This is a genomic window from Paraburkholderia sp., assembly GCF_036488505.1.
Lineage (GTDB): Bacteria > Pseudomonadota > Gammaproteobacteria > Burkholderiales > Burkholderiaceae > Paraburkholderia.
Genome location: NZ_DASXHN010000380.1, coordinates 1 through 46675, shown reverse-complemented (window position 1 = coordinate 46675; position 46675 = coordinate 1). Strand labels below are relative to the sequence as shown.

At 65.2% G+C, this 46675-nt stretch carries 38 protein-coding genes and 2 pseudogenes; 14 read left to right on the top strand and 26 right to left on the bottom strand.

Annotation, left to right across the window (positions count from 1 at the left end):
- Together VGH68_RS22390 and VGH68_RS22385 are read left to right on the top strand one after the other, a co-directional pair.
- Positions 1–494 (top strand): annotated as a pseudogene (locus tag VGH68_RS22390) (efflux transporter periplasmic adaptor subunit); the annotation flags it as partial.
- A complete protein-coding gene (locus VGH68_RS22385; RefSeq protein ID WP_331605900.1) occupies positions 491–3562 on the top strand; it encodes an efflux RND transporter permease subunit in 3072 nt (1023 codons plus the stop codon). The pseudogene VGH68_RS22390 and the gene VGH68_RS22385, both read left to right, overlap by 4 nt.
- An 80-nt stretch (positions 3563–3642) precedes the next feature.
- Here VGH68_RS22385 and hpnK read toward each other — a convergent pair whose 3' ends face one another.
- Genes hpnK through VGH68_RS22370 form a run of 3 tightly spaced genes read right to left on the bottom strand, consistent with a single transcriptional unit; the run spans position 3643 to position 6125 of the window.
- On the bottom strand, positions 3643–4473 hold the full coding sequence (hpnK, locus tag VGH68_RS22380; protein ID WP_331605899.1) for a hopanoid biosynthesis-associated protein HpnK: 831 nt from the start codon (positions 4471–4473) through the stop codon (positions 3643–3645).
- A 14-nt stretch (positions 4474–4487) separates the two neighbouring features.
- Positions 4488–5762, bottom strand: coding sequence for a bacteriohopanetetrol glucosamine biosynthesis glycosyltransferase HpnI (hpnI, locus tag VGH68_RS22375; RefSeq protein WP_331605898.1), 1275 nt, complete (start codon positions 5760–5762; stop codon positions 4488–4490).
- Between the two features lie 12 nt (positions 5763–5774).
- On the bottom strand, positions 5775–6125 hold the full coding sequence (locus VGH68_RS22370; RefSeq protein ID WP_331605897.1) for a hypothetical protein: 351 nt from the start codon (positions 6123–6125) through the stop codon (positions 5775–5777).
- A gap of 391 nt (positions 6126–6516) precedes the next feature.
- On the opposite strand from VGH68_RS22370, the gene VGH68_RS22365 reads away from it, so the two are divergent.
- Together VGH68_RS22365 and VGH68_RS22360 are read left to right on the top strand one after the other, a co-directional pair.
- Positions 6517–7176 (top strand): response regulator transcription factor, encoded by a 660-nt coding sequence (locus VGH68_RS22365; RefSeq protein WP_331605896.1) that lies wholly within the window; start codon positions 6517–6519, stop codon positions 7174–7176.
- Complete coding sequence (locus VGH68_RS22360; RefSeq protein WP_331605895.1) at positions 7173–8579, top strand: ATP-binding protein; 1407 nt, start codon at positions 7173–7175, stop codon at positions 8577–8579. Before VGH68_RS22365 ends, VGH68_RS22360 begins: the two co-directional genes overlap by 4 nt.
- A gap of 63 nt (positions 8580–8642) precedes the next feature.
- Here the strand turns inward: VGH68_RS22360 and VGH68_RS22355 are convergent, their stop codons facing one another.
- From VGH68_RS22355 to VGH68_RS22335, 5 genes are all read right to left on the bottom strand, one after another.
- Positions 8643–9689, bottom strand: a complete 1047-nt coding sequence (locus tag VGH68_RS22355; RefSeq protein ID WP_331605894.1) for a lysylphosphatidylglycerol synthase domain-containing protein — start codon at positions 9687–9689, stop codon at positions 8643–8645.
- 216 nt (positions 9690–9905) lie between these two features.
- Positions 9906–11057, bottom strand: coding sequence for a bacteriohopanetetrol glucosamine biosynthesis glycosyltransferase HpnI (gene hpnI / locus VGH68_RS22350; RefSeq protein WP_414696973.1), 1152 nt, complete (start codon positions 11055–11057; stop codon positions 9906–9908).
- A 5-nt stretch (positions 11058–11062) separates the two neighbouring features.
- On the bottom strand, positions 11063–12484 hold the full coding sequence (gene hpnJ, locus VGH68_RS22345; protein ID WP_331605892.1) for a hopanoid biosynthesis associated radical SAM protein HpnJ: 1422 nt from the start codon (positions 12482–12484) through the stop codon (positions 11063–11065).
- Between the two features lie 268 nt (positions 12485–12752).
- Positions 12753–13190 (bottom strand): hypothetical protein, encoded by a 438-nt coding sequence (locus VGH68_RS22340; protein WP_331605891.1) that lies wholly within the window; start codon positions 13188–13190, stop codon positions 12753–12755.
- A 136-nt stretch (positions 13191–13326) separates the two neighbouring features.
- The gene (locus tag VGH68_RS22335; protein ID WP_144114068.1) at positions 13327–13530 is read right to left on the bottom strand and encodes a cold-shock protein; all 204 of its coding nucleotides are present in this window, start codon (positions 13528–13530) and stop codon (positions 13327–13329) included.
- Positions 13531–13911: 381 nt separating this feature from the next.
- On the opposite strand from VGH68_RS22335, the gene VGH68_RS22330 reads away from it, so the two are divergent.
- Entirely contained in the window at positions 13912–15357 is a 1446-nt protein-coding gene (locus VGH68_RS22330) for an NAD-dependent succinate-semialdehyde dehydrogenase (protein WP_331605890.1), read from the top strand.
- A 174-nt stretch (positions 15358–15531) separates the two neighbouring features.
- Positions 15532–16119 carry a GNAT family protein gene (locus VGH68_RS22325; protein WP_331605889.1) on the top strand — a complete coding sequence of 196 codons (588 nt, stop codon included), beginning with the start codon at positions 15532–15534 and terminating at the stop codon, positions 16117–16119.
- Between the two features lie 63 nt (positions 16120–16182).
- Here VGH68_RS22325 and kdgT read toward each other — a convergent pair whose 3' ends face one another.
- Complete coding sequence (kdgT, locus tag VGH68_RS22320; protein WP_331605888.1) at positions 16183–17199, bottom strand: 2-keto-3-deoxygluconate transporter; 1017 nt, start codon at positions 17197–17199, stop codon at positions 16183–16185.
- A gap of 688 nt (positions 17200–17887) precedes the next feature.
- Between kdgT and VGH68_RS22315 the strand changes: the two genes are divergently transcribed.
- The 3 genes from VGH68_RS22315 (at position 17888) to VGH68_RS22305 (ending at position 18840) form a co-directional block, all read left to right on the top strand.
- Positions 17888–18025: a hypothetical protein gene (locus VGH68_RS22315; RefSeq protein ID WP_331605887.1), complete on the top strand. Its 138-nt coding sequence runs from the start codon at positions 17888–17890 to the stop codon at positions 18023–18025.
- Between the two features lie 107 nt (positions 18026–18132).
- Positions 18133–18510 carry a hypothetical protein gene (locus tag VGH68_RS22310; protein WP_331605885.1) on the top strand — a complete coding sequence of 126 codons (378 nt, stop codon included), beginning with the start codon at positions 18133–18135 and terminating at the stop codon, positions 18508–18510.
- 84 nt (positions 18511–18594) lie between these two features.
- The gene (locus tag VGH68_RS22305) at positions 18595–18840 is read left to right on the top strand and encodes a hypothetical protein (protein ID WP_331605884.1); all 246 of its coding nucleotides are present in this window, start codon (positions 18595–18597) and stop codon (positions 18838–18840) included.
- Positions 18841–19045: 205 nt separating this feature from the next.
- On the opposite strand, the gene VGH68_RS22300 is transcribed toward VGH68_RS22305, so the two are convergent.
- From VGH68_RS22300 to VGH68_RS22285, 4 genes are all read right to left on the bottom strand, one after another.
- Complete coding sequence (locus VGH68_RS22300) at positions 19046–20236, bottom strand: 4-hydroxybenzoate 3-monooxygenase (protein WP_331605883.1); 1191 nt, start codon at positions 20234–20236, stop codon at positions 19046–19048.
- Positions 20237–20678: 442 nt separating this feature from the next.
- Positions 20679–21947 (bottom strand): virulence factor family protein, encoded by a 1269-nt coding sequence (locus tag VGH68_RS22295; protein WP_331605882.1) that lies wholly within the window; start codon positions 21945–21947, stop codon positions 20679–20681.
- Complete coding sequence (gene mprF / locus VGH68_RS22290; protein ID WP_414696974.1) at positions 21944–24496, bottom strand: bifunctional lysylphosphatidylglycerol flippase/synthetase MprF; 2553 nt, start codon at positions 24494–24496, stop codon at positions 21944–21946. The genes VGH68_RS22295 and mprF overlap by 4 nt, the downstream gene beginning before the upstream one ends.
- A 358-nt stretch (positions 24497–24854) precedes the next feature.
- On the bottom strand, positions 24855–24998 hold the full coding sequence (locus tag VGH68_RS22285) for a hypothetical protein (RefSeq protein ID WP_331605880.1): 144 nt from the start codon (positions 24996–24998) through the stop codon (positions 24855–24857).
- A gap of 233 nt (positions 24999–25231) precedes the next feature.
- Between VGH68_RS22285 and VGH68_RS22280 the strand changes: the two genes are divergently transcribed.
- Positions 25232–26629: an MFS transporter gene (locus VGH68_RS22280; RefSeq protein WP_331605879.1), complete on the top strand. Its 1398-nt coding sequence runs from the start codon at positions 25232–25234 to the stop codon at positions 26627–26629.
- Between the two features lie 28 nt (positions 26630–26657).
- Here the strand turns inward: VGH68_RS22280 and VGH68_RS22275 are convergent, their stop codons facing one another.
- The 5 genes from VGH68_RS22275 to VGH68_RS22255 form a co-directional block, all read right to left on the bottom strand.
- A complete protein-coding gene (locus tag VGH68_RS22275) occupies positions 26658–27152 on the bottom strand; it encodes a DUF421 domain-containing protein (RefSeq protein ID WP_331605878.1) in 495 nt (164 codons plus the stop codon).
- A gap of 105 nt (positions 27153–27257) precedes the next feature.
- The gene (locus tag VGH68_RS22270; RefSeq protein WP_331605877.1) at positions 27258–27911 is read right to left on the bottom strand and encodes a glycosyltransferase; all 654 of its coding nucleotides are present in this window, start codon (positions 27909–27911) and stop codon (positions 27258–27260) included.
- Complete coding sequence (locus VGH68_RS22265; RefSeq protein ID WP_331605876.1) at positions 27908–28531, bottom strand: class I SAM-dependent methyltransferase; 624 nt, start codon at positions 28529–28531, stop codon at positions 27908–27910. The genes VGH68_RS22270 and VGH68_RS22265 overlap by 4 nt, the downstream gene beginning before the upstream one ends.
- 35 nt (positions 28532–28566) lie before the next feature.
- Positions 28567–29733, bottom strand: a complete 1167-nt coding sequence (locus tag VGH68_RS22260) for an acyl-CoA dehydrogenase (RefSeq protein ID WP_331605875.1) — start codon at positions 29731–29733, stop codon at positions 28567–28569.
- A 165-nt stretch (positions 29734–29898) separates the two neighbouring features.
- Positions 29899–31872, bottom strand: a complete 1974-nt coding sequence (locus VGH68_RS22255) for a PAS domain S-box protein (protein ID WP_331605874.1) — start codon at positions 31870–31872, stop codon at positions 29899–29901.
- Between the two features lie 393 nt (positions 31873–32265).
- Here VGH68_RS22255 and VGH68_RS22250 point away from each other — a divergent pair, with 393 nt between their 5' ends.
- Positions 32266–32466: a hypothetical protein gene (locus VGH68_RS22250; protein ID WP_331605901.1), complete on the top strand. Its 201-nt coding sequence runs from the start codon at positions 32266–32268 to the stop codon at positions 32464–32466.
- A 24-nt stretch (positions 32467–32490) separates the two neighbouring features.
- On the opposite strand, the gene VGH68_RS22245 is transcribed toward VGH68_RS22250, so the two are convergent.
- A complete protein-coding gene (locus tag VGH68_RS22245) occupies positions 32491–33570 on the bottom strand; it encodes an NAD(P)/FAD-dependent oxidoreductase (RefSeq protein WP_331605873.1) in 1080 nt (359 codons plus the stop codon).
- A 352-nt stretch (positions 33571–33922) separates the two neighbouring features.
- Here VGH68_RS22245 and VGH68_RS22240 point away from each other — a divergent pair, with 352 nt between their 5' ends.
- Positions 33923–34360, top strand: a complete 438-nt coding sequence (locus tag VGH68_RS22240) for a carboxymuconolactone decarboxylase family protein (protein ID WP_331605872.1) — start codon at positions 33923–33925, stop codon at positions 34358–34360.
- Between the two features lie 33 nt (positions 34361–34393).
- On the opposite strand, the gene VGH68_RS22235 is transcribed toward VGH68_RS22240, so the two are convergent.
- Positions 34394–35254, bottom strand: coding sequence for a LysR family transcriptional regulator (locus VGH68_RS22235; RefSeq protein ID WP_331605871.1), 861 nt, complete (start codon positions 35252–35254; stop codon positions 34394–34396).
- A 168-nt stretch (positions 35255–35422) separates the two neighbouring features.
- Between VGH68_RS22235 and VGH68_RS22230 the strand changes: the two genes are divergently transcribed.
- Entirely contained in the window at positions 35423–36823 is a 1401-nt protein-coding gene (locus VGH68_RS22230) for a DHA2 family efflux MFS transporter permease subunit (protein WP_414696972.1), read from the top strand.
- A 177-nt stretch (positions 36824–37000) separates the two neighbouring features.
- Positions 37001–37228, top strand: coding sequence for a hypothetical protein (locus VGH68_RS22225; RefSeq protein ID WP_331605869.1), 228 nt, complete (start codon positions 37001–37003; stop codon positions 37226–37228).
- A 228-nt stretch (positions 37229–37456) separates the two neighbouring features.
- Here the strand turns inward: VGH68_RS22225 and VGH68_RS22220 are convergent, their stop codons facing one another.
- The 6 genes and pseudogenes from VGH68_RS22220 to VGH68_RS22195 all read right to left on the bottom strand — a co-directional run.
- The gene (locus VGH68_RS22220; protein ID WP_331605868.1) at positions 37457–38764 is read right to left on the bottom strand and encodes an MFS family transporter; all 1308 of its coding nucleotides are present in this window, start codon (positions 38762–38764) and stop codon (positions 37457–37459) included.
- 339 nt (positions 38765–39103) lie between these two features.
- Positions 39104–40627: a SpoVR family protein gene (locus VGH68_RS22215; RefSeq protein ID WP_331605867.1), complete on the bottom strand. Its 1524-nt coding sequence runs from the start codon at positions 40625–40627 to the stop codon at positions 39104–39106.
- A 230-nt stretch (positions 40628–40857) separates the two neighbouring features.
- A complete protein-coding gene (locus VGH68_RS22210; RefSeq protein ID WP_331605866.1) occupies positions 40858–42129 on the bottom strand; it encodes a YeaH/YhbH family protein in 1272 nt (423 codons plus the stop codon).
- A gap of 237 nt (positions 42130–42366) precedes the next feature.
- Positions 42367–44289, bottom strand: a complete 1923-nt coding sequence (locus VGH68_RS22205) for a PrkA family serine protein kinase (RefSeq protein WP_331605865.1) — start codon at positions 44287–44289, stop codon at positions 42367–42369.
- 814 nt (positions 44290–45103) lie between these two features.
- The gene (locus VGH68_RS22200; RefSeq protein WP_331605864.1) at positions 45104–45865 is read right to left on the bottom strand and encodes a hydratase; all 762 of its coding nucleotides are present in this window, start codon (positions 45863–45865) and stop codon (positions 45104–45106) included.
- Positions 45866–46210: 345 nt separating this feature from the next.
- Positions 46211–46675: pseudogene (locus tag VGH68_RS22195) on the bottom strand (hypothetical protein); the annotation flags it as partial.

The following is a 46675-nucleotide window of genomic DNA, read 5'->3' as shown; positions in this document are numbered from 1 at the left end:
ACAGCCGCGCCGCGCGTGCCAACGTGATGCTCGGCGTCGAGCCCGCGGACGCCGCCGCGATCCATCCAGGCGACGTGGTCACGTTGCGCGGCCTGTCCGCGGCACTCGCGAACACGACGGCTGAGGGGCGGGTCGCGTTCGTCGGCGGCGCAATCGATCCTTCGTCCCAACTCGTCGACATCGGCGCGAACGTGCCGCTCGCGCCGACGCCGTTCATCCCCGGCACGCGCGTCGCCGCCGACGTCGCGACGCACCCCGGCATGCACTGGATCGTGCCGCGCGCGGCGGTCCTGAAGGACGGCCAGAACGCGTACCTGTACCAGATCACGCCGCAAAACAAGGCGCGCCGCGTCGCGGTCAGCATCGCGGTCGAAAACGGCGCGCGTTACGGGCTCGACGGTCCGATCGACCCGATGCTCGGCGTCGTCGTCAGCGGCAACTACGAGTTGAAAGACGGCATCGCGGTGCGCGCCGATGGAGGCGCGCCGCGATGAATGTTGGCCAATGGATGCAGACCCATCGCCGCTCGCTGCTGTTCGTGATCGCGCTGCTCGCGATCGCGGGCGCGCTTGCCGCGTTCCAGCTGCCGATCTCGCTGTTTCCGAACGTGTCGTTTCCGCGCGCGGTGGTCTCGCTCGATGCGGGCGACCGCCCCGCCGAGCAGATGGCGACGCTCGTCACGATGCCGGTCGAGGAAGCGCTGCGCCGCGTGCCGAACGTGCGCGACGTCGATTCGAGGACCAGCCGCGGCGCGGCGGAAATCTCGCTGAACTTCGACTGGGGCACCGACATGGCCCAGGCGACGTTGCAGGCGCAATCGGCGATCAGCGAGATTCTCGCGACGCTGCCGCCGGGCACGACGATGCAGGTACGGCGCATGGACCCCACCGTGTTTCCGGTGCTCGCGTACAGCCTCACATCGACCCGGCAATCGCTCTCCGCGCTGCACGATGTCGCGCAGTTCCAGATGCGCCCGCTGCTATCGTCGGTCGAAGGCGTCGCGCGCGTCGAAGTCACCGGGGGCGCGCAGGACGAATTCGAAGTCGCGGTCGATCCGGCGCGCCTTGCCGCCTACAAGCTGTCGCTCGCGGATGTGTCGAAAGCGATCGGCGCGAGCAACGTGCTGATGGCCAACGGCCGCATCGAAGATCACGACAAGCTGTACCTCGTCGTCAGCAACGCGACGGTCACGCAGCTCGACGAACTGCGCAACGTCGTCGTGTCCGCCGGCGGCACGGCAAGCGGCAATGCAAGCGGCACGCAGATCCGTCTTGGCGACGTCGCCACGGTCAGCCAGGGTGTGGTGCCGCAATGGATTCGCGTGACCGCCGATGGAGAGGACGCCGTACTGCTGAATATCTATCAGCAGCCGGGTGCGAACAGCGTCGCGATGGCGCGCGCAATCCGCGCGAAGCTCGCCGCGTTCGAGCCGCAGATGCCCGCTGGCGTGCATCTGTCGAACTGGTACGACCAGAGTGAACTCGTGATCGCGTCGGCCACCAGCGTGCGCGACGCGATCATGATCGGCGTGGTGCTTGCCGCGCTGACGCTGTTCGCGTTTCTGCGCAACTGGAAAATCACCGCGATCGCGGTCGCGCTGGTGCCGGTCGTGATGGCCGCGACGATCCTGCTGCTCGATGTGTTCGGCATGGGCTTCAACATCATGACGCTGGGCGGGATGGCCGCCGCGGTGGGCCTCGTGATCGACGACGCGATCGTGATGATCGAGCACATCGCACGGCGCATGCGCGAAGCCGGCGCGCACGCGTTTCATGGCCGCGTGATGGCCGCCGCGCTCGAATTCACGCGCCCGCTCGCCGGTTCCTCCGCGGCGACGCTGATCATCTTCGTGCCGCTCGCGTTCCTGTCGGGTGTGACGGGCGCGTTCTTCAAGGCGTTATCGGTGACGATGGCAAGCGCGCTGTTCATTTCGTTTCTCGTCACATGGCTTGCGGTGCCGATTCTGTGCGACCGCTGGCTCACGCCCGCGGATGCCGAAGAGCACAAGGACACCCGCTTCGCCGCGTGGCTGAACCGGGGCTATGCGTCGCTGATCGGGCGGGTGAGCGCCCGCCCGCTGCTGGTGCTGGTCGGCGTGGTGCCGCTCATCGTGGTCGCCGCGTTCGCGTTCACGCGGGTCGGCAGCGGCTTCATGCCGAGCATGGACGAAGGTGGCTTCGTGCTCGACTATCACACGCAGCCGGGCACGTCGATTACCGAGACCGACCGGCTGATGAAACAGATCGAGCAGATCATCCGCGCGAATCCGAATGTCGCGACGTATTCGCGCCGCACCGGCGCGGGTCTCGGCGGCGATCTGAATGAGCCGAACAAGGGCGACTTCTTCGTGCGGCTCAAGTCCGGCAAGCGTGAACCGATCGACACCGTGATGGAGGAAATCCGCTCGCAGATCGAAACCCACGTGCCCGGCGTCAGCATCGAACTTGCGCAACTGATGGAGGACCTGATCGGCGATCTGACCGCGGTGCCGCAGCCGGTGCAGATCAAGATCTTCTCGGACGACGCGCAGACGCTCGAGACGACCGCGCGCAAGGTCGCCGCGCGCATCGGCCGGATTCACGGGATCGTCGATGTGAACGACGGCATCAACCCCGCGGGCGACGCGCTGGAACTGCATATCCTGCCCGCCGCCGCGGCGGCCGAGGGGATGGACCCGCAAGCGATCGCGCAGGCCGTGACCGATATGCTCGAAGGCGATGTCGCGACGCAGTTCCAGCGCGGACCGAAGACGGTCGGCGTGCGCGTGCGGGTCAGCGGCGCACGTGCGCTCACCGATACGGAACTTGGGCAATTACAGATTCGCGCGCCGGACGGGCATCTGTTCGCGTTAAAGCGCGTCGCCGATCGCGTGACGCTCACCGGTCAAGCCGAAATCAGCCGCTCGAATCTGAAGCGGATGGTGGCGGTGACCGCGCGGATCGATGGCCGCGACCTCGGCTCGACGATCGCCGACGTACGCAATGCGCTCGGCGACGCGAACCTGCTGCCCACCGGCGTCTACTACGAACTCGGCGGCCTCTATCAGCAACAGCAGATTGCGTTCAGGGGCCTGTTGACCGTGTTCGGCGCGGCGATCGCGCTGGTGTTCGGCCTGCTGCTGTTTCTGTACGAGCGCCTGCGCGTCGCGCTCGCGGTGCTGGCCATGCCGTTACTCGCGGCGGGCGCGGTGTTTATCGGGCTGTGGATCACCGGCATCGAGCTGAACATCTCGGCAATGATGGGCATGACGATGATCATCGGCATCGTGACCGAGGTCGCGATCTTCTACGTATCCGAGTTGCAGGCGCTGGTGCGCGACGACGAAATGCCGTTCGGCGATGCATTGCAGGCCGCCGGCCGCAACCGTCTGCGTCCGATCGCGATGACGACGATCGCCGCGATCCTCGCGTTGCTGCCGCTCGCGTTCGCATTGGGGCAAGGCTCGGCGATGCAGCAGCCGCTCGCGATTGCGATCATTTCCGGGCTGATCGTGCAGTTGCCGCTGGTGCTGCTGTTGCTGCCGGTATTGCTGAAGCTGTTGATGAAGAAGCGGGCTGCGTGAGTTACGGCGAACCGTCGCCGAACGCGGCGTTCGCGCGCATCACGCGCGCGGCGCGCGTGAGGCGCGATGCGCGAGGCGGGTTAGGCGAGCACGTCGGCGAACCCGCCGACCCGCGCGCGCAGCGCGTCGATCGCGGCGGCCACCCGCGGCGACAGCAACGCCTGCAATTCGTCCGCGTGACGATAGTCGCGCATGCCATCGCTCAACGCGTCGCCGGCGAGCGCCGGATGACAGTAGATTTCGCCGACGCCAGCCGGCAAATCGGCAAGCGCGGCCAGCCACGCGGCCTCGTCCATCCGCCCGCTCGCCGCAATGCCGACCACATAGTCGTTATGCGCGACGCCGGCACGATCGAGCCGTGCCTTCATCTGCGCGATCCACGGCCGCAGCCACCACGGCGCGTTGGCTTCGAACGGCAGGCGCATCGCCTTCATCCCATAGTCGCGGCCGATCTCGAGAATCAATCCGAGCACGCTCGGATGCAGATGAAAATGCTTGTGCGTGTTCACATGATCGAGCGTGAGCCCGGTCGCCGCAAAAGCGTCGAACTGCGCTCGAATCTCGCGCGCGAGCTGTCTGCGCAGATGCGGCAGGAAGAAAAAACGCACGCCGTCGCGCACCATGTTGCTGCCGAAGCGACCGTTCGCGTCGAGCAACGCGGCAATCTGCGCGCGCGGCGCGAGCGCGGCGCCGTCGGCCAGCACCAGATGCAGACCCACGCGCAGTTGCGGCAGTGCGCGGGCCCGCGCGAGCGCATCGCGCGCGGCCGGCGCGCCGACCATCAGGCTCGCGGCGCGCAGCACGCCGTCGCGATGCGCGCGCTCCACTGCGGCATTCACGCGCGGATGCAGGCCGAAATCGTCGGCGGTCGTAATCAGTGCACGCGTCGGTGCGCGTGAGGCGGCCGGCATCCCGAACTCTCCGCTCAGGTCAAACTGTCGAGCTGACCGGCGCGCTCGCCTGCCGTGCCGACCGGCATGCGCGCGCCCCGCCACACCACATGCGAGCCAAACGCGCTGAATAGCCACTGCAGCGCAATCAGCGTATCGCGCAGCGGCACCAGCGGCAGATCGCGCCAGAAAGTGCGCTCGCGACGCGCGGCGCGCAGGTGCAACAGCAAGCGTGCGCCGAAGCAGACGGCCGTCGCGGCCTGGCTCGCGATGACCGCGGCGAACGGCGCGTGGCCGCCTGCGCGGCTGGCCAACGATACGCTCAACGCGGCACTCGTCACGAGCCAGGGCGTCGGAAACGTAATCAACAGCGATGCGAAGCCAGCCGGATTGACCGAGCGGATCGTGCGCAGCCAACGTGTCTCACGCTGCCACAGCGCGCCGAACGTCGGCTCGATCACGTCGGTGGCGACCATCACGCGCGACAGCACGGTCCGCAGCCCGAGCGCGCGCACGCGTTCGGCGAGCCAGTAATCGTCGGCGAGACAATTCTTCAGCGCGCTGAATCCGCCGATGCGCTCGAGCGTCGCGCGCCGCAGTGCGAGCGTCGCACCGAAGCCGAAGCGGCGCGAGCCTATCGCGTGCGCGACGCGCACCGACGGCGCGAACCATTCGTTGATGAACAGCGCGCCCACGCGCGGCCAGAAACCGCCGACCCCGCGCGCGACATACAGGCACGTGACGACACCCACGTCGGCGTCGGCGAGCGGCGCCGCAACGCCATCGAGATAATCGGCATCGACCGCGATGTCGCTATCGGCGATCACGATCACGTCATGACGCACGCGCGACGCCATGTTGATCAGGTTGCTGACTTTCAGATTGCGGCCATGCACACGCGTGTCGATCGCGAGTTCGATGTCGCACTCCGGATAGGCGGCCTGCAAACGGCGCACCACCGCGATCGCGGGATCGTGCGGCGATGATACGCCGAGCACCAGTTGAAATCGCCGGTGACGCTGCTCGCAGAAGGTGCGCAGATTTTCGTAGAGACGCGGCTCGGCGCCACACAATGGCTTGAGCACACTGACGCCGGGCTGCGTGAATGGCTGTTGCCGCGAGTACGGCGATGCGCTCGCGAGCGCGGTGTCGGGCGGCGGTGGGACGGACGACACGCGGCCGTGATGGAGGGATTCATGCCGCGCGCTGAAGAACGGCATCGCGAGCGCGGCGGCCAGCCCATAGATCGATGCGCCGACACAGCCTGCTAGCAGGATCCATTGGCATGCCGTCACCACGTGCGCCGCCATCGCGGTGATCCGTCAATGCGTGGCCAGCACGAACGGCTGCCCCGTCAGGCGCAGATGCAACACGACGAGCCACTGCCGCCGGCAGTCCGCTGCCGCCGCAACCTGCCACGCGCCGGCGTCGGTGGGAACCGCTTGGTGGCGTTTCACCGCGAGCGCGAATGCGGCGCGCGCGAACTCGCGCGCGACCACCACGCCGCCGACGATCAGCGCGAGAGCAAGCAGCCGGAACGACGTAGAGGAAAAAAAGACCTGGGAAACCGGCAGGACCGGCAATGCAATGGCCAACAGCGCTTCGGTGCCCGCGGCCGTGAGCGATGCGACCAGTAGATGAGCGCGCAGCATGTCGGTGGTGGCTGGCTTCATAACGTGCCTCGTGCGTGGTCTCGCGATCTGACGATGCGCGGCGTCTCACGCGATTCATCGGTGCGGTCCGATCGCATGATCGATCTGCATGAAAAGCATGCCGCTTCGATTCGTCGCCATCCTTACGACCGGGTTGCGACGATCTGACAACCGCGTGGTTTCGCGTGCACCGCACGCGTTGCGACGACCCGTGATAGTGGGCTGATACTATCGATCCGACCTGAAGGAAACCTTAAGCATTGTCGTGGTATCAAGCAGCTAACGAAGCACATCGGTGAACCGCAGCGGCTATCGCGCACACGCACCGATGCATGAACGGATGCCCGGACACGCTTGCACGAGCAAGCGACGCGCCGCGCCATAAAAACACCCCGAAAGGAATCTTTGCGTCATGCGCGTACTCCTCGTAGAAGACGACGAACTCATCGGCAGCGGTGTCGAAGCAGGCCTGCGCCAGGCCGGTTTTACGGTCGACTGGGCCCTCGATGGCCACAAGGCCGGCCTCGCGCTCGACACCACGCAATATGCGTTGCTGGTCCTCGATCTCGGGCTGCCGCGCGTAAGCGGCATGGAACTGCTCAAGCGTCTGCGCGACGCCGGCAGTGACGTGCCGGTGCTCGTGCTGACCGCCAAAGGCACGGTGGTCGAGCGGGTCGGCGGTCTTGAAGCGGGCGCCGACGACTACCTCGGCAAGCCTTTCGATCTGACCGAGCTGATCGCGCGTTGCCGCGCGCTATTGCGCCGCGCACAAGGTCGCAGTATCGATCTGATTCGTTACCGGAATCTGACAGTGAACCCCGCCGCGCGAACGGTACAGGTAGATGAAACGCGCGTGCCACTCACGTCGCGCGAATGGGCGATTCTGCTGCAACTGCTGACGAACCCCGGCATTCCGCAGTCGCGCTCGCGGCTCGAAGAAAGCCTGTATGGCTGGCAAGAGGAAATCGAAAGCAATGCGATCGAGGTCCATGTGTCCAACCTGCGTAAAAAGCTTGGCGCCGGTCTGATCAAGACCGTGCGCAATATCGGCTATGTGATGGAGAAGCCATGAGGGGCGCGTCGATACGCCGGCGTCTCGTATTGCTGGTACTGGCGAGCATCGCGATGGTCTGGGGCGTCGCGCTCGTCACCAGTTACCGCCAGGCGACGCGTGAAGTCGGCGCATGGGAAGAGGCGCGCATCGCCGAACTCGCGCAGATTCTCGCGCTGCTCGACGAAGCCGATCTGACTACGCTCGCCAACGCGCGCATCGACGTGCGCGAAGAAGAAAAAGGCGGCGAGCCCGGCGCGAGCGCTCTCGATGACGACGATACGCTGCCGCGCGACGCGCTCTTCCAGGTGCGCGCGGCCAACGGCGAGGTGCTGGCGGGCAGCCCGCAACTGCGCGCGCTGGGTGCATGGGACTTGCCGCTCGCGCCCGCGAGCGGCGCGCTCGACGTCACGCTCGGCGGCCAGATGTATCACTCGTTCACGCTGCGCGACGCCGCCCGCGGTCACAGCGTGCGCGTGTTCGAGCCGGCCAACACGCGCAGCGATCTGGTGAGCGGCGTGGCGAGCCGTATCGCGCGGCCCACGCTGATCGCGTTGCCGGTGCTGGCACTGCTGGTGTGGATCAGCATCGGCTGGAGTCTCGCGCCGTTGCAGGTGCTGTCGGCCGTGATCCGCTCGCGCGACGTCAACCGGATGGAGCCGGTCGGCATCGGCCATACGCCGGTCGAGGTGCGCCCGCTCGTCGATGCGATCAATCAGATGCTCGCGCGGCTGCGCGATTCTCTCGAACGCGAACGGGCGTTTACCGCCGACGCGGCGCATGAACTGAAAACGCCGCTTGCCGCGATCAAGGTGCAGGCACAGGTCGCGCTGGCCGAGCCGGATATCGCGTTGCAGCGGCTCGCGATGGAGCGCGTCGTGCAAGGCGTCGATCGCAGCGCGCGGCTCGCGCAACAGCTGTTGCTGCTCGCACGCCTCGACCAGCACGAGACCGTGCCGACCGAACGGCTCAAGCCGGCGGTGGTCGCCAGGCATACTCTGCTTGCAAGCGAGCGCAGCGCGCAGCACAAACACATCAGCGTGAGGCTGGTCGCCGACATGCTCGCCGAGATCGATGCGGAGCCCGTGCTGATCGGTATCCTGATCGACAACCTGCTCGATAACGCGATCAAGTATGGACGCGCGGGCGGGGTCGTCGAACTCGCGGTGCAGCGTACCGATGGGCGCGTGCGGTTGAGCGTGCGCGACGACGGCCCTGGTGTCGCGCCGGCCGATCTCGAGCGGCTCACCCACCGGTTTTTTCGCGCGACAGGCAATCAGGCGACCGGCAGCGGGTTGGGCCTGTCGATCGTCGCGCGGATCGCCGAACATTTCGGCGCGAGCCTGCAGTTCGGTGCGGGGATCGGCGAGCGAGGCCTGGCCGTGCACGTATCGTTTCCGGCTTACCGGAGTGCGCTGAGCTGAATGCCCGAGGTGCGGTGGCTCTGCTTCAGCCCGAAACGCTGACGGGACAGATCGGCGCAACAACTAGCGCCGGCTGCCGTCGCCGACGGATGAGCGGTGTTCGGCCAGATCGGCGCGCGCGCGGCGTTCCACGCGCTGCGCCGGTCTCGCTACCGACGACTCCGAAAACTGCCATGCAATGAGCCCCGGCACGAACATCAGCAGGTCGCGAATCCGCCGAGCGGCCGCGAGCGCGAGACAGGTCGCTGGATCCAGCCCCAACGCGCCGCCGATCACGATAAAGGCCCCCTCCTGCACGCCGAGTCCGCCCGGCACGAAGAATGCGGCGCTGCTGATCGCCTGGATTAGCGATTCGATCACGATCGCCTCGACGAAGCTCACGCGCGCGCCGAGAAAGTACAGCGCGAGCCAGATTTCGAGCGATGTCGCAACGCATTGCAACGGCTGCCAGAAGAACAGATAGCGCAGCACGACCGCGCGGCGTCGCCAGATCAGCTTGATCGACTGATCGATCTGCGCGGACTGGCCGACCAGCGTGGCGAGCTTGCCGCTCGTCATGTGATTGAGCGCGCGCGTGACGCGCTGGAACGGGTTCGCATGCTGCACGAGCGCAAATAGCAGCAGCAACGGCGTCAGCGCGACGATGCCCCACGCGAGTTGGCCGGCGAGCCGCAGCGCGCCGGACTGCGCATGCGCGAACAGAAAGCCGATGCCGACCATTGTGAACATCAGTTGGCTGATCACCGTCAGCTGCATGTCGACGATGAGGCTGCCCACCGCCGTGGACGGCCGCACGCCCCAGCCCCTGAGCATCCGGAACGACACGACTTCGCCGCCGATCCGCGCGACCGGCAGCATGCTGTTGATCGATTCGCGCACCCATACGAGGTGCAGCATCTTGCCGAGCCCCGGACGGTTCGCGCCGCGAATCAGCGAGCGCCAGTCGCAGGCATTGGCGATCATCGGCAGCACGTGCGCGAGCGCCGCGAGCACCAGACCGCCGCCGGCCGCACGCAGTGCGCCGAGGACGGCGCGCGGATCGTCGCGCCACACGAGCCACAGCGAAAGGACCAACCCGACGAGCGCGGCCGCGCGGCCGAGATGCTTCATCACGCGCTCACCTCGCCTGCAAAGGAGACACGTGCTACGTGCATCATGATTCGTGCCACGGTGTGTGCGGGCATTCGCGATGCGGTCGATCGCACTACCGCAGCCGCCTCCCGCCCCACTACCCGTGTGCTTGTCCCCGTTTCCGCCGCCGGGCCGCTTGCGTGGCGCCCGTTGCCAACCTGACCGATCATTGCCCGCCCAATCGCCGTTCGTTCGTCATTCGTCCTGTGCCGCCGACAGCAAGCCGTCGCCGTCGACCTTGAAGCTGAAGCCCCGCCAGGTCACCCGTGACGAGCGGAAGCTCGCGACGAAAATCGCAAATGACACGAGATCCCATAACGGCAGCAGCCACAGATCGTGGCACGGCTGGCGCAATGCGCGGTCGGACAGCAGTTTCAACGTGAGCCGCGCGCCCATCGCGGCGAGCGCGAGCGGCCACGCCCACAGCGCGCCGCCCGAGAACGCGAGCGCGAGCAGCGCGAACGCGAACGGATGAACCAGTGCCGAGCCGAAGTGCCCGGCCGGATCGATGCGACGAATCGTGCGGCTCCAGCGCAGCTCGTGCGTGACCAGCTTCTTCGCGCTCGATTCGACGCACGCGTGCGCGATCGCAAACGGCGCGATCGCGACCGCTTCGCCCGTCGCGCGCACCGCCTCGCCGATCGCGTGATCCTCGGCCAGATGGCGGACGAACGGCTTGAAGCCGCCGATGCGTTCATAAGTCGTGCGCCGCATTGCGATGGTCTGCCCGAAGCATGGGTGTGCGAGGCCGAGCGCGAGCCCCGCGACGACGCCCGGCAAAAACTGGTAGTTGGTCGCGATCGCGGAGAGCCGCGGCCAGAAGCCCGGATCGGGCTGGCCGCGATATGCGCACGTGACGAGCCCGACGCCCGGCTTCTGCAATTCGCCGATCACGTGACGCAGATAACCGGGGCCGACGCTCACGTCGCTGTCGGCGAACACCAGCACGTCGTGGCGCGCGTGCGGCAGCATATTGAGGATATTGCTGATCTTGCGGTTCGGCCCGTAGAGACGCGCATCGGCGACTACCGTCACGTCGGCCTCGGGATGCAGACGGCGCAATTCGTCGACGGCTTCGAGCGCCGGGTCCGCCGAGTCGTGCACGCCGAACAGGTATTGGACCGGCCCCTGATAGTCCTGCTCACAGAAGCTCGACAGATTCGCGAGCAACGCCCACTCGTTGCCATGCAGCGGCTTGACGATCGTGACGGGCGGATAGCTCACCGGTTCGGCCACCGGCCGCGCGAAGAAACGCCCGATCAGCGTACTCGCGAGCACGGTATAGCCGATGCCGATCGCAGCCGCCGCCGCGCACGCGTAGGCCAGCGTGACGGCGAACAGATGCATCGTGCTCACGCCTGATGCGCGCGCAGGAAGCGGAAAAACTCGACGCCTTCACGCAGGCGCCGTTTCATCATGTCCCAGCTGGTCAACATTTCGCGCAGGATTTCCCAGATCTTCGACGGCCGGAAATAGAAGCGCTTATAGAAGTTTTCGAGCTGGTGATACATCTCGTCGCGCGACAGGTGCGGATAGCCGATCGCGGCCAGCTGCACGCCTTCCTTGCTGACCAGATTGATAACCTTGTTCTCTTCCAGCCAGCCGTTGTCGACCGCCTCGTTGTAGAGCCGCGTGCCCGGATACGGCGCCGCGAGCGACACCTGAATGGTCAGCGGGTTGATCTCTTTCGCGTACTCGATGGTTTTCTGGATCGTTTCCTGGGTCTCGCCCGGCAGACCCAGAATGAACGTGCCATGAACCTTGATGCCAAGCGAGCGGCAGTCTTTCGCGAAACGGCGCGCGATGTCGGTGCGCAGACCCTTCTTCACGTTGAGCAGGATCTGGTCGTCGCCCGATTCATAGCCGACCAGCAGCAGGCGCAAGCCGTTGTCCTTCATGATCTTCAGCGTCGAATACGGCACGTTCGCCTTCGCGTTGCACGACCACGTGACGCCGAGCTTGCCCATCCCACGCGCGATTTCCTCGGCGCGCGGCTTGAAGTCGGTGAAGGTGTCGTCGTCGAACATGATCTCCTTGACTTCGGGCATGTTGTCGCGAATCCACTTCACTTCCTCCAGCACGTTCTCGACCGAGCGCACCCGGTAGCGATGGCCGCCCACCGTTTGCGGCCACAGGCAGAACGTGCACTTCGAGCGGCAGCCGCGGCCCGTGTAAAGCGACACGTACGGGTGCTTCAGATAGCCGTTGAAGTAGTTTTCGATCGTCAGGTCGCGCTTGTAGATCGGCGCGACGAACGGCAGCTCGTCCATGTTCTCGAGAATCGGACGCGCTTCGTTGTGCTCGATCGAACCGTCGGCCGCGCGATAGCTCAAGCCCTTGATCTGCGCGAACGGCACGCCCTCGGCGACTTCCTTGCAGGTGAAATCGAATTCTTCGCGGCCGACGAAATCGATTGCGTCGGTCGCCGTCAGCGAGTTGTGCGGATCGACCGCGACCTTCGCGCCGACCATGCCGATGACGATCGACGGCTTGCGTTCTTTCAGGTGCTGCGCGAACAGCGCGTCGGTGGGAAACGAAGGTGTACTGGTGTGAATGACGACGAGATCGTATTGCTGCGCGAGATCGAGCGTCTCGTCGACCGATGCGCCATTCGCGGTCGCATCGAATACGCGGCTATCGGGAATCAGAGCGGCCGGCTGCGCGAGCCAGGTCGGATACCAGAACGACTTGACCTCGCGTTTGGCCTGGTAGCGCGAGCCGGCGCCGCCATCGAAACCATCGAATGACGGGGCCTGCAAGAACAGAGTTTTCATCGAGACTCCAGCAAGCCTGATCGGCGTTTTCAGTTTTCTGTCGGGAAGCTATCGGAACCATGACTGCCCGGACGCGAGCAGACGGCCGATAGATGGTACGGAGCAAAGCTGAAGGAAACCTGAGGAATAATACTGCGTTCCCGCTCCGCACGGCGTCGTTCCGACTTTTAGTTTTGCGTCGCGTCCGGCTGTCTTGTCGCTGTGGTAGACGAGGGAACACGCATGCTGCTGCACGCTTGTGCTGCATGCGTCGCGTGTATTACGCGGCTCAGCGGACCATGTGTCTCGCCCACTCGAGCCAACCGAGATTGAGGGCCGCGTTTACCACTACGCCGAGCGCCGACGCGAGTGCCGCGATCATCGTCCAGAACGCCGAGCGGCGCGCCGCGCGCGCCGACGTGTGGGCGCCCGCCGCGGCATCGCGCGACGCGTTCGCCGCCGCCTGGGCGATATGCGACGACGCCTCCATCCGCGCTAGCGACTTCAGTGCGAAGCCGCGCTCGTCGTCGTGCGTCGCCGCGTGCGCTGCGGAACCGGGCGCCGCCGTTGCGGCCTCGGCGGCCGCTTCGTCACGCTGCGTCTGCTCGAACAGATAACGATGACAGAACGGCGTGAACGGATGCTCGGGATAACGCGCGGCGAAGCTTCTCGCGTACGCGGCGCCGCCATTGCGTTCGATCTCCGCGTAAGCGGCCTGCCTGTCCATACCAGCCTCGCATATCGGGCGATCGCGGTCCGGACCGGGGCGAGCCGCGCGGCCCGCCAGGCCCGGTTCAGGTCGCGCCAGGCCTGGTGCATGCAGCTCAGCGCCGACCCGGTGTGAAGCCGGCGTCAACCCGACATCAAGCTGGCTTGATGTCGGCCGCCTGTTTGCCCTTGGGCCCCTGCTTGATTTCGAAGCTGACCTTCTGGTTTTCCTGCAGCGATTTGAAACCCTCGCTGCGGATCTCCGAAAAATGGGCAAACAGGTCTTCGCCGCCGTCGTCCGGCGTGATGAAGCCGAAGCCTTTTGCGTCGTTGAACCATTTCACTGTTCCGGTTGGCATGGCGATGTCCTCGTGATGCGCTGAATTGAAAAGCTGAATGTAAAAACGCTAGAAAAGCGCTGACTCGTGCCCCGGTGGCCCCGCTTCTGCGGTGTATTCATCGAGACTGGTCCCACAGGCCGTCCGCCTGGCTCGCCAGACCTGATGGTCTGTCTGAACCGACGGCGCCGCCGGGTGCCGCCCCGGTCTGCACGGCCAAAGCGGTGCCAAGCGCGCCGCAAGCAGCGTGCCAGGTCCGCCGGGCGGGGGCCAGGGCCGGTGCGATCGCGCGCAATCGGCTAACATAGTCGTTTGGCAAATTTATCGATGGCCGCACCGCTCGTGTCGCCACCCGCTTCACGACCGCGCGGCCCGTTGTTTTCCCACTCACAGGAACCCAGCATGGCCATTTCGAGCTATACCGATACCCGACTTCTGATCAACGGCGAATGGTGCGACGCTGCCAGCGGCAAGACTCTCGACGTGATCAACCCCGCGACCGGCCAGCCCATCGGTAAGGTGGCGCATGCCGGCATCGCCGATCTGGACCGCGCGCTCGACGCCGCGCAGCGCGGTTTCGCCGCATGGCGCAAGGTGCCGGCCAACGAGCGCGCGACCATCATGCGCAAGGCCGCCGCGCTGGTGCGCGAGCGGGCGTCCGACATCGGCCGCCTGATGACCCAGGAACAGGGCAAGCCGTTCGCCGAAGCCCGCATCGAAGTGCTGGCCGCGGCCGACATCATCGAATGGTTCGCGGACGAAGGCCGCCGGGTGTACGGCCGTATCGTGCCGTCGCGCAACCTCGCCGCGCAGCAGCAGGTGCTGCGCGAGCCGATCGGCCCGGTCGCCGCGTTCACGCCGTGGAACTTCCCGGTCAACCAGGTCGTGCGCAAGCTGTCGGCGTCGCTCGCCTGCGGTTGCTCTTTCCTCGTGAAGGCGCCGGAAGAAACGCCGGCGTCGCCGGCCGCGCTGTTGCAGGCGTTCGTCGAAGCCGGCGTGCCGGCCGGTACGGTCGGCCTCGTGTTCGGCGACCCGGCTGAAATTTCGAGCTACCTGATCCCGCATCCGGTGATCCGCAAGGTCACGTTCACCGGCTCGACGCCGGTCGGCAAGCAGCTCGCGTCGCTCGCCGGTTTGCATATGAAGCGCGCGACGATGGAACTGGGCGGCCACGCACCGGTGATCGTCGCGGAAGACGCCGACGTCGCGCTCGCCGTGAAGGCAGCCGGCGCCGCGAAGTTCCGCAACGCGGGCCAGGTCTGCATCTCGCCGACGCGCTTCCTCGTGCACAACAGCATTCGCGAAGAGTTTGCCGCGGCGCTCGTCAAGCACGCGGAAAGCCTGAAGCTCGGCGACGGTCTCGCCGACGGCACGACGCTCGGGCCGCTCGCCAATGCGCGCCGTCTGAGCGCGATGGCCAACGTCGTCGCCGATGCGCGCAAGACCGGCGCGAAGATCGCGACGGGCGGTGAGCGCGTCGGCTCCGAAGGCAACTTCTTCGCGCCCACCGTGCTGACCGACGTGCCGCTCAACGCCGACGTATTCAACAACGAGCCGTTCGGCCCTGTCGCCGCGATCCGCGGCTTCGACAAGCTCGAGGAAGCGATCGCCGAGGCGAACCGCCTGCCGTTCGGCCTCGCCGGCTACGCGTACACGAAGTCGTTCAGCAACGTGCATCTGCTGTCGCAGCAGATGGAAGTCGGCATGCTGTGGATCAACCAGCCGGCCACGCCGACGCCGGAAATGCCGTTCGGCGGCGTGAAGGATTCCGGCTACGGCTCGGAAGGCGGTCCGGAGGCGATGGAGGCTTACCTCGTGACAAAGGCGGTCACGGTTATGTCGGCCTAAGGCTACAGGCGGGGAACGGCGTAGCGGTCTGGGTTGGCGGCGCGTCGTCTCCCGTACGGTTGAGTAGCGCGGTTTGAGCCTGCAGTTCGATCGCAGTTCGACCGGTCCATCGGGTCCGCGAGTCTTTCACTCGCGGACCTTTTTTATTGCCATCAACGAAATCTCGCCCAACCGATGCAACCCACCTTGATCGGCTCGACCGTCGAGCTACGCCCGCTACGCGAGGATCACGCGCGCGCGCTCGTCGACGCCGCCGACGACGGACAGTTGTGGGACCTGAAGCTGACCGTCGTGCCGGGACCGGCGAACATCGACGCCTATATCGCCACAGCGCTCGCCGGTTGCGAGGCCGGCACCGTGATGCCGTTCGTGATCGTGCGGCGCGCCAATGATGCCAACGGCGAGCGGGTTGTCGGCAGCACGCGCTTCTGGAAGATCGACCGCGCGAACCGCAAGCTCGAAATCGGCCATACGTGGCTGAGTGAATCGGCACAGCGCTCGCCGGTGAACACCGAAGCGAAGTATCTGCTGCTGTGCCATGCGTTCGACGTCATGCGGTGCGTGCGGGTGCAGTTCACGACCGACGAGCTCAACGAGAAGTCCCGCGCCGCAATTGTGCGCATCGGCGCGAAACAGGAAGGCGTGGTGCGCCACGAACGGATCATGCCGGATGGACGCAAGCGAAATTCGGTGCGCTTTAGCATCATCGACGACGAATGGCCGGCGGTGAAGGCGATGCTGGAAGCGAAGCTGGCGCGCTGATGGCGCGCTGAAAAGCGCGCTGTGGCGTCGGCGGCGCCTGTCGTGGCGCCACCCGGCCGAACGTCAAATGCGCGCGTCGCTTTCGCTGAGCGGCGCGGCTTGCGGCGTCGCCAATTCGTCGCTCAACGCATTGCCCGTCTGATGCCGACGCACCCACAGCGCGGTCAGAATGGGCACGAGAATCGCGGTCACAAGGCAGGCGGTCGCGACCATCGCGGTCGCGGCCGGCACCAGCGGCTTGAAGCTCGGAATCATGTCGGCAATGATCGACGGATTCGCCACCGCGGCCCCCGCCGTCGACGATGCCGCCAACCCCGCCGCGCCATTGCCTCCCGCGATCCAGCGATCGGCGAAAATCAGCGGAATGCCGGTCACGACGATCACGCCGAGGCCGAGCGCGATGCCGGGCAAGCCGCTCGTCACGATCACGTTCAGATCGATGCCATTGCCGAGCGCGAAACCGAAGAACGGAATCAGCGGATGCACGCAGCGGCCAAACAGTTCGCGCAGCTCGCTATCCAGATTGCCGAGCACAAAGCCGATCACGAACGGCAGCACCGCGCCGACAAAGAGCCGCGGCTCGAAGAACGCGACACCCGTCGCGCCGAGAATGATCATGCTGATCAGCGGGCCCGATTCGACCGACATCAGCACGAACGCGCCCGCCTCTTCCTTCGAACCATACTGCTGCATCACGGCCGCGTAGAGACCGCCGTTGGTCATGTCCATCGACGTGGTGATCGCGAGAATCGATAGTCCCGCGAACAACCCGGTCTTGATGCCCTCGATAGGAATGAAGCGCGCTGCGATCAGCGTGACGACCCACGCGACCAGCATCTTGGTGACGAGCAGCGTGCCCGACTTGCGCAGCACCATGCCGGTCGCGCGCAGGTCGATCGTCGCGCCCATGCAGAAGAACCAGACGGCGAGGATCGGCACCGTGCCGGTAATGAGGCCGTTGGTAAACGAGCCGAAGTACTTGCCCGCGCCCGGCCCGAACGTGTGAACGCAGGCGCCGAGCAGCAGCGGCACCAGCATCAGGCCGCCTGGAATGCGGTCGATGGCCTTCTTTATCTTCATGTCTCCTCCATGGACTGTCATGTCCGTTGACGGGTGGATTACCCGCGCTTGTGTCCCGTTCTGTGCGGGGCTCTCCCTGTCCGGCGCAATATAGCATCACCACAGGAACGCTGTTTCGCTCTGTTTTCGCGTATCGGACTATCGTTTACCCCGCAGATATCCATAACCCATGCGGCGCTCGACGACGCGTATCGGTGTTGGTCGACCGGGCCTTGCCTGCGATGTCGTCACTGGGTACGACGCTCTCTCGCGCGAGCGCGCCAACCAGTCCACTGCCCCCACTCTGCAACTGAATGTATCCGCGCGACGCGTTCGCCGCGAAAGCCGATGCGTTTCTCTGTCTTACCGCCGATGCACCGGCGGCCCGGCATCGACACGCGTATCGCGCGTCGTTGGCCACGGTTCTTTTCTAAACCGTTCAAGGGTTTGCATACCGGCGTGACAATCGCTTGTCATTAAGACGCGGGCGATCTGCTGTCCATCGACGCTGTCTATTCCCTTCGCATCGCCGCATTGCCGCGCATGCATGTCGACACGTCCTGTTACACACGAACACACCGGTAATCGTGCTGCTCAGTAGAGTTCGGTTCAAACGAAAGCGGTTCACACGAATCGCCTTGGCTATACCGACGCAATAGCGCGCAACACAGATTCATATAAACCCACACAGTCAACAGAGAGCAACGTCATGAAGAAAATTTTCGCTCTGATCATTCTGGCCGCCACGCTTGGCGGCATGTTGAGCGGCTGCATCGTGGTCCCCGATCACCACGACCATGATCACTATCACGATCATGACCACTACGACGACCGCGGCCACTATTGAGCGCGTGGCGACACGCATCGGATGCTGACCCGCGCACCTTGCGCAGCTTGCGAGCACGGCCTGTCAGTTTTTTGCTCCACCAACAACATCGATAAAGAGAACAAAACATGACTCATTCACGCAACCGCTGGACATCGTTGACGCTCGTCGCCGGCCTCGCGATCGGCGCATCGTCGGCAGCCTTCGCGCACGTCGACGTCGGCGTGAATATCGGTCTGCCCGGCATCGCGGTCGCACCCGCGGTGGTCGAGGCGCCCCCGCCTGTCTATGTGCAACAGCCCGAGCCCGTGTATGCGCCGCCGCCAGCCGCGGTCGTGATCACACCTGGCTGGTACGGCGATCGATACTACGATGGTCACCGCTACTGGGAACGTCGCGAATGGGAACGCCATCACCGCGAATGGCACGATGCGCGCGGCCCGCATGGGGACTGGCACGACAACGGCTGGCATGGCCATGGGCACGACCACGACCACGACCATTGATCATGCCGCAGCCGCAGTGCGCACGCGGCCGCGTTGCCCTCGCATCGCGGGCATTCGCGCTAACCCATCGGCAGGAGCGACGACGTGCTGAATAACGATCCAAGACGAGTGATGGCGCGAGTCGACGGTGTGGTCATTTGCGCTGAATACAGCGAGCAGACTGGTCAACTGTGTTTGCGTCAGGATGGCGCGTTGCTGCGCGAATGGTTTCCACCGCATTCGTGGATGGCGATCGCGTCGGTCGCGGGCGCGCGGCATTGGGGCACGCGGCCGACCGACGACGATCTTCTCGCGCTGCTGCAAAACGAGATGGCGCTGCTGCGTTCGTGATCGTGCGAGGAAGACGGATGAGGTCGACGCGCTAGCTTAGCGCGTGAGATCGACGTGTAAAAATTGACGTGTGAAAGCGGCAACGTGAATTAGCACCTTTGTGCCACAAGTTCCGCAACCGGTCTGGCGCGACGCCTGCAAAGTTTGATGCAGCGACGCGTCGGGGTCTCTCGATCGATCAAAGGCCCCCCGCGTCACCCGACAGTTAGCGCCGTGATTGCATCTGCGCGCCAGCGATCCCCACGTAGTTCTCCGCAAGCACGGTTGCCGCGGTGCGCGAGGTCGTCACGTATTCGAGCTCGGCGATTTGCAACTGCTGCTCGAATGGCGAAGCGCCATCGATACGATGCAGCATGCTGGTCATCCAGTACGAGAAGTGCTCGGCGCGCCAGATGCGCTTAAGTGCGGTGTCGCTGTAACGATCGAGCAGATCCGTGCGGCTGTGCTGATAGAACGCATCGAGCGCCTGGCTCAGCACCTTCACGTCGGCAACCGCCAGGTTCATGCCCTTTGCGCCCGTCGGCGGCACGATGTGCGCGGCATCGCCGGCAAGGAACAGGCGCCCGTGCTGCATCGTCGTCGAAACGAAGCTGCGCATCGCGACGATGTTCTTCTGGAAGATCTTGCCGTCGATAATCTTCTGACCGTCGTGTGAGTCGGCGCGCGCATGCAGTTCCGCCCAGATGCGATCGTCGGACCAGTTATCGACCGAGTCCTTCGGATCGCACTGGAAGTACATGCGCTGCACGTTGTCCGAACGCGTGCTGATCAGCGCGAAGCCACGTTCGTGACGTGCGTAGATCAGTTCGTCCGACGACGGCGGTCCTTCGCACAGAATCCCGAACCAGCCGAACGGATAGACGCGTTCGAAATCGCGCCGCAGCGCGTGCGGAATCGACGCGCGCGACACGCCTTGTGAGCCGTCGCAGCCAATCACGAAATCGCACTGCAGTTCGTGCTGCTCGCCGTCGTGGCGATAGCGGATCAACGGCGTATCGGTATCGATGCGGTGAATCGACGTGTCCGATACACCGAAACGCAGCTCGGCGCCCGCGGCCACCCGCGCCGCGACGAGATCCTTGATCACTTCGTGTTGGGCATAAACCGTGATCGCGTGACCCGTGAGGTCGGTCAGATCGATGCGGTGACGCCTGCCTTCGAACGCCAGCTCAAAGCCGTGGTGCAGCGCGCCTTCGGCTTTCATGCGTTCGCCGACACCGGTTTCGGTCAGCAGGTCCATCGTGCCCTGTTCGAGCACGCCGGCGCGGATGGTGGATTCGATCTGATCGCGGGTGCGTGTTTCGAGTACGACCGACTCGATACCGCGCAGATGAAGAAGATGGGAAAGCAGCAGCCCGGCGGGCCCGGCACCGATGATGCCGACTTGAGTGCGCATGGATGTCTCCTGAATGCAGCGATGAAATTTGCGCTCAGTGTGACGATCGTCGCGGCTATCCCGCAACGCGATATTCCGGATAAGACGTATCGCGGGACGAGATAAAAGGCCAGAAGCGAAGCCTCCGGAGACCGGCGCTGGTCGGCCGCAAAGGCAGGCGGTGTGCGGTTCTGCAGCAATTCGGGGAGCCGGGCACACCGCAGGTCGACGCGGCGCTCCCCTCGCGTAAACCCCGATTCGCTCGGCCGGGATCAGCTACACAAGGAACCGCCGGTAGACCGCGTTTTTGGTCTCTTTCCAGCACGGGTAGCCCAGCGTCTCGATAAAGCGGTCGAACGCGTCGTTGTCGTTCTCGGGCATCAATCCGTCGGGCGTTGGTGTTGCTGGGCACGCGCGACAGCGCACGTTCAACCGCGGGCCTGGCAAAAGAACACCGCGACGCTCAATCCTGCAAACCGCTCCGCTTCCTGAACGCGGTGAGAATGCGCTGCTCCAGCGCGTTGTAATCGCCGCCGAAATGATGATCACCCGACGTGCGAATCACCGCGATGCCGGTATTGCCAAGCGCCGGACACAGCGTATCGGTCTCGTTCGCGCCATAGAAGCACTGCACGATCGATGGCGGCAGTTGCGTCAATTCCGGCTTCACGTTCAGCGCCTTGTCGCTGGCCGGCATGCCGAGCCAGCCGCCGACGCGAATCTGGAAATCGGCGTCGGGCGCGAACCCGAGCAGCGAGATCAGCGACACTTTCGCGCGCAGGTCCTCCGGCAGACGGTTGTACGCGAACGGCATCACGTCGGCGCCGAACGAATAGCCGACGAGCGCGATGTGCTGCGCGTGCCAACGCGCACCGTAGGTTTGCATCACGCGCGCAAGGTCGCGGCTCGTTTGCGCGGGCGGTTTCTCGCTCCAGAAGTAACGCAGGCTGTCCCAACCGATCACCGACACGCCATCTTTCTGCAACGCCTGCGCGATCGTCTTGTCGAGATCGCGCCAGCCTCCGTCGCCGGAAATCACGATCGCCATCAGGCCGTTCGGGTGCGTGGGCGGCAGTTCGATCAACGGTAGATCGGACACGTCGTCAGCGTTCGTCGATACCGATTGCAGATGCGGCGTGACCAATGCGACCAGACGCGCGCGATCGGCGTCGCCGCTGTTCGCCTTTTCGACGAAGCCCGGCACCTTGTCGCGGATCACGGTCGGATCCGGCGGACATGGGTGAAAGCGCGCATCGAGCGTTGGGTCGGCATCGACGGACACCGCGCCGGCGATCGTATTCGACGGCGCCTGTTCGAGCACGTGCATCGCGAGCGTCGCGCCCTGGCCGGTGCCCGCGACGATCGGGGCGAAGTAATGGCTCGACTGCGACTGCCGTTCGAGCTGATGACTTAACGCTTCCGCATCGCCGACCAGTTGATGGCAGGTTTCCTTGCTGGCTTTCAGATGTTGCGCGTAACGCGCGGTATCCACCCCGACGGTCATCGCGCCGGCCTTCGCCAGCGCATCCGCGCTTTGCTGATCGGCCGCGCTCCAGCCGCCGGCCTGCGAATACAGCACGACAAAACCGCGCAACGGCCCGTCGGGCTGCGTGACCTTGACGTCGCCATAGCGGCCGCCAGGCACCACCGTGTTGGTGGCCGCGTGCGCGAGCGCGCCGCCGGTCAGAACGCTCGCTGCGACGGCGAGCCGGAAGAACGGATGCAATGTCATGAACGCCGGCCTCCCGCCAGCAACGACAGGTCCGCGAGCGTGAAGAACACCCCCACCGAACCCGATGCCGCGAGATAGCGCGGCTCCCAGTGCGGCTGGAACTTGCTCTTGAAAGCACGCAGACCGCGGAAGTTGTAGAAGCGGCCGCCGAAGCGCCACACGATGCCGGCAGCGCGATGCCAGCGCGACGCGAGCGGGGTCGGCTGCATACCGGAAAGCGGCGCAATGCCGAGACTCAGCGAGCGGAAGCCCGCCTGTTTCAGATGCAGCGCAAGCTGCGTGAACAGATATTCCATCGCATACGACGACGCGCTTTCGACGTGGCGCATCACGCCGACGGTCGCCTCGGTGTGCAGATCGGTCGTCATGAACGTGACGAACGCGACCGGCTCGCCGTTCTGGCGCACCAGCATCACCGATTGGGCGGCGAGGTATTCATCATGGAAAGCCGCGACCGAAAAGCTCTTCTCGCGTGCATCGTGGCTGCCGAGCCAGCCATCGGAAATCGCACGCAGTGTTTCGAGCGAGCCCGGCACATGCGCCTGATCGATCACCTCGACCGTGAAGCCGTCGCGCTCGCCGCGCTTGAGCGCATAGCGCAGATGCGCGCGATGCGAGCCCTTCAGATCGAAGTCGTCGAGCACCACGTGGGCCTCCTCGCCGAGCTTCATCAGCGTCAGACCCGCGTCAAGATACAGCGGCAACGCGTTCGCGCGCACCTGGTAGAACGCGGCGCGCCCACCATGCTGATGCGCGAGCGCGACGAACTTGCGAATCAGCCCGGCCCATTCGGCGCGCGGCCCGACCGGATCGTGCAGCGCGGCCCACGTGCGGCCGTACTTCGCGTACATCAGGAATGCCTCGCGCGACTCCGAAAACAGGAAGCTCTTGTCGCCCATCAGCGCAAGACCGGCGTCGCTGCGTTCCTGCGCGCGCACGATCCGCGCGGCATCGTGCAGGTCCTCGGGCGCCGGTTTGACGAAGCGGCCCGGCGCCGGACGCAGCAATTGCCAGAACGAGAACGTCGCGGCGAACAGGCTCGCGGCCAGCGTCGCGCGCAGCGCGCGCGGCGCGCGCTCGTCGAACGCGAATTGCCACCACAGGTCGCGCGTGTACGGCACGTCGCGGAACGCGAACAGCATCACCCACGTCGCCAGCATCAGCACCATCGCGACCGATACCAGCCAGCCCGCGGTGAAGCGCTCGGCGAACAGCGACGAATGACGATTGAAGCGCTTGCGCGTCGCGAGCAGCAGCACGATCAGCATACCGAGCACGCCCGCCTCGACGAATGCGAGACCCTTGGTCAGCGACAGCGCAAGGCTCAGCATCGCGAGTGCGAGCGTCATCCACCAGGCGGCGTCGAGCCGCCGCAGCAGGCCGCGAGCAACGAACAGCAGCAGCACGCCAAGCACGCTGCACAGCATCTGCGAGCTTTCGAGCACCCACAGCGGCACCACGTCGCGCAGCATATGAATGCGTTGCCAGAACGCCGGCGTTGCGCTCGAAATCACCAGCATGCCGCCGACCACGAAGGTGACCAGGCTCAGAAACAGCGGCGCGAGTTCCGACACGCGCTGCGCCTGCAGCAGCGACAGGCGGCTCTTCAGCGCACGGCCCTCGAAGCCGGCGAGCAGCGCCGCCGACACGATTAGCGGCACGCCGAAATAGATCGCCCGATAGGCCAGCAACGCGGCAACCATCTGCTGCATTGGCACGCTGCCGTTCAGCGCGAACACCATCGCCGCCTCGAACACGCCGACGCCACCGGGCGTGTGGCCAATCAGACCGAGCAGCATTGCGGCCGCGTAGACGGTGATAAAGCCGACGAAGCTCACGTTCGTGTGCGGCAGCAGCGCCCACAGCGCGAGGCCCGCGGCGACGACATCGAGCACCGCGAGCGCGACCTGCGCGAAAAGATCGCGGCGCGCCGGAATATCGAATGACAGCCATTGCCAGCGCGTACGCACGGATCGGGCTTCGCCGCGGCACGCGGCGGCCGCGAGCGCCAGCGCGAGCAGCAGCGCGGCGCCGCCCCAGCGCAGCGCGAGCGGGCTCAGATGCAGCATCGGCGCGAGCGCACCGGCCATGCACAGCATGCCGAACGCGCTCATCAGCACCAGTGCGAGCGCGAGCGACACGCTCGTGAACACGGTCATGCGGCCGATCTGCGCGGGCGTCACGTTCGCCACACCGTAGACGCGCGCGCGCACCGCTCCGCCCGTCAGCGCGCCGAAACCCGTCACATTGCCGAGCGCGGAGCCGGCGGTCGCGCCGACCCACAACGCGGCGCGCGGCACGCTCGTGCCCACGTAGCGCAGGCCGACCGCATCGCGCCCGGCCAGCGCCAGATAGCTGAGCGCGGTCGCGCCGAGCGCGCCGATCCACTCGCGCGCCGACAGATGACGCAATTCGCGTATCACCGAGCGGTAGTCGACTGCCTCCGACAGATGCTGCAGCACCACCAGCAGAAGCCCGCAGATCACGAGCGCAAGCACGGGCGAGAGCAGTCCGCGGCTGCCCAGCGCTTCCGACGCCCGGCGAAGCATCGCGCCGGGGCGCACGAAGCTGTGTTGAAGTCGATGAAACATGGTCAATGCGGGGCCTTGCGAGAGTGCAGCGGCGACGGGCCGTCGCGCGCGCTGTATCGCCTGTTTCGACGATTACAAAGTGATAACGGCAAAACGGGCAAAAGGTTGACAGCGCGGATGATTTTGCTGACGGTTCAGCTGCGCGGAGAATCCCGAAAAGGACCGGATGGCGACGCTTCGGGCACCGCTCGCGGCTGCGGGGAGCCCATCGGGGCAACGGATAGGACGTTTGCGAAAGGAATCAGAAAGCAAAATGCCCGCTACTCGAGCGGGCATTTATCGCGGATGGGGCCTTCGCGGCCCCGGCCAGTACCTGTTACTGCGGACGGCGATACGCTTCGGCGATCACTGCGCAGTTTTGCAGGTGCAGGTTCCACGCGTGCAGCGCCAGTGCGCGCAGCTTGCCGAACAGCGTGGTATCGGCGGGAGTGGAACGGACGGCGTTCGATGCTGTGTTCATGACGGGCTCCTTGTTCGTAGTAAGGGTTTTCACCTAAGCAATAACCCGATTATAGTCTTCTTATGGCGCAGTGCAACAAGAAATAAATGATTCAACGGAATGTTGGGCGCCGCCCCGCCGCGTCGAACTCCAGAGGGTAAAAAGGCAATCGGCACGCCGTTTATTAACAACCTGCACCGTACAGGTGCAATAATCCCCCCTTTGCCTGCGACGCCCGCCGCAGCCCCGCCGTCATGACCGCCGTTCAGAAAGCCCTGATTGCGCCCCTTATCGTCGCATGCGCGATGTTCATGGAAAGCGTCGACGCGAATGTGATCGTCACCGCGCTGCCGGCGATGGCGCGCGATTTCGGGCGCGATCCGGTCACGCTGAAAATCGCGGTGACCAGCTACGTGCTCGGGCTCGGCGTGTTCATCCCCGTGTGCGGCTGGCTCGCCGACAAGTTCGGCGCGCGCACGGTGTTCCGCACCGCGATCGGCATTTTCGTGACGGGCTCGTTGCTGTGCGCCGCATCGACCTCGCTCGGCACGTTCACCGTTGCGCGCTTCGTGCAGGGCGTCGGCGGCGCGATGATGGTGCCGGTCGGGCGAATCATCATTTTCCGGGTGGTCGAAAAAGCCGATTTCATCCGCGCGATGAACTATCTGAGCGTGCCGGCGATGCTCGGCCCCGCGGCCGGCCCGCTGCTCGGCGGCTTTATCACCACCTATCTGCACTGGCGGCTGATTTTCTTCATCAACGTGCCGATCGGCATCCTCGGCATCTATCTGACCAATCGCTACATCGCCAACACGCGCGAGCCCGACCCGGGTCCGCTCGACTGGATCGGCTTTCTGCTATCCGCGGCGGGCGCGGTGCTGTTTCTGCTCGGCTTGTCGCTGGTCGGCGGCGAGCTGATTGCGAATGTCGACGCGCTCGGCATGTGCGCGGCCGGCGCGGTGCTGCTTGCGATCTACGTCGCGTACGCGCGGCGCGCCGCACTGCCGCTGCTCGATCTGCGCTTTCTGAAGGTGCCGACCTTCCAGGCCAGCGTGCTGGGCGGCTCGCTGTTTCGCATCGGCCTCGGCGCGCTGCCGTTCCTGCTGCCGCTGATGCTGCAGGAAGGTCACGGGATGAGCGCGTTCCAGTCGGGGCTGATCACCTGCGCGTCGGCGTTCGGCGGCATGTTCATGCGCACGATCGCATCGCGCGTGCTGCGTCGCTTCGGCTTTCGCTCCGTGCTGGTGATCAACGCGGCGCTATCGGGGATGGCGATTGCCGCCTGCGGCCTGTTCTTCCCGCACACGCCGGCGTGGATCATCTGGGTCGTGGTACTGCTCGGCGGCTTCTTCCCCGCGCTGCAGTTCACCAGCCTGAATTCGCTGACCTACGCGGAGATCGAGAGCCGCGACGTCGGCCGCGCAACGAGTCTGGGCAGCGTCGTGCAGCAGATGTCGCTGGGCCTTGGCGTGACCATCGGCGGTATCGTGCTGCAGATGACGCGCGTGCTCAATGGCCACCCGACCACGATGTGGTCGGACTTCTGGCCCGCGTTTCTGGTGGTCGGGCTGTGCTCGTTCGCGTCGATTCCGGTTACGCGACGTTTGCCGCGCGGCGCGGGCGACGAAATCTCGCGCGGCGGGCGCGGTTAAGCGTCGCGCGACGCCACGCGATGCGCAGCTAGGCGCCCTTGCGGATCACGCTCACTTCGCCATTGCGTTCGAGAATCGCGGCGGCCACGTTGTCCATCGAGCGCGAACCGGTTTTCTGCCGCACCGCTTCTTCGATGTCCGTGCGCGTCATCAGCGCCGCGTGCATTTCGGGCGCGTTGAACGTGCCGTCGCTGTACACCTCGCGCTCCACACCGCCTACCAGCCGCTCGAAGCGATGCGAGCGCATGCATGCCCATGCAAGCATCCGGTGACACGCCACGATCAGGAACGATGCGACCACGGTCGCGATGAACGGCGACGCACCGACGATCGCGCGGCTCAGCGTCGAGCCGAGCAGGATCACCACGACCGAATCGAAGGGGGAGCGTTGGCCGAACGAACGCCGCCCCGACACGCGAATCAGCGCCAGCGCGATCACAAAGATGACGATCGCGCGCAGCCCCATCTGCAACGGGTCGAGATTCCTGCCTTCGCCGAACAGAACGACGATCGCGTCCATCATGTATGCCCTCCTCGCGGCTGATTGCAGTGCCGACGCCGTGCCGTCGATCGATCGCGCGGCCTCGTCAGCGCGGCGCGAGTCGCGCTCGCGACGCCGCCGCGCGCGTCATGCGGCCGCCCACGCGGCGAGCGTATCGCCGAAGCCGCCGCGCGCGCGGGCGGCCGTGCGCGCACTGGTGATCACCCGCGGCGCGGCGCTCCATGCGATGCGCGCGCCGCTCGCGATCAACCGATCGACGAGCGCGACATCCTCGCTGCATTCAAGCGGCGGAAAGCCGCCGGCGCGCCGGTACGCATCCGCCGACACGCCGAAATTCGCGCCATGCACATGACGGTGGCCATCGGCGTCCAGGTAGGTCTTGCGAAACTGTTCGCGCACGCTGTGCGGATGCGGGCTCCAGTCATCGACGGCGATCGAGCCGCATACCGCGTCGGCGCGCAGCGCGAGCTGCGCGCTGAGCCAGCCGGGCGCCACGCGGCTGTCCGCATCGGTAAACGCGAGCCAGCGCGCCCCTTGGGCGAGCAGCTGCGCCGCGCCAGCCGCGCGCGCGATGCCGACGTTACGTGCTTTCAGTGTCAGCGTCTGCACGCCATAAGCGCGCGCGATCGCGCCGGAAAAATCCCTGCACGCGTCGAGCACGACCACGATGCGCACCGCCTCACCCGCGAGATCTTCGTGCCGCGACGCTTCCCACAACGCCGCGAGGCAATGAGCGATCAACGCTTCTTCGTTATGCGCGGGAACGATCACGCCAATCATAGGAGCCCTTCGCGTTGCGCGACCGAGCGCGCGTCGCGCGACCACACGTCGATCAGCAGATCGGCTTCGTCGTGATGCGCGAGACGCGCCAGCCCGCAGCGCGCATCGAATAGCGCATGCGCGCGATCGGCGGATTCGCGCGCTTCGGCGAACGGGCGGCGCCAGTGGCACGCGAGCAGCGTGCCGTCCGTCGTCAACGAAGCGGCGATTCGCGCGGCCAGCGTTTCCAGTTCGGCCGCGTCGAGGTAGTACGCGAATTCGCTGATGACGATCAGATCGAAGGGTCCCGCCTCGGTCGGCCATTCGCGCGGCACCGTGCGCTGTTCGATGCGCACGTGCGACGGCTGCGCGCCCTGCGCGGCGCGGGCCAGCCGCTCGCGGGCAAGCGTCACGGCCCGTTCGTGCAGATCGGCCGCGAGCAGCGCATCGCAGCGCTTCGCGAGTTCGACGGTCAGCTCGCCGTTCGCGCAGCCCGGCTCGAACGCATTGTGATAACGCGGACGCGGCAGCAACGCCAGCGTCAATGAGCGCTTGCGGCGTTCGTACCAGCCTTCGCGCAGCCGCCATGGATCGTCGCTGCGCCGGTAGAGGTCATCGAAGTACTGCACCGTCGAGCTCATCTCTGTGGTCCTTTCGCGAATCCGGGGGGCGGGAGTCAGAGCATCCACTGCGCAGCGGTGGATGGACTGGCGGGCGTGCGCTCGCCGCGCGCGGGCGCGGCCAGCAGTTCGCCGAGCGCGGCGAGATCGCGTTCCGCATGGCTTTGCCGCAGGAACACGGGCAGGTCCGCGAGCGCACGGGCAAAGCGCGCGTCGCGGCACAGCGGCGCAGCGCCGAGCGCACGCGTCGCATGCTCGATCACGGCGCTCGCCGCCGCCTCGACTGCGAGGCGCGCGCGCAATGCGACGTTGATCGCGTCGGCCCGCGGATGCGCATCGATCCACGCGGCACTCTCGCGCAGCAGCGCCGCCGCGGCGGCCAATGCGACGTCGGTCGCGCCGAGGTGCGCGAGCGCATGAGGGTCGGCGCGCCGCGCGCACGCGTCGCGCAGCGTCTGGCCGATTCGCGCGGCGGCACCGTACCAGCACGCGGCGATGCCGGCGCCGCCGTGCCAGAAGCCCGCACGTTGCACATACGCATGCGGCGCGCCGACGCGTGTCGCCGGCGTTATGTCGAAGCTCACATCGGCACTCTGCGTTGCCTGCATGCCGACGGCCTGCCATTTCGACGTATCGATCGAGATCGACGCGTGATTCATCGCGACGGCAGCGAGCACCGGTTCGTCGTCGAGCCACGCGGTGACGAGCGCATGGCTGACGGCATGCGCGCCGGAACACCACGCTTTCGTCCCGCTAAGCTGCAGCTGCGCCGTGGCCTCACCGGTGCGTGCAGCGCGGGCAGTTGTCGCCCGCACGCGCGCGTCCGGCGTTTCGGCGGCCCACACTCCCCACCTGCTTCCATCGGGCGGCACGGGGCCATCCAGTTCGGCAAGGATCGCAAGCGCGTCGGTATGGCCTTCGAACAATTTGACCAGACCGAGATCGCACCCGGCCACGGCCGCGAGTGCGCGCCAGCGGGTGAGCGTGTCGCCCTGCGCCGGCAACGGCAGCGCGGGCGGGCGATCGTAGCCGCGCTCGATCAGCGCGCTGAGCAGGCCGGCAGGCGCGGCGGGATCGTTGGGATCAAAACGCGCGTCGCGCAGAAACGCGTCGAGCGGCGCGGCAATTGCCGGCGACAGTCGCGCCCGGTCATTGCTTTCATGCTGGTGTTGTCGTGACTGCTGTGCGTTGAAGCTGGCCGCATGGTCGCGCGTCTCGAGCATCGTGTCTCCCTGCAACGGTTCGATCCCATGCCGCCGGCTCCCGGCGGGCATTCGCGTATGCAGGTCTTAGCAAGCGATGTGCCGCGGCGTGGCGCGTCGCTCGCGGCAACTCGCGCGCGGTCGTCGCGCCGGCAGGTGTGGCACTCGCTAGCAAAACGCAGGCGCCTACCTCGCTTTGCTCCCGCTCAACCGTTCGTCCGCCTGCGTGAGCAGCATATCGAGCACCGCCATTTCCACCGGCTTCACCAGATGCGCATGAAAGCCCGCGTCACTCGTGCGCTCGAGATCGCTGGCATGACCGAAGCCGGTCATCGCCGCGAACATCGTGCATGCCAACTCGGGCATCGTGCCCATGCCCGCAAGCGTCGCATAGCCGTCCATCTTCGGCATCGCGATATCGATCAGCGCGAGATGCGGCGCGAAGCGTGGCGCGATCTGCAGCGCTTCCTCGCCCCCGTAGGCGACGCGCACTTCGTGGCCCTTGAGCCCGAGCAGCATCGCGAGACTGTCGGCCGAATCGCGGTTGTCGTCGACGAGCAGCACCCGCAGCGATCGGGCTTCGGGCTCGGTCAGGCTCGCGTCATCGCCGCCTGCTTCGACCCGCGCGGAAGCAAGCGGCAAACTCAATGTGAAGGTGGCGCCGAGTCCCGCCCCCTCGCTGCTCGCGACGATGCTGCCGCCATGCATTTCGACCAGCGACTTGCACAGCGTAAGACCGATGCCGAGGCCGCCGTCGGCGAGGCCCTGGCTGTCCTTTTCCTGCGCGAACAACTCGAAGATCTTGTCGAGCGAGCGCACCGCAATGCCGCAGCCCGGATCGCGCACTTCGAGCACCGCCATGCGAAAGTCGATCCGGCCCAGCACGTCGATGGTGCTGCCGTGCGGCGAGAATTTCGACGCGTTGTGCAGCAGGTTCTGCAGCACCTGCACGAGCCGCGTCATGTCGCCGCGAATCACCACCGGTTCGCCGGACACATGCGCGACGACATGCTGATCGCGCGCATCGGTAAATGGCCGCGCCGCCTCGATCGCGCGCGCGACCAGCTCGGCGAGGTCGACCCGCGCGATGCGCAGCTCGACCTTGTCCGACATGATCCGGCCGATGTCGAGCAGATCGTCGACGAGCCGCGTGAGGTGCGTGACCTGGCGATCGATCAGGTCGCGCGCGCGAGCGAGCACCGGACTCAATCCGGTTTCCATCTGCATCACGCCGACCGCGTTGCGCACCGGCGCGAGCGGATTGCGCAACTCGTGCGCGAGCGTCGCGAGAAACTCGCGCATGCGCTCGCCGGAGCGTTCGAGCTCTTCGCGCCGGCGCCGCTCGGTCAGATCGCGCGTGACCTTCGCGAAGCCGCGCAGCCGCCGCGCTTCGTCGTACACGGCGGTGATGATCACATTGGCCCAGAAGGTCGTGCCGTCCTTGCGCACGCGCCAGCCCTCGTCCTCGACCGTGCCGATCTGCCGCGCGATCGCGAGCTCGCGCACCGGCTTGCCGGCCGCGGCCTCTTCCGGCAGATAGAACAGCGAGAAATGCCGGCCGACGATCTCATCGTGCGTATAGCCCTTGATGCGCGCGGCGCCCGAATTCCAGCTGATGACAAAGCCTTGCGGATCGAGCATAAAGATCGCGTAATCCTTGACGCTGTCGACGAGCAGACGAAAGCGCTCCTCGCTTTGCCGCAGCGCTTCGAAGTATTCACGCTGCGCGGTCAGGTCCCGCGTGATCTTCGCGAAGCCCGTCACGGTGCCGGCATTGTTGCGGATCGCAGTAATCACGACGTTCGACCAGAACGTCGAGCCGTCCTTGCGCACGCGCCAGCCTTCGTCCTCGAAGCGGCCAATCAGCGCCGCCTGCTCCAGTTCGTAGGCCGGCCAGCCGCGCGCGACCGCCTCGTCGGTGTAAAAGCGGGAAAAATGCTGACCGACGATCTCGCTCTCGGTGTAGCCCTTCAGCTTCTGCGCACCCGCGTTCCAACTGACGATGTGGCCGCGCGCGTCGAGCAGGAAGATCGCGTAGTCCTCGATCGCCTGCACGAGCGACGAGTAATCGACTATGACTGGCGGCGTCGCCGCGGCTTCGGCCTGAATTTGCGCAGGCTCGCCGTTTTCGCGGGAAGAAGGGACGTCAAGCAGGGTCATGGGATGCACGTAGGGGAATTTTTCTTCTTTAGCAAGCGCCGGACCTGAACGGCGGCGCCCGGTTGCGTCGCGGCTTGCATCGGCTTGCATTGGCTCGCATTGGGTTCGACTGGCTTGCGCGGTCCCGGAACGCTGATTCGCAAATCCGCGCGCCGGTCCGCGCGCGTTTGTACGGCCGGCAGCGCGCCGCCCGCCTCACGAGACGCAAAGCTTAAACGCCGGGCCTTGGATTTGCTAGAGCGTAATAACGGCAGCTCCGCCGCGTCGCGGCTTCGGGCTGCGCGTTGCCCGACTTGATTAGAACAGGAGCCTCAATTGCAAAACACCCAATCGCAACATGTATTCAAGAGTCTCTTCCGAAGCTGCGCCGCCACGTTCGCGCTTGCCGCGGCGCTGGGCGCCGGGCCGCAGATCGCGCAGGCCGAAGGCTGCGCCAAGGGCGCGGCGGTGGGCGGTGTAACGGGCCACGTCGCCGGCCATCACGGCGTCGCGGGCGCGGCAGCCGGCTGCGCGATCGGCCACCATGAAGCGAAGAAGAAAGACAAGGAAAAGACCCAAACCGCCGCGGCGGCGAGCCAGCCCGCCGGCAAATAGGACTGGGCCAACGCTAACTCTCGCTCACCCCGCCGCGCCGATCTTTTCCGCGAGCTTCGCGTCGTAGCTCGAATGCACGTGTACGCGCTTCTTCTCCGGATACGCGTACGCGTACGCCTTGCGCAACGCGAGCGATGCCTCGTGGAAACCGGACAGGATCAGCTTCTGCTTGTTCGGATAGTTGGCGATGTCGCCGACCGCGAAAATGCCGGGGCGCGAGCTCTCATAGTTGGACGTATCGACATCGATGCGTCCGCCGTGGATCGCGAGTCCCCATTGCGCGATCGGGCCCAGGTCGGCGACGAGTCCATAGAGCGCGATCAGATGCTCGGCGTCGAGCTGCGTTTCGCCCTCGATATGCCGCAGCGTCAGCGATTTAAGTTCGCCGCCCTCCACGTTCAGGCCCGCGATCGCGCCGACGATGAAATCCATCTCGCCCGCTTCGACCGCGCGCCGCATCAGCTCGACACTCGAATCGGCCGCGCTGAAACCGGCGCGCCGATGCACGAGCGTCACGCGCCGCGCGACCTTGCGCAAGGCCAGCGCCCAGTCGAGCGCCGAGTCGCCGCCGCCCGCGACGACCACGATCTTGTCCGCGAAATCGGCGAGCCGCGGCACGCTGTAGTGCACGTGACGTTGCTCAAGCGGCACCGCCTCGGCAAGCATCAGCTTTTGCGGCACGAACGCGCCGTTGCCGGCCGCGAGCAGGATCGCCGCGGCATCGAAGACGAGACCGCGCTGCGTGCGTACGGTCCAGCGGCCATCGTCGCGCTGCTCGACTGTGTCGACACGCTGTTCGAGATGGATCGGCACGTCGAACGGCTTGATCTGCGCGAGCAGGCGCTCGACCAGTTCGCGCGCGGTGCATGACGGAATTGCGGGGATGTCGTAGATCGGCTTGTCCGGATACAACTCGATGCACTGCCCGCCCACCCTGCCGAGCACGTCGACGATCTGGCACGTGAGGCCGAGCACGCCGGCCTCGAAGGCGGCGAACAGCCCCACCGGACCGGCCCCGACAATCAGCACGTCGATGCGGATTGGCGCCGGTGACGAAGCGGACGCGAGCTCGGCGGTGGAGGCGGAGGCGGCGGCGGTGACCATGGACGGTTCTCCGGTAACGACGATAACGCCCGCATAAACGAGTGGCGCAGGTCGGGGGGCGATCAGCCACCATACCGAATCGATCGGCACGCGGCAACGATGCCATTGCCAGCGGTAAGGATGCTCGGCGCACCGCGCTGCTGCTCGGACGCGCTGGCGCAAGCGTCGTATCCGATGCACCGAAGTGGCTACCTGGAAATAGCCGAAACCGGTTATTTTTGGAATCCATTGCGGGGATTAAGCTGGTACCTGAACTGGCCTCTGAGCTAGCACCTGAGCTGAACCTCAACTGACACCGGTCCTGTCCGCAGCTCCGGTTTTCCCGACCTCGAACTTCACTCTGGAGCCCATCATGGAACCCCGCCTCGACTTCTATAAAGCTAACCCCGCCGTCATCAAGGCGATGCTCGGTCTCGAAGAGCGCATCGGCAAATCGGCGCTCGAAAAATCGCTGACCGACCTCGTGCGCCTGCGCGCATCGCAGATCAACGGCTGCGCATTTTGCGTCGACATGCACGCAGCCGATGCGCGCAAGGGCGGCGAGACCGACCGGCGTCTGGCGGCCCTCGTCGTCTGGCGCGAGACGCCGTTCTTCACCGACCGCGAACGCGCGGCGCTCGAATGGACCGAAGCGCTCACGCTGATCTCGCACGACCACGTGCCCGATGCGGCGTGGAACGCGGTGCGCCCGCATTTCAGCGACGAGGAACTGGTCGACCTGACGCTCGTCATTTCGACGATCAACGCATGGAACCGCTTCGCGATTTCGTTTCGCAAGCTGCCCGCGTAACGCGTAACGCGTGAGGCCATCCACGCCCGTGTCTCACTCGCCGATCCACGAGCCGCGCAGATCGCTATCGTGCAGCAGTTGCAGCAGCGTGCCGGCCGGGCGGCTCAAACGCTTCGCGGCGAGCGCGATGAATTCCACCGCGGGCAGCGCCGGCAGCGCGGACGCGTTCAACGGCGGCGCGAGCCCGCGCGCGGCCAGATACTGCGGACGCACCGTAATGCCGAGGCCGCCGCGCGCTGCGGCGATGCAGCCCGAGTGGCTGCTGCTCGTGCAGACGATCTGCCAGCTCGCGCCGACTTCGGCCAGCGCCTCGAGCACGACCGCGCGTGTGACGCTCGGCTCGGCGACGAGGATAAGCGGCAGCGGCTGACTCAAATCAATCAGCGTGCCGGCGCGTGCCAGCCATTCGAGCCGGCCGGTGAAAAGCGGCACGCCGCGGCGGTCGCCGAGCCGGCGCTTGCCGACCAGCAGATCGATCGCCCCCGCGTCGAGCAGTTCGTAGAGCCTGCCGGTCATGCCGATCGTGATTTCCAGTTCGACGTCCGGATGCGCGTTGCGAAACGCCGCGAGCACGGTCGGCAGCGGACCGAGCGCGATGTCGTCCGACGAGCCCAGGCGCACGCGCCCTTTCAGGCGCGGCGCGCGAAACTGCGATTCCGCGCGCGCCAGCGCCTGCAGGATCACGCTCGCATGCGCGAGCATCGCTTCGCCGTCGGGTGTCATCGCGAGCGAATGGGTGTCGCGCACGAACAACCGCCGGCCCACGCTCTGTTCGAGCCGGCGGATATGTTCGCTGACGCTCGATTGCGTCAGCTGGAGCCGCCGCCCGGCCTCGGTGAAGCTGTGGCACGCGGCAACCGTCGAGAAGGTCTTCAGCCAGATCGGATTGAGCATGCGCGATTGTCGCGCTGCTTATCGGCAATGTCGATAACAGTCAGCGACCCTAGTGGGGTTCCCGATTGACGCCGATGACAATAAGATGACGCAATTCCCGATTTCCCTATGCGGGCGGCGCTGACACCGCCGCCGCTGCCGCCGCGGCCACCGCGCGCGCCGTTGAAAATGACCAAGGATTCCACCCACTCCGCGTTACTCTGGATCGTCGCCGCCGGCTTCTTCATGCAGTCGCTGGACACGACGATCGTCAACACCGCCCTCCCGTCGATTGCCCACAGCCTGCAGGTCGCGCCGCTCGCCATGCAGCCGGTAGTGGTCGCGTACACGCTGACGATGGCCATGCTCACCCCCGCGTCGGGCTGGCTCGCCGACCGCTTCGGTACGCGCCGCGTGTACTTCGCGGCGATCCTCGTGTTCGTGCTCGGCTCGATCTGCTGCGCGAGCGCGCATACGCTCGGCCAACTGGTGCTCGCGCGCGTGCTGCAAGGCCTCGGCGGCTCGATGCTGCTGCCGATCGGACGGCTCGCGATACTGCGCAGCGTGTCGGCCGAACAGTACGTGTCGGCGCTCGCGTTCACGTCGATTGCCGGGCAGCTCGGGCCGATTGCCGGGCCAACGCTCGGCGGCTGGTTCGTGCAGGCGATCAGCTGGCACTGGATCTTCCTGATCAACGTGCCGATCGGCGCAGTCGGTCTGTACGCGGTGCACCGCTTTCTGCCTTCGCATGACGAGGCGGAAGCACCGCCCTTCGATGTGCTCGGGTGCACACTGCTGTCGCTGTGCATGATCGCCTTTTCGCTCGCCATCGATACGCCGGTCGCCTCGCATCGCGCCGCATGGTCGGCGGGGCTGTTCGCGCTGGCCGTCGCGAGCGCGCTCGCCTACATCCCGTACGCGAAAAGCCGGCGCGATCCGCTTTTCCGGCTGTCGCTATTCGGCGAGCCGAATTTCAGCGTGGGCCTGGTCGGCAATCTCGTGTGCCGCGTCGGGTCGAGCGCGGTGCCGTTCCTCGTGCCGCTGCTGCTGCAATTGCAGCTTGGGTATTCGCCGCTGCATTCGGGTCTGATGATGCTGCCCGCGGCGATCGCCGGCACGCTCGCGAAGCGCTGGATCGCGCCGCTCGTGCGCCGCTATGGCTATGAAACGTTCCTGCTCGTCAACACGGTCATCGTCGGTTCGTCGATCGTCGCGTTTGCGGTGATCTCGCCGGGCACGCCGCTGATCGTCGAGATCGCGATCCTCGCGGTGTTCGGCGCGGCCAACTCGATGCAGTTCGCGGCGATGAACAGCGTCACGCTGAAGGACCTCACGCGCGAAGACGCGGCCAGCGGCAATAGCCTGTTTTCGATGGTGCAGATGCTCGCGATCGGTCTCGGCGTATCGATCGGCGGCGGGCTGGTGAATCTGTTGTCCGCGCAATGGGGGTCGGCCGCACTCGGGTTTCGCCTCGCCTTCGTGTGTGTCGGGCTGATCACGCTGGTCTCCGCGTGGATCTTCCGTCATCTCGACGATCCGTCCGGCGCGCGACTGATGCGGGGTCAGGCCGCGCAAAGCGCCGGACGTTGACGCGCCACGCGCGTGTGTTGAACCGCATTCGGTCACTTGATCTCGGTACCACTCTGACGGGCTGAAGTCTGAAAAGCTCACGCCTGTCGCCTCGTCCCTCGTGGGCCGCCACGCGAGTTCGCCCGTTCAGGTCCGCGCCTTGCTGCCGTAACTTGACGTCCCTCCAGGAGAGCAGCCATGAGCAAAGCCGACGACAAAGCCACAGGCGAAGCAAACAGAGCGGTCAAAGACGAATCGAAAGGCAACCCGGGCCAGCAGACCGAGGACTTCGCCCATCCTCACCAGGCGGTGCATAACGATAACGAGCACAGCAAAATGCCCGAGCGTCAGGACGAAGGCCGCAAGCAGTCACCCGCGGACCATCCGGGCAAGCAGCCGGGCGAAGGCGAGCCCACCCCCGGTTGAACCAAGAGTTGGCACGCACCCGCGTTGCTGCAGCGCAACGCCGGGCCGCAAAAATTGACCGTCCGCGCTTTTCTGTAAGCGGACGTTTGTTCCGCGCCGCATCAGCTTCGGTGCCGGTCTTGATGCCACCCTCTATGCCGGTCTTGATGCCGCGCTTGATACCACGCTTCACGCCGCTTTCGCTGCATCGGCACGCCGCGATTTGCGGCGCGGCGCCGCATCCGCCATTCAGGGCTCGTTGCGCAGATACCCTTCGGTCGACGGATCGCGCATGCGCAACGACACGAGGCCCGCGATCGCGCACATCGCCGTCACGTACCAGAAGAACATCGTCTCGACGCCGGCCTGCTTCAGCCACAGCGCGACATATTCCGCCGAGCCGCCGAAGATCGCATTCGCCACCGCATAGGACAGCCCCACGCCGAGCGCGCGCACTTGCGGCGGGAACATTTCCGCCTTGATCAGGCCGCTGATCGACGTATAGAAACTGACGATCGCCAGCGCCAGCACCACCAGCCCGAACGCCGCGTAGGGATCCGTGACGTCCTTCAGCGCATGCAGCAGCGGCACGGTGCCGATCGTCGCGAACAAGCCGAAGCACAGCATCGAGCGGCGTCGGCCGATACGGTCCGACAGCGCGCCGAACGCCGGCTGCATCAGCATGTAGACGAATAGCGCCCCGGTCATCACCGCGCTCGCGGTCTTCGCGTGCATGCCCGCGGTGTTGACCAGGTACTTCTGCATATACGTGGTGAACGTATAGAAGATCAGCGAGCCACCGGCCGTAAAACCCAGCACCGTCACGAATGCGGCCTTGTGGTCCCATAGCCCGCGCAGCGTGCCCGAATCCTTGCGCTGACGCGTCGCGGCAGTGGTGGTCTCATCGAGCGATTTGCGCAGATACAGCGCGACCAATGCGGCAATCGCGCCGATCACGAACGGCACGCGCCAGCCCCATGCCTTGAGCTGTTCGGTCGACAGCGCCTGTTGCAAGACCACGAGCACGAGCAGCGCGAACAACTGGCCGCCGATCAAAGTCACGTACTGGAACGACGCAAAGAAACCGCGCCGGCCCTTCAACGCGACCTCGCTCATATAGGTCGCGCTGGTGCCGTATTCGCCGCCGACCGACAGCCCCTGCAACAGCCGCGCGAGCAGCAGCAGCGCCGGGGCGAGCGCGCCGATCTGCGCATAGGTGGGCAGCATCGCGATCACCAGCGAGCCGCCGCACATCATGAACACCGAGACCATCATCGCGGTGCGGCGGCCGCGCTTGTCGGCCAGCCTGCCAAAGAACCAGCCGCCGATCGGCCGCATCAGGAAGCCGGCGGCGAACACGCCGGCCGTGTTCAGCAACTGGGTCGTCGGATTGCCGCTCGGGAAGAACGACGGCGCGAAATACAGTGCCGTGAACGAATACACATAGAAGTCGAACCACTCGACGAGATTGCCCGATGAAGCGCCGACGATCGCGAAAATGCGGCGCCGGGTGTCGTGGTTCGAAGCCATGACGGATTGATCGGTGAGGTCGTTCATGCTGATGTCTGTCCTTATTCTGAAACGGGGATGGCGGTCGACGCGCCGCCTTTGAGTACGCGCACGTCAGGCAGGCGCGCGCGGGTTTCCGCACGCCCCTCCCCGGCCACGTGTGCGCGAATTTTACATAGTCGAAAGCAAAAGATGGGCTTTTGTCAGCAAGCCTGCAGGAAAGCCCTGGGTAGGAGCCGGCACGGGATGACGCGGCGATCTGCGGCGCAACAACGGCAAAGCCCCCGCCAGTCTTGCGACTGGCGGGGGCCTCGAATTAATGCAGACGAACGGTGCGCAACGGACAGGCTTACAAACGGTGTGCTGATCCGCCGTGGCGCCGAAACATCACATCCTGACGGCGGGCGGCACGTACCGGCACTCGTAGCGCTTTCTGACCGTGCCGTTCTCGTCGACGCTTTCCAGATACACGTCGAACTGCCACAGCCGCGCCATGTGCTTGAGCACTTCGTCGCTATCCGGCGACAAATGCCGGTTGTCGCTCATGAAGTGCCGCAGCGTGAGACTGCGGTCGCCGCGCGTATTCACCGCCCACACCTGGATATTCGGCTCGCGATGGTGAATGTCGTACTGCCGCGACAGCGCCTGGCGCACGTACTGGTAGCCGCTGTCGTCATGAATCGCCGACACTTCGAGCGCGTCGCGCATGTCGTCGTCGAGTACTGAAAACAGGCGCATTTCGCGGATCAGATGCGGCGACAGATACTGCGCGACGAAGCTCTCGTCCTTGAAGTTGCGCATCGCGTAGTGCATCGCGGGCAGCCATGGACTGCCGGCCAGTTCCGGGAACCATTTGCGGTCTTCGTCGGTGGGCGATTCGCAGATGCGGCGAATGTCGCTCATCATCGAAAAGCCGAGCGCGTACGGGTTAATTCCGCTGTAATACGGCTTCGTGACCGGCGGCTGATAGACGACGTTGCTATGCGAATGGAGAAACTCCATCATGAAGCCGTCTTCGAGCTTGCCCTGGTTATACATCGTGTTGAGCAGCGTGTAGTGCCAGAACGTCGCCCAGCCTTCGTTCATCACCTGGGTCTGGCGCTGCGGATAGAAGTACTGGCCGATCTTGCGCACGATGCGGATCACCTCGCGCTCCCACGGCTCGAGCAGCGGCGCGTTCTTTTCCGCGAAATACAGCAGATTTTCCTGCGGCTCGGGCGGATAACGCCCCTCGACCTCTTCCGGTAACGGCGTATGCCGCGCGGGCAACGTACGCCACAGTTCGTTGACCTGCGATTGCAGATACGCCTCGCGCTCGCGGCGCGCGGCAAATTCCTTTTCGAGCGACAGCTTCTGCGGGCGCTTATAACGGTCCACCCCGTAGTTCATCAGCGCATGGCACGAATCGAGCAGTTCCTCGACGCGGTCGAGCCCATGGCGCTCCTCGCACTCCGCGATGTAGTTCTTCGCATAGACGAGGTAGTCGACGATCGCGTGCGCATCCGTCCAGAGTTTGAACAGATAGTTGCCCTTGAAAAACGAGTTGTGGCCATAAGCCGCATGGGCGACGACAAGCGCCTGCATCGTCATCGTGTTCTCTTCCATCAGATACGCGATGCAGGGATTGGAATTGATGACGATTTCGTACGCGAGCCCCATCTGGCCGCGGCGATAGCTTTTCTCGGTGGCAAGGAAGTGTTTGCCGAACGACCAGTGACGATAGTTCACGGGCATCCCGACGGACGCGTACGCATCCATCATCTGTTCGGCGCTGATGAGTTCGAGCTGGATCGGATACACATCGAGTTCGTATTGCTCCGCAACACGGGCGATATGCGAGTCGTACTCTTCGATCAATTCGAAGGTCCAGTCGGATGGGCACGGCAGAGGTCTTCTATCGGCTACGTTCATACGGACTTCCTTTTGCCCTGGATTGGGCGTTCCGGTGTGTCCCGTGCTGCAGCGCTGCGGACTGCTCCGGCTTGAGCGGCTACCGTGTCCGCTCGCACCTGGGCATGCCCCGACTCTCGCTGCGGCACGCCTTGGTTTCGTCGCGCCGCCGTTTCATCCGACAGATACGCATCTGTCGAACGAGTGGCCGCGCTTCGTTGCATGGCGACCCATTCGCAACGGGCATGCCGCTACGAAGTCGCCACCTGCTTCTCGAACAGCTCGCGAAACACCGGATAAATGTCGGCTGCGGTTTCGACCTTTTTCATCGCCATATGCGGCTGGCTCAACGCCAGCTGCGCATATTCGAGCCACAGGTTCTGCTCTTCGGGCGTCACCTGAATATAGGCAAAATAGCGCACCTTCTCCAGGATGTCATCCTTGAGTATCTTGCGGCACTTCGGCGAATCGTCGGTCCAGTTGTCGCCGTCCGAGGCCTGCGCGCCGTAAATGTTCCATTCAGTCGGTGAGTAGCGCTCGTCCATCACCTTGCGCATCAGTTCGAGCGCGCTCGACACCACGGTGCCGCCGCTTTCGGTCGAATGAAAGAAGGTGTCTTCGTCGACTTCTTCGGCGCGCGTGTGATGGCGAATGAACACGACCTCGATGCGCTCGTAATTGCGCTTCAGGAAAAGGTACAGCAGGATGAAGAAGCGCTTCGCGAGATCTTTGCGCTGCTCGTCCATCGAGCCGGACACGTCCATCACGCAGAACATCACCGCCTGACTCGACGGCGTGGGCTGCTTCACGCGATTCACGTAGCGCAGGTCGAACGGATCGATAAACGGAATCCGCCAGATGCGCCCGCGCAGATGGTGGATTTCTTCTTCGAGCAGTTTGATCTCTTCGCGGCGGTCGGCGGGGTCGGCCTTCATCTCGTCGAGTTGCCGCTCCATTTCATGCAGCTGGTTGACGAGCGGCGCGCCAAGCGCAATGCGCCGGCCGAGCGCACTGCGCAGCGAACGGACCACGTCGATGTTGTTCGGCGTACCCTCGGCGGCCCAGCCTGCGCGGATGCTTTTCCACGTCGGCACGGCCATCAGATGGGTTTTGACCAGACGCGGCAGTTCGAGATCGTCGAAGAAGTACTGCATGAACTCTTCGCGGCTCAGTTCAAACACGAAGTCGTCCTGGCCCTCGCCATCGTTGCTGGCCTGGCTGCCACCGCCGCCACCTCCGCCGCCTTGCGGGCGCTGGATCTTATCGCCGCGGATGTAGTCGGAATTGCCGGGATGCACCATTTCGCGCCGGCCGCCGGGCCCATGCCGGAACGACGGCTCCGCGATGTCCTTGCGCGGAATGGTGATGCTCTGGGTGTTCTGGATATCTTTGATGCTGCGATCGCGCACCGCCTCCGAAACGGCGCGACGAATGTAGTTCTTCACGCGGCGCAAAAAACGCTCGCGATTCGCAATGCTTTTATTCTTACCAGCCAACCTGCGGTCGATGATTTGATGAAGCACGCCAAGTCTCCTGTGTCGACCGGGGTTAGCGCTTCAGCGCTTACCCCGGTCCCACGCACAGCGATCCACCGGGGTTAGCGCTTTCGCGCTGACTCCGGTGCCAAGCAACAGCGCTCGTTTCGGTGCGCAAGACGCGCGCCGCCTGGACAGCCGCGCTATGTCCGTGCGGCTCGCATCTCGCCGGTTGCCCGTACGGCCAAACTGTACGAGCGGCACACGCGAGGCATCATGAGCGCGTCATGACGACTTGCGCACGCGCAGATACCAGTCACACAGCAAGCGTACCTGCTTCGGCGTATAGCCTTTCGCCACCATCCGATTGACGAAGTCTTCGTGCTTGCGCTGCTCTTCCGCCGAGCCCTTGGCGTTGAACGAGATAACCGGCAGCAGTTCCTCCGTATTGGAGAACATCTTCTTTTCGATCACCACGCGCAGTTTTTCGTAGCTGATCCACGCGGGGTTCTTGCCCGCGTTCGCAGCCCGCGCGCGCAGCACGAAGTTCACGATCTCGTTGCGGAAGTCCTTCGGGTTGCTGATGCCCGCGGGCTTTTCGATCTTTTCGAGTTCGGCGTTCAACGCGGCACGATCGAAGCTTTCGCCCGTATCGTGATCGCGGAATTCCTGGTCCTGAATCCAGAAGTCCGCATAGGTGACGTAGCGGTCGAAGATGTTCTGACCGTATTCCGAATACGATTCCAGATACGCGGTCTGAATCTCCTTGCCGATGAACTCCGCGTAGCGCGACGCGAGCACGTCCTTGATGAAGGACAGATACTTCTGCTCGGTCTCCGGTGGGAACTGCTCGCGCTCGATCTGCTGTTCGAGCACGTACATCAGATGCACCGGATTGGCCGCGACCTCGGTCGAGTCGAAGTTGAACACGCGCGACAGGATCTTGAACGCGAAACGGGTCGACACACCGGTCATCCCTTCGTCCACGCCCGCGAAGTCGCGATATTCCTGGTACGACTTGGCTTTCGGATCGGTGTCTTTCAGATTCTCGCCGTCGTACACCTGCATCTTCGAGAACAGGCTCGAATTCTCCGGCTCCTGCAAACGCGTGAGCACGGACATCTGCGCCATCATCTTCAGCGTGCCCGGCGCGCATACCGCATCGGCAAGCGACGAATTGCGCAGCAGTTTCTCGTAGATCTTCATCTCTTCGCTGTAGCGCAGGCAGTACGGCACCTTGACGACGAAGATCCGGTCGAGCAACGCCTCGTTGTTGCGGTTGTTGCGGAACGCCTTCCACTCCGACTCGTTCGAATGCGCGAGGATCACGCCGTCGAAAGGAATCGCGCCGAACCCTTCCGTGCCCTTGAAGTTGCCTTCCTGGGTCGCGGTAAGCAGCGGGTGCAGCACCTTGATCGGCGCCTTGAACATTTCGACGAATTCGAGCAGGCCCTGATTGGCGAGGCACAGGCCGCCCGAATAGCTGTACGCGTCGGCGTCGTCCTGCGCGTACTGTTCGAGCTTGCGGATGTCGACCTTGCCGACCAGCGACGAGATGTCCTGATTGTTCTCGTCACCCGGTTCGGTCTTCGCGATACCGATCTGGCGAAGGATCGACGGGTAGCGGCGCACCACCTTGAACTTGCGGATGTCGCCGTTGTATTCATGCAGGCGCTTGACCGCCCACGGACTGAGGATACTTTTCAGGTAGCGGCGTGGAATGCCATATTGCTCTTCGAGAATCGGCCCGTCTTCCTCGTAATCGAACAGCCCGAGCGGCGACTCGTTGACGGGCGAGCCCTTGATCGCATAGAACGGCACGCGCTCCATCAGTTGCTTCAGACGTTCGGCGATCGACGACTTGCCGCCGCCGACCGGACCCAGCAGATACAGGATCTGCTTCTTTTCTTCCAGCCCTTGGGCCGAGTGCCGGAAGTAGGCGACCACCTGCTCGATCACCTCTTCCATTCCGTAGAACTCACGGAACGCGGGGTATACCTTGATGACCTTGTTCGCGAAGATACGCGATAAACGCGGATCGTTGCGCGTGTCGATCTGTTCCGGTTCTCCGATTGCCGTCAACATGCGTTCGCCAGCAGTGGCGTACGCGGCGGGATTGTCTTTGCAGAGCGCGAGATACTCCTCGAGCGAGAGTTCGTCCTCCCGTGTTTTCTCGAAGCGGGTCGCGAAACTGCTGTAGATATCCATGCTACCTCCTCGCCGAAGTCTGGAGCGATGTCGTGCGCGGCGCGCTATTCGGAAACGACATCGCTCGAATTCATCCTAAACCCTTTTAAATTTTTTTTCACGGACTACGTTGCGAAAATCGCGCCGTGCCGTGGTGTGTTGCACTGCCGTTCTGTTCGACCGCGCGTCGCTATTCGTTGATCATGCTCGACATCTTTGCAACGCTGCGTCGCATCGAGCGATCGATTGCGTCGCCATGCTGTTGCACATCCCGTTCCCGCACCGTCGCTGGGCGATCGAACGATCGCCGTATGCGCACCCACCGGTTCGCATGCGGGTCCCGCGCTTATCATCCACAACGCGCGCCCCGGGCATGTGGTCGACACGGACGCGAAGCTGTTACATATCCGATGTTCGATTGCGCACGTTGCGCACGCTGTGGTGACACGTCGAGTCACACTGTCAGGCGCTTCGTCATCACGCGATGACGTTGGTTCCGCACCGTGCAGGGGCCGCCGCTTGCGCGCCCCCGCTTGACACGCCTCCAAGAGAACCATTGCATGACTGGATTACGGCTGCGAATCGCGATGCCTTCATATGTGTAATACGGACAGGCGCGCACGAAAGTGCAATACGCGCATCACGTCCACCCCTTCATCTACATCGCCCGCAACGGTTTCCATCCGGCGCGCACACGGCTTGCGCGTGAACGATTTGCAGCCGCTACCGTTTCACGCTATCAGAAATAAAAACGGCCGCCCGTTCTGGCAGCCGTTTCAATGATGCGCGGTAACCAACGGTTACAAGCGCAGCCGCACCGCTCCGCTCTGTTCGTTCACGTCAGTTCGATCTCCACTTCGCCCAGGCCATCGATATGCCCGCGCACGATGCCCGGTTCGTCCACCTTGTGCGCGCCGACGTACGAGCCGGTGGTGAGTGTCCAGTTTGGCTCGATGATGATACCCATCGCCGCGCAATGGTTGACGAACCACACCAGTAGTTCGCGCGGGTCGCCCGCCGGATTGCCGGTCGCTTCCGGCAGCAGCGAGCGGCCATTGAAGCTCAGCTCCAGTTCCGGCGACACGAAATCGAAGCCGCGCGCGAGTCCCGCGTAAGCGGCCGGATGACCGACGACCAACGCGCCATTGTTCTGCGCATCGGCCAGTTGCGCGAGCGGCGCGACGTTCGGCCACTCGCTGAAGCGGCTATCGACGATCTCGATGGCCGGCAGTACGACGCCGACCTTCGCCAGCACCTCGTCGCGCGCATACGCCTGGCCGCGCGGCGCGATCGTCTCGGTGAAGCGAAATGCGATTTCCAGCTCGATCAGCACCCGGAAGAAGCCGTCACGCGCAAGCCGTGCCGGCGACGGCACGACCAGCGACGCGGGGATCGGCGCGCCCGACGCGGCGCCGCCGGGCGCCTTCGCGCCGATCTTCCACGCGCCGGTCGACTCGCCCAGCCCCGCGATGACCGCCTGCTGGATCGCATAGGCGGTCGCCGCATCGGGCGGCAGGCTGTCGGGTGCCGGTGCATCGATCGGGCGATGCTGCCGGCGCGCGTCGACGAGGCGTTGCGCAAGGTCGTGTGGCGTCATGTCGGTCCTTTCTGGCTGGCGCATGGAAGGGTTCATAGGGGCCTGGCAGTATGTGGGAAGTTACGCGTCGCGGTGCTGACTGCCGCGGGCCTCGGTGGTGACCGTGCCCGTCAATGTACCGGATCGCGGCGCGCACCAGGGAAGCGCGCGTGCGTCGCAAACGTTAATTCGTTCGCGCGGCACGAAAAAACACCGCGGATGCGAGCGCACGCGCGGTGTCTGGAACACAGTTCGCGATTTTCTGGCGCGCCGCGATGCTGAGAGAACGCGTGCGCTCGGGAACGGAGGTTGCGCCGCTTCGCCACGCGCAGAGGCGCGACAGCGACCCGACGCGCCGCCGCAACGTCAGAACGTCTCCCACCCCTGATCGCCGCCGCCCGCCGGCGCGGCCGCAACCGCAGCCGCCTTGGCGGATGCCCGCGCGGGGGCTGCGGGTGCTGCCGGCGCCTGGCCAGGCGTAGCGCCAGCCGTCGCCGCCCCGCTCGCCGAGGGCGCCTTGGCCGGCGACGCCGTGCGCGTGCCGGTCGGCGCAGGCTTGCGTGCCCGCGCCGCGCCCGCGCCCGCAGCCGCGCCCGTCAGCGCCGGGCGTTTCGGTGCCTCGCGTTTCGGCGCCGCGACGGCCGGCTCACGGCGCGTGTTCGCGCCGCTGTCGTCGACCTGGAACACCGCGACGGTGCTGCGCAGACGCGCCGCCTGTTCCTCGAGCGACGACGCCGCGGCAGCCGCTTCCTCCACCAGTGCGGCGTTCTGCTGCGTGACCTCGTCCATCTGCGTGACCGCGCGCGCCACCTGGTCGATGCCGCCGCTCTG

Excerpts from the sequence above, each read along its gene's own strand:
- VGH68_RS22205 (WP_331605865.1), bottom strand. The coding sequence starts at position 44,289 with ATGGATATCTACAGCAGTTTCGCGACCCGCTTCGAGAAAACACGGGAG.
- VGH68_RS22330 (WP_331605890.1), top strand. The coding sequence starts at position 13,912 with ATGGCCATTTCGAGCTATACCGATACCCGACTTCTGATCAACGGCGAA.
- VGH68_RS22270 (WP_331605877.1), bottom strand. The coding sequence starts at position 27,911 with ATGATTGGCGTGATCGTTCCCGCGCATAACGAAGAAGCGTTGATCGCT.
- mprF (WP_414696974.1), bottom strand. The coding sequence starts at position 24,496 with ATGCTTCGCCGGGCGTCGGAAGCGCTGGGCAGCCGCGGACTGCTCTCG.
- VGH68_RS22230 (WP_414696972.1), top strand. The coding sequence starts at position 35,423 with ATGACCAAGGATTCCACCCACTCCGCGTTACTCTGGATCGTCGCCGCC.
- VGH68_RS22240 (WP_331605872.1), top strand. The coding sequence starts at position 33,923 with ATGGAACCCCGCCTCGACTTCTATAAAGCTAACCCCGCCGTCATCAAG.
- VGH68_RS22385 (WP_331605900.1), top strand. The coding sequence starts at position 491 with ATGAATGTTGGCCAATGGATGCAGACCCATCGCCGCTCGCTGCTGTTC.
- hpnJ (WP_331605892.1), bottom strand. The coding sequence starts at position 12,484 with ATGAAAACTCTGTTCTTGCAGGCCCCGTCATTCGATGGTTTCGATGGC.
- VGH68_RS22235 (WP_331605871.1), bottom strand. The coding sequence starts at position 35,254 with ATGCTCAATCCGATCTGGCTGAAGACCTTCTCGACGGTTGCCGCGTGC.
- VGH68_RS22355 (WP_331605894.1), bottom strand. The coding sequence starts at position 9,689 with ATGAAGCATCTCGGCCGCGCGGCCGCGCTCGTCGGGTTGGTCCTTTCG.
- VGH68_RS22255 (WP_331605874.1), bottom strand. The coding sequence starts at position 31,872 with ATGACCCTGCTTGACGTCCCTTCTTCCCGCGAAAACGGCGAGCCTGCG.
- VGH68_RS22315 (WP_331605887.1), top strand. The coding sequence starts at position 17,888 with ATGAAGAAAATTTTCGCTCTGATCATTCTGGCCGCCACGCTTGGCGGC.
- hpnI (WP_331605898.1), bottom strand. The coding sequence starts at position 5,762 with ATGGCGGCGCACGTGGTGACGGCATGCCAATGGATCCTGCTAGCAGGC.
- VGH68_RS22300 (WP_331605883.1), bottom strand. The coding sequence starts at position 20,236 with ATGCGCACTCAAGTCGGCATCATCGGTGCCGGGCCCGCCGGGCTGCTG.
- VGH68_RS22295 (WP_331605882.1), bottom strand. The coding sequence starts at position 21,947 with ATGACATTGCATCCGTTCTTCCGGCTCGCCGTCGCAGCGAGCGTTCTG.
- VGH68_RS22220 (WP_331605868.1), bottom strand. The coding sequence starts at position 38,764 with ATGAACGACCTCACCGATCAATCCGTCATGGCTTCGAACCACGACACC.
- VGH68_RS22340 (WP_331605891.1), bottom strand. The coding sequence starts at position 13,190 with ATGGACAGGCAGGCCGCTTACGCGGAGATCGAACGCAATGGCGGCGCC.
- VGH68_RS22245 (WP_331605873.1), bottom strand. The coding sequence starts at position 33,570 with ATGGTCACCGCCGCCGCCTCCGCCTCCACCGCCGAGCTCGCGTCCGCT.
- VGH68_RS22200 (WP_331605864.1), bottom strand. The coding sequence starts at position 45,865 with ATGACGCCACACGACCTTGCGCAACGCCTCGTCGACGCGCGCCGGCAG.
- VGH68_RS22360 (WP_331605895.1), top strand. The coding sequence starts at position 7,173 with ATGAGGGGCGCGTCGATACGCCGGCGTCTCGTATTGCTGGTACTGGCG.
- VGH68_RS22215 (WP_331605867.1), bottom strand. The coding sequence starts at position 40,627 with ATGAACGTAGCCGATAGAAGACCTCTGCCGTGCCCATCCGACTGGACC.
- VGH68_RS22365 (WP_331605896.1), top strand. The coding sequence starts at position 6,517 with ATGCGCGTACTCCTCGTAGAAGACGACGAACTCATCGGCAGCGGTGTC.
- VGH68_RS22325 (WP_331605889.1), top strand. The coding sequence starts at position 15,532 with ATGCAACCCACCTTGATCGGCTCGACCGTCGAGCTACGCCCGCTACGC.
- hpnK (WP_331605899.1), bottom strand. The coding sequence starts at position 4,473 with ATGCCGGCCGCCTCACGCGCACCGACGCGTGCACTGATTACGACCGCC.
- VGH68_RS22310 (WP_331605885.1), top strand. The coding sequence starts at position 18,133 with ATGACTCATTCACGCAACCGCTGGACATCGTTGACGCTCGTCGCCGGC.
- VGH68_RS22370 (WP_331605897.1), bottom strand. The coding sequence starts at position 6,125 with ATGAAGCCAGCCACCACCGACATGCTGCGCGCTCATCTACTGGTCGCA.
- kdgT (WP_331605888.1), bottom strand. The coding sequence starts at position 17,199 with ATGAAGATAAAGAAGGCCATCGACCGCATTCCAGGCGGCCTGATGCTG.
- VGH68_RS22225 (WP_331605869.1), top strand. The coding sequence starts at position 37,001 with ATGAGCAAAGCCGACGACAAAGCCACAGGCGAAGCAAACAGAGCGGTC.
- hpnI (WP_414696973.1), bottom strand. The coding sequence starts at position 11,057 with ATGCATCTGTTCGCCGTCACGCTGGCCTACGCGTGCGCGGCGGCGGCT.
- VGH68_RS22335 (WP_144114068.1), bottom strand. The coding sequence starts at position 13,530 with ATGCCAACCGGAACAGTGAAATGGTTCAACGACGCAAAAGGCTTCGGC.
- VGH68_RS22265 (WP_331605876.1), bottom strand. The coding sequence starts at position 28,531 with ATGAGCTCGACGGTGCAGTACTTCGATGACCTCTACCGGCGCAGCGAC.
- VGH68_RS22285 (WP_331605880.1), bottom strand. The coding sequence starts at position 24,998 with ATGAACACAGCATCGAACGCCGTCCGTTCCACTCCCGCCGATACCACG.
- VGH68_RS22260 (WP_331605875.1), bottom strand. The coding sequence starts at position 29,733 with ATGCTCGAGACGCGCGACCATGCGGCCAGCTTCAACGCACAGCAGTCA.
- VGH68_RS22275 (WP_331605878.1), bottom strand. The coding sequence starts at position 27,152 with ATGATGGACGCGATCGTCGTTCTGTTCGGCGAAGGCAGGAATCTCGAC.
- VGH68_RS22280 (WP_331605879.1), top strand. The coding sequence starts at position 25,232 with ATGACCGCCGTTCAGAAAGCCCTGATTGCGCCCCTTATCGTCGCATGC.